The organism is Plantactinospora sp. GCM10030261 (assembly GCF_042666615.1).
GTDB lineage: Bacteria > Actinomycetota > Actinomycetes > Mycobacteriales > Micromonosporaceae > KBS50.
In genome coordinates this window covers 57,672-115,342 of record NZ_JBHTDD010000023.1, presented here as the reverse complement: position 1 = coordinate 115,342, position 57,671 = coordinate 57,672, and the positions used below count along the sequence as shown (strand labels likewise).

Annotated in this window: 47 protein-coding genes and 3 pseudogenes (2 of these 50 cut by a window edge); 19 read left to right on the top strand and 31 right to left on the bottom strand. The window is 70.9% G+C overall.

The window, feature by feature from the left end:
- The 5 genes in view from ACFQUZ_RS24170 to ACFQUZ_RS24150 are tightly spaced (at most 2 nt apart) and all read left to right on the top strand, a layout consistent with a single transcriptional unit that may run on beyond the window.
- Window positions 1-2,477: the end of an amino acid adenylation domain-containing protein gene (locus tag ACFQUZ_RS24170; RefSeq protein ID WP_377446096.1), read on the top strand. 3,025 nt of this gene lie to the left of the window's left edge; the window shows 2,477 of its 5,502 coding nt (coding positions 3,026-5,502); its start codon lies beyond the left edge, outside the window; it ends in the stop codon at window positions 2,475-2,477.
- Window positions 2,477-2,842, top strand: coding sequence for an NAD(P)H-binding protein (locus ACFQUZ_RS24165; RefSeq protein ID WP_377446094.1), 366 nt, complete (start codon window positions 2,477-2,479; stop codon window positions 2,840-2,842). Before ACFQUZ_RS24170 ends, ACFQUZ_RS24165 begins: the two co-directional genes overlap by 1 nt.
- Window positions 2,839-3,549 carry a hypothetical protein gene (locus ACFQUZ_RS24160; protein WP_377446093.1) on the top strand — a complete coding sequence of 237 codons (711 nt, stop codon included), beginning with the start codon at window positions 2,839-2,841 and terminating at the stop codon, window positions 3,547-3,549. The genes ACFQUZ_RS24165 and ACFQUZ_RS24160 overlap by 4 nt, the downstream gene beginning before the upstream one ends.
- Window positions 3,546-4,607: a Gfo/Idh/MocA family oxidoreductase gene (locus ACFQUZ_RS24155; protein WP_377446092.1), complete on the top strand. Its 1,062-nt coding sequence runs from the start codon at window positions 3,546-3,548 to the stop codon at window positions 4,605-4,607. The genes ACFQUZ_RS24160 and ACFQUZ_RS24155 overlap by 4 nt, the downstream gene beginning before the upstream one ends.
- A gap of 2 nt (window positions 4,608-4,609) precedes the next feature.
- Window positions 4,610-5,377, top strand: a complete 768-nt coding sequence (locus ACFQUZ_RS24150) for a thioesterase II family protein (protein WP_377446090.1) — start codon at window positions 4,610-4,612, stop codon at window positions 5,375-5,377.
- A 29-nt stretch (window positions 5,378-5,406) separates the two neighbouring features.
- Here ACFQUZ_RS24150 and ACFQUZ_RS24145 read toward each other — a convergent pair whose 3' ends face one another.
- The 4 genes from ACFQUZ_RS24145 to ACFQUZ_RS24130 are packed head-to-tail and all read right to left on the bottom strand — an operon-like array spanning window position 5,407 to window position 8,901.
- Window positions 5,407-6,021 (bottom strand): response regulator, encoded by a 615-nt coding sequence (locus ACFQUZ_RS24145; protein ID WP_377446089.1) that lies wholly within the window; start codon window positions 6,019-6,021, stop codon window positions 5,407-5,409.
- A complete protein-coding gene (locus ACFQUZ_RS24140; RefSeq protein WP_377446087.1) occupies window positions 6,018-7,199 on the bottom strand; it encodes a sensor histidine kinase in 1,182 nt (393 codons plus the stop codon). Before ACFQUZ_RS24140 ends, ACFQUZ_RS24145 begins: the two co-directional genes overlap by 4 nt.
- A complete protein-coding gene (locus ACFQUZ_RS24135; RefSeq protein WP_377446085.1) occupies window positions 7,199-8,050 on the bottom strand; it encodes an ABC transporter permease in 852 nt (283 codons plus the stop codon). The genes ACFQUZ_RS24140 and ACFQUZ_RS24135 overlap by 1 nt, the downstream gene beginning before the upstream one ends.
- Window positions 8,047-8,901: an ABC transporter ATP-binding protein gene (locus tag ACFQUZ_RS24130; protein WP_377446084.1), complete on the bottom strand. Its 855-nt coding sequence runs from the start codon at window positions 8,899-8,901 to the stop codon at window positions 8,047-8,049. The genes ACFQUZ_RS24135 and ACFQUZ_RS24130 overlap by 4 nt, the downstream gene beginning before the upstream one ends.
- 212 nt (window positions 8,902-9,113) lie before the next feature.
- On the opposite strand from ACFQUZ_RS24130, the gene ACFQUZ_RS24125 reads away from it, so the two are divergent.
- Complete coding sequence (locus tag ACFQUZ_RS24125; protein ID WP_377446082.1) at window positions 9,114-9,815, top strand: GIN domain-containing protein; 702 nt, start codon at window positions 9,114-9,116, stop codon at window positions 9,813-9,815.
- A 68-nt stretch (window positions 9,816-9,883) separates the two neighbouring features.
- Here the strand turns inward: ACFQUZ_RS24125 and ACFQUZ_RS24120 are convergent, their stop codons facing one another.
- Window positions 9,884-10,360, bottom strand: coding sequence for an Rrf2 family transcriptional regulator (locus ACFQUZ_RS24120; RefSeq protein ID WP_377446080.1), 477 nt, complete (start codon window positions 10,358-10,360; stop codon window positions 9,884-9,886).
- 123 nt (window positions 10,361-10,483) lie between these two features.
- On the opposite strand from ACFQUZ_RS24120, the gene ACFQUZ_RS24115 reads away from it, so the two are divergent.
- The 3 genes from ACFQUZ_RS24115 (at window position 10,484) to ACFQUZ_RS24105 (ending at window position 13,335) form a co-directional block, all read left to right on the top strand.
- Window positions 10,484-11,266, top strand: a complete 783-nt coding sequence (locus ACFQUZ_RS24115; RefSeq protein WP_377446079.1) for an NIPSNAP family protein — start codon at window positions 10,484-10,486, stop codon at window positions 11,264-11,266.
- Complete coding sequence (locus ACFQUZ_RS24110; RefSeq protein ID WP_377446078.1) at window positions 11,263-12,060, top strand: NAD-dependent deacylase; 798 nt, start codon at window positions 11,263-11,265, stop codon at window positions 12,058-12,060. The genes ACFQUZ_RS24115 and ACFQUZ_RS24110 overlap by 4 nt, the downstream gene beginning before the upstream one ends.
- 258 nt (window positions 12,061-12,318) lie before the next feature.
- Window positions 12,319-13,335, top strand: a complete 1,017-nt coding sequence (locus ACFQUZ_RS24105; protein ID WP_377446077.1) for a hypothetical protein — start codon at window positions 12,319-12,321, stop codon at window positions 13,333-13,335.
- Between the two features lie 3 nt (window positions 13,336-13,338).
- Here ACFQUZ_RS24105 and ACFQUZ_RS24100 read toward each other — a convergent pair whose 3' ends face one another.
- On the bottom strand, window positions 13,339-13,809 hold the full coding sequence (locus ACFQUZ_RS24100) for a VOC family protein (protein ID WP_377446076.1): 471 nt from the start codon (window positions 13,807-13,809) through the stop codon (window positions 13,339-13,341).
- A gap of 149 nt (window positions 13,810-13,958) precedes the next feature.
- Here ACFQUZ_RS24100 and ACFQUZ_RS24095 point away from each other — a divergent pair.
- Window positions 13,959-14,341 (top strand): annotated as a pseudogene (locus tag ACFQUZ_RS24095) (VOC family protein).
- Window positions 14,342-14,511: 170 nt separating this feature from the next.
- Here ACFQUZ_RS24095 and ACFQUZ_RS24090 read toward each other — a convergent pair.
- From ACFQUZ_RS24090 to araB, 10 genes are all read right to left on the bottom strand, one after another.
- Complete coding sequence (locus tag ACFQUZ_RS24090; RefSeq protein WP_377446106.1) at window positions 14,512-14,946, bottom strand: MarR family transcriptional regulator; 435 nt, start codon at window positions 14,944-14,946, stop codon at window positions 14,512-14,514.
- Window positions 14,947-15,011: 65 nt separating this feature from the next.
- A complete protein-coding gene (locus ACFQUZ_RS24085; protein ID WP_377446074.1) occupies window positions 15,012-16,001 on the bottom strand; it encodes a LacI family DNA-binding transcriptional regulator in 990 nt (329 codons plus the stop codon).
- Window positions 16,002-16,477: 476 nt separating this feature from the next.
- Window positions 16,478-18,559 (bottom strand): RICIN domain-containing protein, encoded by a 2,082-nt coding sequence (locus ACFQUZ_RS24080; RefSeq protein WP_377446073.1) that lies wholly within the window; start codon window positions 18,557-18,559, stop codon window positions 16,478-16,480.
- A gap of 368 nt (window positions 18,560-18,927) precedes the next feature.
- Window positions 18,928-20,430, bottom strand: a complete 1,503-nt coding sequence (gene araA, locus ACFQUZ_RS24075; protein WP_377446071.1) for an L-arabinose isomerase — start codon at window positions 20,428-20,430, stop codon at window positions 18,928-18,930.
- A gap of 49 nt (window positions 20,431-20,479) precedes the next feature.
- The gene (gene yjfF, locus ACFQUZ_RS24070) at window positions 20,480-21,472 is read right to left on the bottom strand and encodes a galactofuranose ABC transporter, permease protein YjfF (RefSeq protein ID WP_377446069.1); all 993 of its coding nucleotides are present in this window, start codon (window positions 21,470-21,472) and stop codon (window positions 20,480-20,482) included.
- Complete coding sequence (locus ACFQUZ_RS24065) at window positions 21,469-22,539, bottom strand: ABC transporter permease (protein ID WP_377446067.1); 1,071 nt, start codon at window positions 22,537-22,539, stop codon at window positions 21,469-21,471. Before ACFQUZ_RS24065 ends, yjfF begins: the two co-directional genes overlap by 4 nt.
- A complete protein-coding gene (locus tag ACFQUZ_RS24060) occupies window positions 22,536-24,077 on the bottom strand; it encodes a sugar ABC transporter ATP-binding protein (RefSeq protein WP_377446066.1) in 1,542 nt (513 codons plus the stop codon). The genes ACFQUZ_RS24065 and ACFQUZ_RS24060 overlap by 4 nt, the downstream gene beginning before the upstream one ends.
- 93 nt (window positions 24,078-24,170) lie before the next feature.
- Complete coding sequence (locus tag ACFQUZ_RS24055) at window positions 24,171-25,163, bottom strand: ABC transporter substrate-binding protein (protein ID WP_377446064.1); 993 nt, start codon at window positions 25,161-25,163, stop codon at window positions 24,171-24,173.
- A 76-nt stretch (window positions 25,164-25,239) separates the two neighbouring features.
- The gene (locus ACFQUZ_RS24050) at window positions 25,240-25,944 is read right to left on the bottom strand and encodes an L-ribulose-5-phosphate 4-epimerase (RefSeq protein WP_377446062.1); all 705 of its coding nucleotides are present in this window, start codon (window positions 25,942-25,944) and stop codon (window positions 25,240-25,242) included.
- Complete coding sequence (araB, locus tag ACFQUZ_RS24045; protein ID WP_377446061.1) at window positions 25,941-27,620, bottom strand: ribulokinase; 1,680 nt, start codon at window positions 27,618-27,620, stop codon at window positions 25,941-25,943. The genes ACFQUZ_RS24050 and araB overlap by 4 nt, the downstream gene beginning before the upstream one ends.
- Before the next feature lie 792 nt (window positions 27,621-28,412).
- Between araB and ACFQUZ_RS24040 the strand changes: the two genes are divergently transcribed.
- Entirely contained in the window at window positions 28,413-30,005 is a 1,593-nt protein-coding gene (locus tag ACFQUZ_RS24040) for a glycoside hydrolase family 27 protein (RefSeq protein ID WP_377446104.1), read from the top strand.
- Window positions 30,006-30,107: 102 nt separating this feature from the next.
- On the opposite strand, the gene mmsB is transcribed toward ACFQUZ_RS24040, so the two are convergent.
- From mmsB to chvE, 3 genes are all read right to left on the bottom strand, one after another.
- The gene (mmsB, locus tag ACFQUZ_RS24035) at window positions 30,108-31,358 is read right to left on the bottom strand and encodes a multiple monosaccharide ABC transporter permease (protein ID WP_377446060.1); all 1,251 of its coding nucleotides are present in this window, start codon (window positions 31,356-31,358) and stop codon (window positions 30,108-30,110) included.
- Window positions 31,355-32,893 (bottom strand): multiple monosaccharide ABC transporter ATP-binding protein, encoded by a 1,539-nt coding sequence (gene mmsA, locus ACFQUZ_RS24030; RefSeq protein ID WP_377446058.1) that lies wholly within the window; start codon window positions 32,891-32,893, stop codon window positions 31,355-31,357. The genes mmsB and mmsA overlap by 4 nt, the downstream gene beginning before the upstream one ends.
- Window positions 32,894-32,975: 82 nt before the next feature.
- Window positions 32,976-34,115 carry a multiple monosaccharide ABC transporter substrate-binding protein gene (chvE, locus tag ACFQUZ_RS24025; RefSeq protein ID WP_377446056.1) on the bottom strand — a complete coding sequence of 380 codons (1,140 nt, stop codon included), beginning with the start codon at window positions 34,113-34,115 and terminating at the stop codon, window positions 32,976-32,978.
- Between the two features lie 442 nt (window positions 34,116-34,557).
- Here chvE and ACFQUZ_RS24020 point away from each other — a divergent pair, with 442 nt between their 5' ends.
- The 4 genes and pseudogenes from ACFQUZ_RS24020 to ACFQUZ_RS24005 form a co-directional block, all read left to right on the top strand.
- The gene (locus ACFQUZ_RS24020; RefSeq protein WP_377446055.1) at window positions 34,558-36,393 is read left to right on the top strand and encodes a family 43 glycosylhydrolase; all 1,836 of its coding nucleotides are present in this window, start codon (window positions 34,558-34,560) and stop codon (window positions 36,391-36,393) included.
- A 39-nt stretch (window positions 36,394-36,432) separates the two neighbouring features.
- Entirely contained in the window at window positions 36,433-37,377 is a 945-nt protein-coding gene (locus tag ACFQUZ_RS24015; RefSeq protein WP_377446053.1) for an arginase family protein, read from the top strand.
- A gap of 20 nt (window positions 37,378-37,397) precedes the next feature.
- Window positions 37,398-38,012: a dihydrofolate reductase family protein gene (locus ACFQUZ_RS24010; protein WP_377446051.1), complete on the top strand. Its 615-nt coding sequence runs from the start codon at window positions 37,398-37,400 to the stop codon at window positions 38,010-38,012.
- A 150-nt stretch (window positions 38,013-38,162) separates the two neighbouring features.
- Window positions 38,163-41,277 (top strand): annotated as a pseudogene (locus ACFQUZ_RS24005) (BTAD domain-containing putative transcriptional regulator); the annotation flags it as partial.
- Here the strand turns inward: ACFQUZ_RS24005 and ACFQUZ_RS24000 are convergent.
- Entirely contained in the window at window positions 41,247-42,014 is a 768-nt protein-coding gene (locus ACFQUZ_RS24000) for a Calx-beta domain-containing protein (protein ID WP_377446050.1), read from the bottom strand. The pseudogene ACFQUZ_RS24005 and the gene ACFQUZ_RS24000 overlap by 31 nt on opposite strands.
- Window positions 42,015-42,277: 263 nt before the next feature.
- Between ACFQUZ_RS24000 and ACFQUZ_RS23995 the strand changes: the two genes are divergently transcribed.
- Complete coding sequence (locus ACFQUZ_RS23995; RefSeq protein ID WP_377446049.1) at window positions 42,278-42,748, top strand: hypothetical protein; 471 nt, start codon at window positions 42,278-42,280, stop codon at window positions 42,746-42,748.
- A gap of 88 nt (window positions 42,749-42,836) precedes the next feature.
- Here the strand turns inward: ACFQUZ_RS23995 and ACFQUZ_RS23990 are convergent, their stop codons facing one another.
- Window positions 42,837-45,467 (bottom strand): glycoside hydrolase family 9 protein, encoded by a 2,631-nt coding sequence (locus ACFQUZ_RS23990; RefSeq protein ID WP_377446048.1) that lies wholly within the window; start codon window positions 45,465-45,467, stop codon window positions 42,837-42,839.
- Between the two features lie 197 nt (window positions 45,468-45,664).
- Between ACFQUZ_RS23990 and ACFQUZ_RS23985 the strand changes: the two genes are divergently transcribed.
- A complete protein-coding gene (locus ACFQUZ_RS23985) occupies window positions 45,665-46,474 on the top strand; it encodes a metal-dependent hydrolase (RefSeq protein WP_377446046.1) in 810 nt (269 codons plus the stop codon).
- A complete protein-coding gene (locus ACFQUZ_RS23980; protein WP_377446045.1) occupies window positions 46,471-47,397 on the top strand; it encodes an amidohydrolase family protein in 927 nt (308 codons plus the stop codon). The genes ACFQUZ_RS23985 and ACFQUZ_RS23980 overlap by 4 nt, the downstream gene beginning before the upstream one ends.
- A 112-nt stretch (window positions 47,398-47,509) precedes the next feature.
- Here ACFQUZ_RS23980 and ACFQUZ_RS23975 read toward each other — a convergent pair whose 3' ends face one another.
- From ACFQUZ_RS23975 to ACFQUZ_RS23945, 7 genes are all read right to left on the bottom strand, one after another.
- Window positions 47,510-47,944: a hypothetical protein gene (locus tag ACFQUZ_RS23975; RefSeq protein ID WP_377446044.1), complete on the bottom strand. Its 435-nt coding sequence runs from the start codon at window positions 47,942-47,944 to the stop codon at window positions 47,510-47,512.
- 9 nt (window positions 47,945-47,953) lie between these two features.
- On the bottom strand, window positions 47,954-48,781 hold the full coding sequence (locus ACFQUZ_RS23970; RefSeq protein ID WP_377446043.1) for an inositol monophosphatase family protein: 828 nt from the start codon (window positions 48,779-48,781) through the stop codon (window positions 47,954-47,956).
- A 61-nt stretch (window positions 48,782-48,842) separates the two neighbouring features.
- Window positions 48,843-49,436: an NTP transferase domain-containing protein gene (locus ACFQUZ_RS23965; RefSeq protein ID WP_377446041.1), complete on the bottom strand. Its 594-nt coding sequence runs from the start codon at window positions 49,434-49,436 to the stop codon at window positions 48,843-48,845.
- A gap of 207 nt (window positions 49,437-49,643) precedes the next feature.
- The gene (locus ACFQUZ_RS23960) at window positions 49,644-50,429 is read right to left on the bottom strand and encodes a hypothetical protein (protein ID WP_377446040.1); all 786 of its coding nucleotides are present in this window, start codon (window positions 50,427-50,429) and stop codon (window positions 49,644-49,646) included.
- A 270-nt stretch (window positions 50,430-50,699) separates the two neighbouring features.
- Window positions 50,700-52,400: a bifunctional 3'-5' exonuclease/DNA polymerase gene (locus ACFQUZ_RS23955; protein ID WP_377446039.1), complete on the bottom strand. Its 1,701-nt coding sequence runs from the start codon at window positions 52,398-52,400 to the stop codon at window positions 50,700-50,702.
- Between the two features lie 44 nt (window positions 52,401-52,444).
- Window positions 52,445-52,615 (bottom strand): hypothetical protein, encoded by a 171-nt coding sequence (locus ACFQUZ_RS23950; RefSeq protein ID WP_377446038.1) that lies wholly within the window; start codon window positions 52,613-52,615, stop codon window positions 52,445-52,447.
- 184 nt (window positions 52,616-52,799) lie between these two features.
- Window positions 52,800-53,540, bottom strand: coding sequence for a DUF305 domain-containing protein (locus ACFQUZ_RS23945; RefSeq protein WP_377446036.1), 741 nt, complete (start codon window positions 53,538-53,540; stop codon window positions 52,800-52,802).
- Window positions 53,541-53,735: 195 nt separating this feature from the next.
- Here ACFQUZ_RS23945 and ACFQUZ_RS23940 point away from each other — a divergent pair.
- A pseudogene (locus ACFQUZ_RS23940) lies at window positions 53,736-55,187 on the top strand (LVIVD repeat-containing protein); the annotation flags it as partial.
- 362 nt (window positions 55,188-55,549) lie between these two features.
- Here the strand turns inward: ACFQUZ_RS23940 and ACFQUZ_RS23935 are convergent.
- The 3 genes from ACFQUZ_RS23935 to ACFQUZ_RS23925 form a co-directional block, all read right to left on the bottom strand.
- Entirely contained in the window at window positions 55,550-56,071 is a 522-nt protein-coding gene (locus tag ACFQUZ_RS23935) for a DinB family protein (RefSeq protein WP_377446034.1), read from the bottom strand.
- Window positions 56,072-56,169: 98 nt separating this feature from the next.
- Window positions 56,170-57,135 carry a carbohydrate ABC transporter permease gene (locus ACFQUZ_RS23930; protein WP_377446032.1) on the bottom strand — a complete coding sequence of 322 codons (966 nt, stop codon included), beginning with the start codon at window positions 57,133-57,135 and terminating at the stop codon, window positions 56,170-56,172.
- A protein-coding gene (locus tag ACFQUZ_RS23925; RefSeq protein ID WP_377446030.1) for a carbohydrate ABC transporter permease crosses the window boundary here: on the bottom strand, window positions 57,132-57,671 show its 3' portion. It continues 372 nt past the right edge of the window; only the last 540 of its 912 coding nucleotides appear in the window; the start codon falls outside the window, past its right edge; its stop codon occupies window positions 57,132-57,134. Before ACFQUZ_RS23925 ends, ACFQUZ_RS23930 begins: the two co-directional genes overlap by 4 nt.

Below are 57,671 nucleotides of genomic sequence, written 5' to 3'. Positions count from 1 at the left end.
GGCACGTCGACGGGCCGGCGGTGCGGGCGCTCGTCGAGGCGCTCGACGGCGCCGCGCTGGACGCGATGCTGGCGGCGTTGCGGGCCGCCGGGCTCTTCACCGATCCGGCGGCCGTCCACGGACTGCCCGACGTGCTGGCCACCGCCCGCGTCGCGGTGCGCCATCACCGCCTCGTCCGGCGCTGGCTGCGCGGGCTCACCGCGCACGGGCACCTCGACGCGGTGCCCGGCGGATGGCGGGTCGGCACCGCTTCGGCACGACCGGTGGACGGCTCGGTCTGGGACCCGATCGAGGCGGCCGCCGCCCGGCACGGATACGGCGTTGAGTTGGTCCGTTACCTGCGGACCAGCGCCGAGCGGCTGCCGGAGCTGCTGCGCGACGAGCTTGATCCGCTGGAACTGCTGTTCCCCCGGGGCACGCTCGCCGTCGCCCAGGCCGCCTACCGGGACAACGTCCTCAGCCGGTACCTGAACGGGGCCCTGGCGGCAGCGCTACGCGCCATCGCCGACGCGCATCCACACCCGCGTCCGCTGACGGTGCTGGAGGTGGGGGCCGGCGTCGGCGGCACCACGGACGACCTGCTCGCCGCGCTGGACGGACGGGAGGTCGACTACCTGTTCACCGACGTCTCGCCGTTCTTCCTGACCGAGGCGCGCACCCGGTTCGCCGACCGGCCGTGGGTACGCTACGGCCTGTTCGACCTCAACCGCGACCCGCTGGAGCAGGGCCTGGATGGTCACGAGTTCGACGTGGTGGTGTGCGCGAACGTCCTGCACAACGCCGGCCACGCCGGGTCGGCGCTGCGGCGGCTCACCGGGCTCGTCCGCGCCGGTGGGTGGCTGCTGTTCATTGAGCCCACCCGGGACAACTATCCGCTGATGGCGTCGATGGAGTTCAAGGAGGGACTTACCGACTTCACCGACGAGCGAGCGGCCGAGGACCGCACCTTCCACACCCGGGAGTCCTGGACGGGGTTCCTCACCGAGGCCGAGACCGAACTGGTGTTCTGCCTGCCGGCGCCGGAGCATCCGTTGGCCGCGGCCGGCCAGCAAGTCTTCGGCGCCCAGGCCAAGCCGCACCGCGCCGTGGTGGATCCGGAATCGCTGGCCGCACACCTCGGCGACCGGTTGCCCGCGGCCATGCTGCCACGCCGGATCCGCCTGCTCGACGCGCTTCCGCTGACCGCGAACGGCAAGATCGATCGGGCCGCGCTCGCGGCGCGCGCCGAGCGCCCCGGCGGCACCCCGGACGCCGGTGCCGGTGACCGGCCGCGAACCGACCTGGAGCGCCGCACGGCCGAGCTGTGGGCCGAGTCGCTCGGGGTCCCGGGCGTGGGACGGGACGCCGACTTCTACGCGCTGGGCGGCGACTCACTGCTGGTGTCCAAGCTGGTCGGGCTGATGCGCGAACGCCTCCCGGAGGCCGCCCAACACACCTGGGACACCCTGCTGCGGCAGGTGTTGCGGACGCCGACGGTGGCCGGCGTGGCCGGCTGGCTGGGCAGCGCCGACGGGACGGCACCGGCCGGGGACGCGATGCCGGCGCTCCGGTCGCCCCTGGTGACGCTGGTGCCCGGCGATCACGGGCAGGCCCCGGTCCGGGTGCTGGTGCACGACGGCAGCGGCACACTGGCTCCGTACCGTGCCCTGATCCCGCTGCTGGGATCGGCCCGGCCGCTCTACGGGCTGAGCGTGGCGGATGCCGCCGGATACCTGGCCGCCGACGCCGCGACCCTCGTCGATGGGCTCGCCGCCGAGTACCGGGAGGTGCTGGCCGGCACCGGCGCCAGCACCTTCGAGATCGTCGGCTACTGCCTGGGCGGTCTGGTGGCGACCGAGCTGGCCCGCCAGCTGACCGAGACCGGTGCCGAGGTGGCTCGGCTCGTGGTGGTCAGCAGCTACCGCGTCCCGTACACGGTGGAGGACGACCTGGTCGTGGAGTACGCGTTCGCCCGCCTCGCGGGCACCGATCCCGCGGCGCTCGGCTTCCCGGACGACGGCGCGGTGCTGGCCCGGGCGCTCGACAGGGTGCTGGCCGGCACCCCGGGACGGGTGCCTGCCGGCGCCGTCGGCGCCCTCGACGACGATCCGGAGCTGCGCGCCGTCGCGGCCGCGTTCACCGAGCTGGGCGCGCGCCGCCCGGCCGAACGGCTGGCCGCCATCGCCGCGTCCACACCGGACCTCTTCGGACCGGACCCGGGACCGGACCTGGTCGGTCGGGCGTTGGCCCTGTTCCGGCAGAGCCTCACCGCGGTCACCGGACACCACGGTGATCCGTACGCCGGGGACATCACCTTCGTCCGCCAAGCTGGCGAGGTGCAGTTCCTGCCCGGCCTCCGCGCCGACATGACGGCATACTGGCGGGATGTCTGCCTCGGCGACCTGACCGTCGTCGACGTTCCCGGTGATCACTTCAGCTGCCTGCGGCAGCCGCACGTGGGCCACGTCGCGGCGGCGCTGAACGGCGGGCAGGGCTGATGCCCACCGTGGGGGTGCTCGGCGCCACCGGGGCGGTGGGGCACCGGTTGGCCACCGTCCTCGGCGGGTCAGGCCTGCGGCTGCGGCTGGGCGCCCGGCGCCCGGATTCGGTCGAGCCACCGGCGGACGCCGACGCCACGGTGGTCCCCGTCGACGCCGGACGGCCGGCGGACCTGCGGGAGTTCTGCCGTGGCTGTGATGCCGTCATTATTATAACTGCGCCGGACCGTCGCACCGGTGGAGCGCTCCGGTCGCCGCGGCCGCGATCGCCGCGGGTGCCGGGTACGTCGACGCCGGTGGGGACGACCCGCTGCGGCGCCGACTCGCCGGCGCGGCCACGCCGGCCGTCCTCGGCGCCGGGTTGAGTCCCGGGCTCTCCGGCCTGTTGCCACGCTGGCTCGCCGGCCGGGCCGGCGGGCCGGTCGAGACGCTGCGCGTGTGGGCGGGCGGGCTGGAACGCTTCAGCCCGGCCGCCGCGGCCGACATGGTGGACAGCGTCCACGGCGGATACGGAGAGCCGCTCGCCGCCTGGCGGGACGGGGCGGCCGTGGCCCGCGCGGCGACACCGACGGAGGGCGTGCGGCTGCCACCGTTCCCGGGCCGGGTCACCACCTACCCGTTTCTCTCCGGCGAGAGCCGGCGCGTCGCCGCGTCGCTCGGAGTCCGGCACGGCGACTTCCACAACGTTTTTCCGGGGCAGCGGACCTTCGCCGTGCTGAGCCGGCTGCGCGCCGAGCCGGACACCGGACATGCGGTGGCCGCGCGGCGGCTGGCCCGGGCCGGCGACGCGGACCTGGCCGGGCACCGCCCGTACCAGCTCATGGTCGTCGAGGTCCGGGCCGGGAAGACCGTGACGGCGACGGTACGCGCGGACGACGGCTACCGGGTCACGGCCGCGGTCGCCGCGGCGGCCACGACGGCGGTCCTGGGCGGGACGGTCCCGGCCGGCGCCGGCTGGGCCGACGACGTCCTCGACCCGGCGACGGTGCTGACCGGGGTGGCGGCGGTGTGTGCCGTGTTCGAGGTGGCCGACGGCCCGCTCGAGGACGCGGTCGAGGAGGTCGTGCTGTGAGTCGGTTGCGGTTCGTCGTGTGCGGCACCACGTTCGGGCGGGTGCATCTGGCCGCCCTGGGCACCGATCCGCCGTGGGGGCGGCTGGTCGGGGTGCTGGCCCGGGGCAGCGGCCGGTCGGTGTCCGTCGCCCGGGCGGCCGGAGTTCCCCTCTACCAGGAGGTCGACGACCTCCCGACCGGGGTGGACGCCGCCGTGGTCGCCGTCCGTGGGGCGGTCGCCGGCGGTCGCGGCACCGACCTGGCGACCGCGCTGATGGACCGGGGAATCCATGTGCTGCAGGAGCATCCGCTGCACCACGACGAACTGGCGTCGTGCCTGCGGACGGCGCGCCGCAACCGGGTGGTGTACCGCGTCAACAACCACTACCTGCACCTGACACCGATCCGCCGGCTGGTGGCGGCCACCGCGGCGCTGAGCCGGCACGGACCGATCCGGTACCTGGACGCCGGCACCGGTATCCAGGTGGCGTACGCCCTCGTCGACATCCTGGCCCGGGTGCTGCCGTCGCTGCGGCCGTGGCGCCTCGCGCCGCCTGTCGCCACCGAACCGCCCGGTGTCGCGCCGATCCGCGGCGTCGACGGGGTGATCGGTGGGGTACCGGTCGGCATCCGGGTGCACAACGAACTCGACCCGGGTGACCCGGACAACCACGCGCACCTGCTGCATCGTCTGGCGGTCATCACGGACGCGGGCACCCTCACCCTCGCCGACACCCACGGACCGGTGCTGTGGAGCCCGCGCCTGCACGTGGTGGACGGTGGTGACCCGGCGGGCGAGCGCTACCTGCGCCAACCGACCACGCGCACCCTTCCCGGCACGGAGCCCACCGACTACGCCACCGTGCTCCGGGTGGCCTGGCCGACCGCGATGGCCGCGGCCATGGCCGATTTCGCCGTCGCGGTGGCGTCCGGGGACGATCCGCTGCGGCTCGGGCAGACCCAGCTGACGGTGTGCCGGCTCTGGCAGGATCTGACCAGCCGGCTCGGCCAACCGGACCTGATCACCGGGACGCCGCCACCGCTGATCACCGACGAGCTGACCGAGCTGGCGGCCTGATCATGGTCAACGAGGATGCCCTGCGGTGGCTGCGCTGCCCGGCGCCCGTTCCCGGGGCGGCCGTGCGCCTGGTCTGCCTGCCGCACGCCGGTGGCGGCGCCAGCGCGTTCCGCCGCTGGCCGGCCAGCCTGCCCGGGGACGTCGAGTTGCACGCCGTGCAGTATCCGGGGCACGAGGACCGCCTCGACGAGCCGTGCGTCGCCGACTTCGACCGCCTCGCGGACCTGATCACCGCCGCGGTCGCCGGCCTGCGGGACCGCCCGCTCGCCCTGCTCGGGCACAGCATGGGTGCCGCGCTGGCCCACGCGGTCGCCGGGCGGCTGCACCGTCACGGGACGGCCCCGCTGCTGCACCTGTTCGTCTCCGGGGCGCCGGCGCCCCGGCACCACCGCCCGGGAACTGTCCACCTGCGCGACGACGCCGGACTGGTCAGCGAGGTACGCCGGCTCGGTGGCGACCCGCACCGGCTCCTCGACAACACCGAGTTACGCACGTTGGTGCTTCCGGCGATCCGGGCCGACTACCGGGCGCAGGAGACCCGACGGGTCGGGTGGACACCCAGGCTGCGCTGCCCCGTGACGGCACTGACGGGACGGGACGACAGCGAGGCACCGGCCGGGCAGGTGGCGGACTGGGCCGGCTACACGGACGGTCCGTTCCGGCTGCGCACCTATCCGGGGGGCCACTTCTACCTCGATGACCACCACGAGACGGTGGTGGCGGACGTGGTCGCCGACCTGGGCGCGCCGGCCTGGCCGGACACCCCCTGAGCCGGTCCCGGCGGCAGCGGCCGTCCCTCCTACAGCAGGCCCATCGTCATCGCGGTGGTGACCGCGGCCGTCCGGTCCGAGACGTCGAGCTTGGTGAACGACCGCAGCAGGTGGGTCTTCACCGTCGCCTCGCTGATGTGCAGGGCGCGGCTCACCTCGGCGTTGGACATGCCACGAGCCACCAACCGCAGCACCTCGATCTCCCGGGGGGACAACGTGACCTGTGGCCGCCGCACCCGTTGGAACAGGCGGTTCGCCACCGACGGCGTGAGGACGGTCTCGCCGCGCGCGGCGGTGCGCACCGCCGTCACGAGATCGGTACGCGGGATGTCCTTGAGCAGGTAGCCGGTGGCGCCGAGTTCGATGGCGCGCAGGATGTCGCCGTCGGTCTCGTACGTCGTGAGCACCACCACGCGGGTGTCCGGCGAGATGGCGAGGATCTCGCCGGTCGCGGTGACCCCGTCCATGCCGGGCATTCGCAGGTCCATCAGGACGACGTCCGGCGCGGCGGCCCGCACCGCCGCCAGCGCCTCGGGTCCCGAACCCGCCTCCCCCGTGATCCGGATGTCGTCCTCCCCGTCCAGCATGGCGCGGATTCCGGACCGGACCACCGGATGGTCGTCGACAAGCAGAACCGAGATCATTGGCAGGGCACCTCTACCCGTACGGTCGTGCCACGGTTGGGCGCCGAGTCGACGCACACCGTGCCGGAGACCTGTTCCACGCGGGCACGCATCGCGCTGAGTCCGTACCCGCTCGACGGTTGATCGGGGGCGAAGCCGCGGCCGTCGTCGGTGACCGTGACGGAGACGGCGGCGGCGGTGCGCTCCAGGCGCACGGCGACGCGGTTCGCCCCGGCGTGCTTGCGCACGTTCGCCAGGGACTCCTGCACCGCGCGGAGCAGCACCACCTCCACCGCCGTGGGCAACCGCTCCACCATCCCGGCGGCGCCGAAGGTGGCCGGCACGGACGTCTCCTGGCCGAAACGGTCGACCAGCCGGTGCAGCGCCTCGGGCAGCGAGGAGCCGGTCAGATCTGCCGGGGTGAGCGCGCCGACGAAGGCGCGCGCCTCGGCCAGGTTGTCGCGGGCGGTGGCGAGCGCCAGGGCGAGGTGCCGGCGCGCCTGGTCGACGTCCCGGGCGGCGTCGGCGTCGGCCGCCTGGATCAGCATGATGATGCTGGTGAGTCCCTGTGCGACCGTGTCGTGCATCTCGCCCGCGAGTCGTTGCCGCTCGGCCAGCACCCCCGCCTCGTGCGACAGTCGGGCCACCTCGGTGCGCGATCCGTTGAGCTGGTCGATGAGTCGGGCGCGCTCGTCGTTCTGCGCGGAGACGCTGCGCGCCCAGGAGCCGAAGACGGCCGTCCCGACGACGACCATGATCGACACCGGCAGCGGTCCCCGGACCGTCTCGCCCCAGTCACGGATGTCCAGGTAGGCAGCCGCGACGTCGAGCCCGTTGAGGACCAGCACGACCGCGGTCGCGCGCAGGGTGGGCATCAGGAAGAACGGCTGGGGGCAGAGGGCCATCAGCGCGTACGACGAGGAGTCGACAAGCAGCACGGCCGGCACGAACAGGACGACGACCCCGGCGAAGTACACGTATGCCCGCCGGTCCTCGATCTCATTCATGATCAATCGGCGTCCGTAGCCGACGTACCAGCCAGCCAGTCCGGCCAACGCGGCAAGCGCCCACGCCCGCGCCGCCACCGGCTCGGAGCCGGTGGCGGCGACGAGAACCATCGTGGTCCCCGCCGCGGCCCCGAAGTAGACCTCCCACAGCGAGAAGGCGCGCAGCGGGGCCGGCAGGCTGGGCATCGGCATTACCGCTCCCGCCGCCCCCGCCACCGGAAGACCGTCAGGCACAGGATCAGCCCACCGACGCACCAGGCGCCGAGGACCAGCGCGGTACGGCCGTGTTCCCAGGAGGTGGTGACGATCTCCTGCGGCAGGATCGTGTCGGGCAGGAACACCGACCGGAACCCCTGACCCATCCACTTCAGCGGGAAGAACGCGCCGAACCGGGCCAGCGTGTCGGGCAACGCGCCGATCGGGGTGAAGAAGACGCCCGAGATGAAGGCCAACACGATGTAGGGCAGGTGCATCACCGCCCCCGCGCTGCGTTCGCTGCGGGCGAGGCTGCTGGCCGCGATGCCGAGGAAGGAGCAGGCGACCACGCCCAGCAGGAACACCCAGGCGAGGGTGAGCCACTTGGCCGGATCGGTGGGAAGCGCCAGGTCGAACAGCGCCACCCCGAGGCCGAGGATGATGGCGACCTCGGCGAAACCGATCACCAGCACCATGATGACCTTGCCGATGAAGTACGCCGACTTGGGCATCGGGGTGCCGCGCAGCCGCTTGAGCGTGCCGTCCTCACGGTCCGCGGCGATGTTGATGCCGAGGTTGACGAAGGTGGCCGAGACGACGCCAGCGGCGATCATGCTCGGCACCATATACTGCGCCGACGTCACCGTGCTTCCCTCGTACACGCCGTCGAACAACGAGCCGAGCAGCAGCAGGAGCACGATCGGCAGCGCGAACGTGAAGGCGACGTTGTCCCACTCGCGGAAGAATCCCTTGAGTTCGATGACGCCACGGTGGAAACCCAGGACGAGGGCCGAGGATTCCGAGCCGGCCGCCCGATCCGAGCGCGGCTTGGTTGAGGTCGTGGTCATGACTTACCGCTCCCGATGAGGTCGAGGTAGATGTCTTCCAGGCTGGGCCGGGTCACTGTGAGCCCGGGCACCGCGCCGCCGTGCCGGGCGGTGAGTTCCGCGATCAACGCGCCCGGGTCGTCCACCTCGCGCGACCGGTGCTCACCCTCTTCCATCCAGGACACCGACGCCCTGGCCTCGGCGCGACCGCCGAGGGTGGCCGGGTCACCGTCGGCGACGATCTGACCGGAGGCGATGATGGCGACCCGGTCGGCGAGGTTCTCGGCCTCCTCCAGGTAGTGGGTGGTGAGCAGCACCGTGGTGCCGTTCTCGGCGGCCAATGACCGGATCAGCTCCCAGAAGTGCCGACGAGCCTGCGGGTCGAAGCCGGTGGTCGGTTCGTCGAGGAAGAGCAGCGTGGGATTGCCGACGATGCCCACCGCGACGTCGACGCGCCGGCGTTGTCCACCGGACAGCGTGCTGACCCGGGATCTGGCCTTCTCGGTCAGTCCCACCGTCGCGATGACTTCGTCGGGATCGCGCGGGTTGGGGTAGTAGCGGGCGAAATGGCGGACCGTCTCTCGTACCGTCAGCTCGCTCAGGTCGGACACGTCCTGCAGCACGATGCCGATGCCGCAGCGCCACCGGCGACCGGCCCGCTGCGGGTCCTCGCCGAGGACCGAGACCTCGCCACTGTCGCGGTCCCGATAGCCCTCGAGGATCTCGACCGTGGTCGTCTTGCCGGCGCCGTTGGGACCCAGCAGCGCGAAGATCTCGCCGCGGGGGATGTCCAGATCGACACCGTCCACCGCGGCGTTGCCGCGGTAGCGCTTCGTCAGACCACGAACACGTACGGCAGATGACTCGCTCATGTGTTCATCGTCGTGGTGACCCCGGCTTGGCGGGACAACCGGTGAGTCGACAGGCCCTGTCCACCGACCGGTGGACACCGGGCCGCGGGGCCGGAGCCACCGCCGAAGTCGCGCGGCCGGCGCGTGTCGCTCCCCCGCTGGCGAGTTCGCGCCATCCCCAGCGTCGCACCCGCGTGCCAGGATGGGGAAGTCGTCGTCGGAGGGAGTTCGCGGTGTCCTGTCGCCGTCTGGTTGCCGCGGTCCTCGCCACGCTCACCGGCATCGGCCTGTCCGGCTGCGCGCTGGTCCTGCCCGCCGGGGATCCGGTCACCCAGACGCGGGACATCCCGGACGTCACCGCCGTCGTGCTCAAGACCACCGGGGACCTCGTCGTCTCGGTCGGACCGCCGAGGCTGGAGGTCACCGCGGGGGACAAGGTCATCGACAGCCTCACCAGCCGGGTGGACGGGGACACGCTCGAGTTGGGCAAGACGAGGGGGTCCACCCTGCGGGGCGACTGGAGCTACCGGCTCACCGTCTCGTCGTTGGCGTCCGTGACGATCGACGGCTCGGGCAAGGCGCGGGTCGACTTCAGCGGATCGTCGAACGTCGCGATCGCCATCGACGGCTCGGGCAAGGTGACGGCCGACAAGATCGACGCAGCGGCGCTCACGGTCGACCTGACCGGGACGAGCACGGTGACCGCCATCGGCAGGGCGACCCGGCAGACCGTGACCCTGGAGGCCGGCGGATACTCCGCGTACGACCTGAGCAGCGACGAGGCCACGGTCACCGTCGACGGCTCGGGCGACGCGAAGGTGCGGGTGAGTCGCACCCTCGACGCGCGGATCGACGGCAGCGGCTCGATCACGCACCTGGGGGATGCCAAGGTCACCAGCAAGGTGGACGGTTCCGGCAAGGTCTCCGCCGGCTGACCCGGCCGGCCCTGATCCTGGTGGACCGTCAGGCGGCGGATCCGCCCCGGCCGTCTCCTAAGGGGACGTCAGGCGCCGCGTGCCGTCGGCACCCCGGGCCACTGGGTCGGCAGCGGGTGCTGCCGCAGCAGCGTGTCGAGGACCTCACTGATCGTGTGCCGGGAGAGTTCGCTGGCGACGGCCCGCGCCACCCCGTCGTAGATGTCGGCCAGCACCGGCCCGATGCCGTGCCCCACGGGACAGTCCTGGCGGGGCTGGTGCGGGTGCAGTCCGAATACCGTTCCCGGCTCGACCACGGCGTAGACGTCGGCGAGGGTGATGTCAGCGGCAGGACGCCGCAACGACCAGCCGCCGCCGGGGCCGAGGTCGGTGGCGATGATGCCGGCGTCGCGCAACGGACCGAGCGCCCGACGGACGGCCACCGGATTGCTCTCCAGGCTGGCGGCGATCTGCTCGCTGGTCAGCCCCGCGCGGCCGTGTCGCTCGGCGAGGGCGAGCCAGCACAGGGCGTGTACGGCCACGGTGAGACGACTGTTGCTCGCCATGGCCACCCCGTTCCCCATCCGCACCGGGCTTCGGCCCGCGCTCGCCACCATAGCGCGGGGGTTGCGCGCGCGGCGTTGATCAGCATAATGAGTAACAACTCATGTTACGGATAGGAGTTGATGGTGCGCGAATCCGGGGACTCTCCGGCCGGTGGACTCGCCGGCTGCGCCGTGGTCGAGATGCGTCGTTACCTGCTGCGCCCGGGCGGCTTCGACGACCTGCGGCGGTTGTTCCAACGGTGGCTCGTCGACGGTCAGGAACAGGCCGGCATGCGGCTGGGCGGTCAGTTCCGGGACCGCGACAACCCCGACCGGTTCGTGTGGTTCCGAGGTTTCGAATCGATGGTCCAGCGCCACGAGGCGTTGGAAGCCTTCTACCTCGGGCCGGTATGGCGGACGCACCGGGACGCGGCCAACGCCACCATGATCGATAGCGATGACGTACTCCTGCTGCGGCCGACCGACCCGGCGCATCCGCCGACCGACCCGGTGAGCCTCGGCGGACCCGGGACGACGGCCAGCACGACCTGGGCGGTGGCCCAGGTGTGGTCGTGGACGACCGGCGACGATCCGGAGTCGACACTGGCCGGCCTCGGGCACGAGGTGCTCCGGCAGCGTCTCGGCGTGCCGGTGGCGATGTGGCGCACCGAGCCGAGCCCCAACACGTTCCCCTGGCTCCCGGTGCGCGACGGCCGGCACGTGGTGTGGCTGGCGGTGTTTCCGGACGCCGAACACTGGTTGGACGCCGCGACCCGGCTCGCCCGCGACGAACGTTGGCGGCGGATCACCGGCCGGCTGGCGGCCGCCGGCGCGACCGACGAACTGCTCCACCTGCAACCGACGGCAACCTCGCGCCATCCGCGACCGGCTGGCGGCCCGGCCGGGTGGCAGGATATCGCCCCGTGAACGAAGACCCGTCGCACCAGGCCGCCCGACTCCTCGGCGACGCGAGCCGCATCGTGGTCTTCACCGGCGCCGGCATCTCCGCCGAGAGCGGCGTGCCGACCTTCCGGGACGACCTCACCGGCATGTGGGCGCGGTTCGACGCCCACCGGCTCGCCACACCCGAGGCGTTCCACGCTGATCCGGACCTGGTCTGGGGCTGGTACGAATGGCGGCGGCACCGGGTGCGACAGGCCGAGCCCAACCCCGGCCACGTGGCTGTCGCCGCCATCGAGACCCGCGTCCCCGGCACCTCCGTCGTCACCCAGAACGTCGACGACCTGCACGAGCGGGCCGGCACCCGGAGCGTCGTCCAGCTGCACGGCAGCCTCTTCGCCCCGCGCTGCGTGGGGCCGGCCGCGCACCCGGTACGGGTCGAGGAGCCGCCGGCCGGAGCGATCACCGACGCGCCGGACCGGGCCGAGGGCCGCCGCATCCCGCCGCCCCGGTGCGCGGACTGCGGGTCACTCGTCCGACCGGGTGTGGTGTGGTTCGGCGAGCCACTCCCCGAGGCGGCGATGACGGCCGCGGCCGACGCCGCCGCCACCTGCGATGTGCTGCTGACGGTCGGCACCTCCGGCGTGGTGTATCCGGCCGCGGAGATCCCCCGGATCGCGGCCCGGTCCGGGGCAGCGGTGATCCAGGTGAACCCGGAGCCGACCCCGCTGGACGGGATCTGCACCCTCAGCCTCCGCGGCACCGCGGCCCGGATCCTTCCGGGCCTGGTCACGACCGCGTGGCCGGAGGCATCCGGGTGAAGCGGCACGGCGGCTCCGGTTCCGTGGCCTGGTACCGCTTCGCGTGACCACCCGCCGTGGCCGTACGATGCGGGGCTCCCGACGGCGTCTCCATGGTGGATTATGTGGTGCGCCCATGGCTCAGCGAGCGGAGGAAACACCGTGTACCAACCGCACCAACCGTCGTCCTGGCCCACCGGGCCCGGCGGACCGCCGCCCCCGGGGCCTGGCGGACCGCCGCCCGGCGGATACCCCGGCCAGGGTGCCACGGCCATCGCGGTGACCGCCCGGTACTCGCCCCTGACCTTCCTCCTCGGTCTGTTCAAGCCGCACCTCGCCGTGAACGGTCACGCCGTGCCCGCCGGTTGGAGCCGGACCGTAGTCCCGGTGTCCCCGGGGCAGCACCACGTGCACGTGCACGTGCCCTATCTGCTGCCGCCGCGGATCGGGGTGGCCGAGACGACCGTGCCGGTGCACCCCGGGCAGACGGTCGAGCTGGAGTACCGGGCACCGATGATCGCCTTCATCGGCGGCTCGCTGGGGCCCCCGCCGCAGAAGTACCGCGGCATGGCGGCCACGATCGTCCTGCTGGCCATCTCACTGTTGCTCGCCCTCTGCGCGTGTGGGGCGGGGATCTGGGCCGCCCTTCAGGACGACGAGTCGCGGGACCCTGCTGCCCTCCCCACCGGACCGCTGGTGCCGGCCGAGCCGACCTCACCGTCCGACCGAACGACCACGCCGGACCCCACCGGGTCGGCCCCCACCGCCCCGTCGACCGGCGGCAGCGAGGAGCCGACCCTGCGCCAGGTGCCGGCCCGCGCCATCGTGGGTCCGACCTTCGCCGCCGGTGAGAACACCTGGACGATGGACTTCAGGGGCTGGCCGTTCGCCTTCCGCACGCCCGGGACCTGGGGATGCATGGCCGGTGAGATCGACCTGCCGGACGCCAGGCTCTGGCAGTGCGTCGACGAGAAGAACCCCACCCCCGGCCAGAAGCTGCACGTGATGCTCCGCCCCTGCCCGGACCGGTGCGGCGCGGCCGAGCGCGCCCGGCTGAACCTCGAGTGGTTCGACCCGGGCGCGAAGGCCAAGCAGCACGACCCGGACACCTGGTACTACGAGACGACGACCGAGAAGGGCCGATACGCGCTGGACACCAGCCACTACTTCACCCGCGAGGCCGGCGGCGTGACGAAACACTGGCAGGTGGGGGCCGCGATCATCGCGCCACCGGACAAGCGGGCCGCCGGGCAGAAGGCGATAAACGACATCTTCTCCCAGACCCAGCCCTCCTGACCGCTACGGGACCGGTCCCTCGGTGCCGAACCCCGGCTCGCTGGTGCGCTCCGCCAGGGTGGCGGTCTCCTGGAAGACGGTGATGTGCAGCCCGGCCGGCGCATCCAGTCGCGAGTTCACCGACTTCCAAGGGGTACCGGTCGGCGGCGCCACCTCGGTGGCGCCAGCGTCGACCAGCCGCGCGGTCGTCGCCGGCCCGTCGTCGACCTCGAACGCCACGCGGATCTTCGGCGCCACCGGGCGCCCCACCTCCACCTCGTCGATGTAGCGCTTCTGCGCCGGGTTGACGATCTCCAGGGTGGCCCGACCGGCGTCCAGGATGGCGACCCGCGCCCCGCCGCCGCTGGAGAACGCCGCCTGCTCCGGCAGGCCGAGCACGTCTCGGTAGAAGGACAGGGCCGCCTCGTAGTCCTCCGCCTCGACGACGAGCCGGAGCTGGCGTACCGGGGGCGGTGGTGGTTGGTCGTGGGTCATGGATGTCCTCAGGGTTGAAGAGTCTGGGGTTGGTGCCCTGGATGCTCACCAGCTATCTCATTCTGCTGACCACCGCCGTCGCCACACCACCGGGAGACGAACGCGTGCCGGGAGCCGCACCCAGGATCTGGCCGAGGTAGGTTGGCGCCATGGCGACCCACTGGACACTGGGCTGCGATGCCGACGATCCCCAGCGGATCGCGACTTTCTGGGCCGTTGCGCTCGGCTATGTCCAGGAGCCTGGGCACGACGAGCCCGACAACGCCTCGATCGTCGACCCGGACGGCCGGGGCCCGCAATAGCCTTCCTGAGGGTGCCGGAGGGCAAGACCGCCAAGAACCGGATGCACATCGACGTCCGCGTGGCCGGCCTGGGTCCCTGGGACATGGCGGAGCGGGCGCGGCTGATCCGGCAGCGGGTGCCCCAGTTGGTGGCCGCCGGCGCGACGGTGGTCCGCGAGGAGTGGTACGGCGACGTCCTGGGACATGTCGTCATGCTGGACCCCGAGGGCAACGAGTTCTGCGTCGCGTGATCCCGTGCCGTCACCCAGCCGACGAGGCGGCCAGCGCCGCCCTGGACAGCGCGACATCCGGTGATCGCGGCTGACGGCTGGTCGCCGCCGGACCTCGTCCAGACGATTCGGCGGCAGGTCAGTCGCGAGCGGTGCCCCCGTCCGGACGCCTCGGTCGCGGCACCACCGGGTCAATCGCGTACGGTGTCCCCGCCGGTCGCCCCATCGTGGCGCAGCCCGGCGAGTTGAGCCTGGTAGACGGCGCTCATCTCGTCGTAGTGCCGCGCCAGCAGCCGCAACTCCTCGATGCCGTAACCGCTGACAACGGCTGCCATCGCCTGGCCGAAGGATGCGTACAACCGAGTGCCGCTCTCGACGCTGCCTGGCACCAGCGTGATGATGACCCGGCGCTGGTCGGCGGGGTCGCGCTCGGCGGTGACGTAGCCGGCCTGCTTCAGCCGGCGGATCATGCTGGTGATCGCACCGGTGGTGAGGTTCGTCTGCTCGGCGAGTTGCCCGGCTCGACCTCGGCCGCCGGTGCCACCCGGGCGGTGACCATCCGGCCCCGCCCCGACCGACCGGCGACTCGGATCCGCCCTGGGCCGGACCGACGACGGTCCGGGCACCGGGCCGTACCGGGCACCATGCACCGGGCACGCGGCGTACCGGGCACGCGGCGTACCGGCGCGGCTCAGTGGCGCGGCGGCGGGCCGACGCTGCGGCGGGGGATCAGGGTCGGTGCGATGGTCTGTCGCAGCGGACCCGCGGGGTCCGACTCGATCTGGGCGAGCAGCAGGTCAAGGCTCGCCCGGGCGACCGCGGCGAAGTCGGGTCGGACGGTGGTCAGCGGAGGGATGAAGTACGCGGCCTCCGGCACGTCGTCGAAGCCCACCACGCTGATGTCGTCAGGCACCCGCCGGCCGTGCTCGTGCAGCGCCCGCAGCACGCCGAGCGCCAGATGGTCGTTGGCGGTGAACACCGCGGTGACCTCCGGCATCCGGACCAGCATCTGCCCGCACCGGTATCCGGCGGCGGCGGACCAGTCCGCCGGGACCAACGGTGGCACCTCGGCCTCGGCCAGCCGCAACGCCTCCCGCCAGCCCTCGATCCGGCCGGCGCTGTCGAACCAGTCCGGTGGACCGGACACGTGCCAGACCGTCCGGTGGCCGGCCTCGAGGAGGTGCTGTGTGGCGGCCCGGGCGCCGGCGACCTGATCGACCGTCACCAGAGGCGCTGTCCGGCGCGGGTCGCCGTCCACGGTGACCAGCGGAACGTCGTGGGGCAATCGTTCCAGGGCTTCCCCGGCCGACTCGACCGGCGCGATCACCACCACCCCGCCGACCCGGTGCGCCAGGTGACGCTCGACCACCGCCGAGATGGACCGGTGGTCGAGGTCCCGGACACTGCCGACACTGACCGCGAAACCCGCCTCGGCCGCTGCCTGCTCGAAGGCGGCGAGCAACGAGGCTGGACCGTAGAGGGTGGTGTTCTGCGCGACCACGCCGATCACCTGGGACCGGCCGGTGACCAGAGCGCGGGCGGCGCGGTTGGGCCGGTAACCCAGTTCGGCGATCGCCGCCTGGACCCGCAACCGGGTCTGCTCCCGCACGTTGGGATGCCCGTTGAGGACCCGGGACACCGTCTGGTGGGAGACGCCGGCGAGGCGAGCCACGTCCGTCATCGCAGGACCCCGCACGGCCACCTCACTTCCCCGCCCACCGGCGACCGCGTTCGGTCGACGGCCCGGGAGCGGCGTCACGTCACACGCAACCGCTTCCGCAGCCGTCACGCCCGTGTGCCGGGCGGTCCGAGACTGGATCACCGACAGTCTACGCCAGTCGTCCCGCTGGTCATCGTCGTGGCGTAACCGGTAACGGGAACCCTCGTGTCCGGATGTTGACGGGCCGTACGTCTGCTGATGGCCCGCCGCGTCGAACGCGTGACGGCGGAGAACCGGCTGATGGTGGACCTCAACGGCGTGCTCGTCGGTAGACCTCCCGGTATGAGAATGACTCTGAGGCATACCCGGTCCGGGCGTGCTCGCGGCCGACGACCGCACGCGCCACCCGAGAAGCGCCGCCGGAGCGAGCGGTCCGCCCGGAACGCGGGCAGACCTCTCGGCGAACATCCTCAGGTCACCCGGGTGAATGACCCCGGTCACGGTGTGGTCAGGTCGAACCGGCGGACCGTCACCGCGCCGCCCAGAGCCTGGGTGGCGTAGTTGAACATGCCGAACCGGTAGCCCATGAAGAACGTCCAGTTGTTGTTGAGCGTCAGGGCATTACCCAGTGGGGTGAAGGTGACCCCGTCGGTGCTGTACGAGAAGCGCGCCTGCCGGCCCGAGCCCGGGCGGATGTCGGCGTTGGCCCGCAGCCAGATCCGACCGCCGGAGACGGGAGCGCTGGCGACCTCGGTACCGGTACTCGTGGTGTCCCAGTTGTTGCCCATGGTCAGGCCGTTGGTCATCACCACCCGCGTGGCGCCGTTGTCCCGCCGGACGCCGATCCAGGCCGACGCGTCGCGCAGCATCGCCAGCCCCGCCCGGTCGCCGTCGCGCATGGTCGAGTAGTCCAGTTCGACGGTGCCGGTCGAGGTCGGCCCCTGGATCCGGTGCGTGAGCGTGTTGCGGGCCCGGTAGAGGTCGTTGGTCACCGACGCGGTCTGCAGGCGCAGCCCGTTGTTCACCGACCACCGGCTGTTGTCCGGGTTGTGGTTCCACTCGTACTGGACGCCCAACGTGCTGCCCGGGAAGGTGTCGGAGCCGGTGAGCGGCTTGACCGGCCGCGACGGCAGCGGGTTGGGGTAGTTGAGGCCCCAGGCGCCGTTGACGGTCTGCAGCTGTGGCCAGCCGTCACTGGTCCAGGTGATCGGCGCCAGCGTCGGCATCCGACCGCCGGGGTACGCGTCGGTGAACGCCATGTAGTACCAGGCGCCGTTCTGGGTCTGCACCAGGCCGCCCTGGTGCGGCACCCCACCGCCGGAGATGGGTCCTGGCAGGTTGAGCAGCACCTGCCGTTGCTCGTACGGGCCGAACGGGCCGTTTGTGGACTTGAGGACGTACTGGCCGTTGGCCGGCCGGGTAAGCCAGATGTAGTAGGCGCCGTTGCGCTTGTAGAAGCGGGCCCCCTCCAGCGTGCCGATGCTCGACGGGGTCTGGTACACCTGCTGGGCCCGCACCTGGGTGCGTCCGTCGGCGGACAGTTGGGCCACGCTGATCGTGCCGTTGCCGTACGCGACGTACATGGTGTCGTTGTCGTCGATAAGCATCCCGGCGTCGTAGTAGCAGTTGGGGAGGGTGGTGTGCCGGCTCCAGGTGCCGTCGACGGCGGAGGCGGTGTAGATGTGCGTCTGGGCGAAGTCGACGCAGCCGGCCCAGTAGAACGTCTGGTTGCTGGGCCGGTAGTTCAGCGTGGAGGCCCAGATGCCGTCGACGTACGCCTGACTGCCGCTGGGTAGGTCGTACTTCGCGCCGAAGTCCAGTCGGGGTACGGAGTGCCCGGCGAACTCCCAGTTCACCAGGTCCCAGGAGCGCAGCACCGGAGCGCCCGGCGAGTAGTGCATGGTCGAGGCGGACATGTAGTAGACGTCGCCGACCCGGATGATGTCGACGTCGGCGAAGTCCTGCCAGACGACCGGGTTTGTGAAGTTACCGCCGGGGGTGCCGGGGCCGTCCATCCGCACCAGCTGCCACTGCTGATGCGCTCCGTTGAAGTCGTCGTACTGGACGATGTTGCCCCCGTCGGCGGTCGAGGCGTTCTGCACCTCCACCACCTTGTTGGAGTTCCGGTTCACCAACCGCACGTAGCCGCCGTCCGAGTCCGCCAACCGGAATTGCTGATTCGTGCCGTTGTGATCCGCCCACTGCACGATGCTCGCGCCGTTGGCCGTCGAGAAGTTGTAGACATCCAGCACCTTGCCCGAATGTCGGGACCGTAGTCGGTAGTATCCACCGCCGGAATCGACGAACTGCCACTGCTGCCAGTTCCCGTTGTTACGCGACCACTGGGTGATCCGGGCCCCGTCGTTCGTCGCCTGGTTGTAGAGGTCCAGCGCCTTGCCACTGTTGCGATTGACAAGCACGTACCAGGCGTTCGGATCCACCGTCGCCGCCGACGCCGGTGACGGCACGACGCCCACCAGGGCACCACCTACCACCACCGCCACCACGGCGGCGGCCATCCGTGACCACCACCCATGCGGACGCGGCACGGCCCGCGGGAACCCACCGATGGCAACCATAATCCTCCTTCGATGACAGACTGGAATGGCTCGTCGGGAAGCCACCCGGCCCGGATCTCCGGGCCGGCACGCCTGCGGAGCACCTTGTGTGATCGTTAACACCAGCGCGAGTCAGAAACGGCGCCTGCCGCCCGTCAGTCGCGCCGGCCCCCGCAAACCGCGTCTAGCGACGGGCCCAACGGCCCGGCATATCGATTGCCCTCGCTATTGACTGTGAGCGATAACATTGCGTTAGTCAAGACGTAACACGCAAGGTCTCTACAGCCCGACCGCGCACCGGGATGGCACGGCGGAGCGCGGACGTACGGGACGGGTGGCCGTCCGCGCGGAGCGCGGGCGGCCACCCGTCATGCGTCATCAGCCGGCGGTCAGAAACCCCGGGCGAGCCGGTAGTACGCCTGATTCCACCGCAGTTCGTCGGCGAACCGGTGCGGCTCGGTGTCGGCGTCGATGACCACCAGTTCGGTCCGGCTCATCTCGGCCAGGTCGCGCAGCTCCTCCACGCCGAGCGCCCGGGAGAAGACGGTGTGATGCGGTCCGCCGGCCGTGATCCACGCCTCCGCCGACGCGGTGAGGTGGGGACGGGGCCGCCAGACCGCCCGGGCCACCGGCAACCGGCGCAGCGGCCGGGGTGGCGGCACGACGTCGACGACGTTGGCCACGAGCCGGAACCGCTCCCCCAGGTCCGCCATGCCGAGCACCACGGCCGGCCCCGGATCAGCGTCGAAGACCAGCCGTACCGGATCCTCCCGGCCGCCGATGGCGAGCGGGTGGATCTCGACGGTCGGCACGCCGGCGGCGATCGTCGGGCACACCTCGAGCATGTGGGCACCGAGCACCAGCTCCTCGCCGGGGCTGAGGTCGTAGGTGTAGTCCTCCATGAAGGACGTCCCGCCGGGCAACCCGACAGCCATCGCCTTCAGGGTGTGGACCAGCACCGACGTCTTCCAGTCGCCCTCACCACCGAAGCCGTACCCGTCGGCCATCAGCCGTTGCACGGCGATGCCGGGCAGCTGACGCAGGCCGCCCAGGTCCTCGAAGTTGGTGGTGAAGGCCCGGAATCCGCCCTCGTCCAGGAAGGCGCGCAGGCCGATCTCCTGGCGCGCGGCGTAACGCAGCGAGTCGTGGCGCGGGCCGCCGGGCCGCAACTGCGAGTCGACCCGGTACGTGTCGTCGTACTCCTTGACCAGGTCGTCCACCTGGGCGTCGGCCACCTCGTCGACCGCCGTGACCAGGTCGTTGACGCCGTAGGTGTTCACCGACACGCCGAATCGCAGTTCCGCCTCGACCTTGTCGCCCTCGGTCACGGCGACATCGCGCATGTTGTCCCCGAACCGGGCCAGCCGCAGGGACCGCACCGCCGACCAGCCGATCGCGGCGCGGGCCCAGGCACCGATCCGCCCGACCACCCGCGGGTCGGTCACGTGACCGGCGACGGTCTTGCGCGCCACCCCGAGCCGGGTCTGGATGTACCCGAACTCGCGGTCCCCGTGCGCCGCCTGGTTGAGGTTCATGAAGTCCATGTCGATCTCGTCCCAGGGGAGCCGGACGTTGGCCTGGGTGTGCAGGTGCAGCAGCGGGGTCCGCAGCGCGTCCAGCCCCGCGATCCACATCTTGGCCGGCGAGAAGGTGTGCATCCAGGCGATCACCCCGACCGCTCCCTGCGCGGCCGCGTCCCGGCAGACGTCGAGGATGGCCGCGCTGGAGGTCACGACCGGCTTCCAGACCACCCGCACGGGAATCCCCGGCGACTCGTCCAGCCGCGCGGCGATCTGCCGGGACTGGTCGGCCACCTGCCGGAGGGTGTCCTCGCCGTACAGGCCCTGGCTTCCGGTGAGGAACCAGACCTCGGGCTGGGGATGCGTTGCCATGTTGTTGCCTTCCGCGAGTGGGACGGTCACGTGAACGCCGGTCGGACGGTCACTTGAACCGGATGCCGATGAGGCGCTGCAGAACGATGAAGGCGAAGAGCAGCCCGCCGATCACTATCTTGGTCCACCAGGAGTTGAGGCTGCCGTCGAACGTGATCAGGGTCTGGATGACGCCCAGCACCAGCACGCCGAGGACCGTGCCGAACACGTAACCTGACCCGCCGCTGAGCACCGTGCCACCGATGACGACGGCGGCGATCACGTCCAGTTCCATGCCGATGGCGATCAACGGCGCCCCGGAGAGGGTGTAGAACGACAGCAGGATGCCGCCGATGGCCGAACACAACCCGCTGACCGTGTAGACGGCGATCCGGGTCCGGCCCACCGGCAGCCCCATCAACAGTGCCGACTGCGGGTTGCCGCCGATGGCGTACACGTTGCGGCCGAACCGGGTATAGGCCAGCACGTACGCGGCGACGAGGACGACGACGAAGGCGATCAGCACGCTTATCGACACGAAGTTGCCGGTACGATCGCCGATGCGCTGCTGCGACATGGTGGTCCAGAACCCGTCGGTGATCGGGATGGACGCGTCGCTGATGAACGTGCACATGCCCCGGGCGAAGAACATGCCGGCGAGGGTGACGATGAACGGCTGGATGTCGAAGAAGTGGATCGCGCAGCCCATCAGGAACCCGAGGAGTGGGCCGATCAGCAACGCGATCACCAGCACCAGGGCGGCCGGCATCCCGTCCCGCAGCAGCGCGGCCGACACCATCGCCGTCATGGCGACCACCGAGCCGACCGACAGGTCGATCCCGCCGGTCAGGATCACGAAGGTCATCCCGACCGCGACGACAAGCAGGAACCCGTTGTCGATGAAGACGTTGAAGACGACCTGCACGTTGGAGAACGCCCGGTACTGGGAGACCCCGATGCCGTACATGACCAGCAGCAGGGCGAGGGTCGCCAGCACCGGCACGTGCCGGCGGGGCAGGGTGGGCCGCCAGGCACGGGGGGTGGTCAACGACGTGCTGCTCATGCCGGCACCTGCTCCTTCTCCCGCTGGGGCGCCATCGACCCGGGCGCGGGGTCACGCCGGCGCCGGCCGAACTTCGCCCGGAACGCCGGCGCCTGGATGAGGCACACGGCGATGACGACGACCGCCTTGAACAGCAGCGACGTCTGCGGCGAGATGTTCATGGCGTACACCGTGGTGGTGAGGGTCTGGATGAACAGCGCGCCCAGGATCGTGCCGCCCAGGAAGAACCGACCGCCCGCGAGGGACGTGCCGCCGATGACCACCGCGAGGATGGCGTCGAGTTCCACCCAGAGGCCGGCGGAATTCCCGTCGGCGCTGGACACGTTGGCGGTCATCATGAAGCCGGCCACCGCGGCGCAGGCGGCGCTGACCACGTACACCAGGAAGACCACGCGGCCCGACCGGATGCCGGCCAGCCGGCTCGCCTCGGCGTTGCCGCCGACGGACTCGACGATCAGGCCGAGGGCGGTGCGGCGGGTGAGCGCGGCGACGAGCAGGGTCGCGCCCAGGGCGATGAAGATCGCCAGCGGCAGGGTCAGGACGTGCCCCAGGCCGATCGCCCGGTACGGCCCGGAGTTGATCGTGATGATCTGACCCTCCGTGATGAGTTGGGCGACGCCCCGGCCGGCCACCATCAGGATCAGCGTGGCGACGATGGGCTGGATACCGATGACGGCGACCAGCACCCCGTTCCACGCGCCGAGGACGAGCGCCGCTCCGAAGGCCATGAGGAGCGCGGTGAGGACGGTGGCCGGGCTGTTCTGGTCGGGCGCCTCGCTGATGTAGAGACAGGCGATGGCGCCGCTGATGGCGCAGAGCGAGCCGACGGACAGGTCGATGCCGCCGGTGGCGATGACAAGCGTCATGCCGAGCGCCACGAGGATCAACGGCGCGCTGAGCCGCAGGATGTCGATCGGCGTACCGTAGAGATGCCCGTCCTTGACCTCGACGGACAGGAAGCCGGGGCGGTACGCCGTGTTGGCGACAAGCATCAGGACGAGCACCAGGGCGGGCCAGAACAGCCGGTGCCCGGTGAGGGCGCGGAGGCGACCCGTGGTGGTGTTCATCGGTTCACCTCCTCCCGGTGGGATCCGCTGGCGATGGTTTGCATGACGCGGTCGGCGTCGAGCGTGTCGTCGTTGTCGAGTTGGGCGACCATCGTCCGGTCCCGCATGACGGCGACGCGGTGGCTCAGCCGCAGCACCTCCTCCAGTTCGGCGGAGATGAACAGCACTGCCATGCCGCCGTCGGACAGCTCGACCACCAGTCGCTGGATCTCCGTCTTGGCGCCGATGTCGATGCCGCGGGTGGGTTCGTCGAGGATCAACAGGCGCGGCTCGGTGATGAGCCATCGGGCCAGTAGCACCTTCTGCTGGTTGCCGCCGGACAGGTTGCGGACCGGCAGCTCCGGATTCGCCGGCCGGATGCTGAGCGCCTTGACGTACCTGTCGACCAGCTCGTCCTGGCGGCGGCGCGGAATCGGCCGCGACCAGCCGCGCGCCGCCTGCATCGCCAGGATCATGTTCTCCCGCACGGTCAGCTCGGGCACGATGCCCTCCGCGCGCCGGTTCTCCGAGCAGAACCCGATGCCACGGTCGATCGCCTGGGTCGGCGTCCGGAGCGGCACCCGACCGCCGTCGACCGCGACGTGGCCGTGGTCGGCCCGGTCGGCACCGAACAGCAGCCGGGCCACCTCGGTACGCCCGGAGCCGAGCAGGCCCGCCAGGCCGACCACCTCGCCGGACTGGACGCGCAGCGTGAACGGCACGACGGCACCCTTGCGGCCGAGTTCCGCCGCCTCCACCAGGGCGGCACCGCCGGTCGGGGCCGGAGCGGTCCGCCGTTGCTGCTCGTCGAGCCGCTCCAACGCGTCCAATTCCTTGCCGATCATCTTCTCGACGAGGCTGAACTGGGGCAGCTCATCGGTCTGGTACTCGCCCACCAGCGTGCCGTTGCGCAGCACCGTGATCCGGTCGGCGATGCGGTAGACCTGGTCGAGGAAGTGGGTGACGAACAGGATCGCGATGCCCTCGTCCCGGAGCTGGCGCATGATCCGGAATAGCTGCTCCACCTCGTCGGCGTCCAGGCTGGAGGTCGGCTCGTCGAGGATGAGCACCCGGGCCCGCACATCGATGGCGCGGGCGATGGCCACCATCTGCTGCACGGCCAGCGAGTGGGCACTGAGCTGGGTGGTGACGTCGACGTCGAGGTCGAGCCGGGCCAGCAGCTCCCGCGCCCGCCGGCGCATCTCACGCCACCGGACGCCACCGAGCCGGCGTGGCTCCCGACCGATGAAGATGTTCTCCGCCACCGACAGATTGGTGCAGAGATTGACCTCCTGGTAGACGGTGCTCACGCCGGCCGCCGCGGCACGCATCGGCCCGGTGAAGGCGACCTGCTCACCGCCGAGGGTGACGGTGCCCTCGTCGATGCCGTATACGCCGGTCAACACCTTGATCAACGTCGACTTCCCGGCGCCGTTCTCGCCCATCAGGGCGTGGACCTCGCCCGGGAAGAGCCGGAAATCGACGTCGTGGAGCGCGCGGACCCCCGGGAAGGACTTGCTGATCCCGGTCATCGTCAGGACCGGACGGCTATCCGTCATCCCATCAGACCTCTTCTGGATGATGTCGGTGCGGAAGGCGAGCGACGGGCCGGGGTCGCCGCCCCGCAGCGGCGGCGACAACCCCGACGCCGGTCAGTACTTGCGGCTCGGCAACGCCGCCTTGGCCTGCTCCTGGGTGAAGGTGGTCTCCTCGGTCTCGATCCGTTCAGGCACCTCCTCGCCCGCGTGGACCTTCTTCACCAGGTCCATGAGCTGTGGGCCGAGCAGCGGGCTGCACTCCGCGATGAAGTTGAACTTGCCGTCCGCGAGGGCCTGCATGCCATCCTTCACCGCGTCGATGGTGATAATGATGATGTCCTTGCCCGGCGTCTTGCCGGCCGCGGTGATCGCCTCCAGCGCGCCAAGCCCCATGTCGTCGTTGTGCGCGAAGAGCACGTCGATCTTCGGGTTCGCCTTGAGGAACTGCTCCATCACCTGCTTACCGCCAGCCCGGGTGAATTCACCCGACTGGGAGGCGATGACCTTCAGGTTCGGGTTCGCGGCGATCGCCTCGGCGAAACCCTCCTTGCGGTCGTTGGCCGGGGCCGACCCGGTGCTGCCCTGGAGTTCGACGATGTTGACCGGCCCGGTGGCGTCCTTGGTGTTCTCCACCAGCCACTCGCCGGACAGCCGGCCTTCCTTGACGAAGTCCGAGCCGAGGAAGGTCTTGTAGAGCGTCTTGTCCGGCGAGTCCACCGCGCGGTCGGTCAGGATCACCGGGATGCCGGCGTCCTTGGCCTCCTTGAGGACGGTGTCCCAGCCCGACTCCACAACCGGCGAGAAGGCGATCACGTCCACCTGCTGCTGGATGAAGTTGCGGATCGCCTTGATCTGGTTTTCCTGCTTCTGCTGCGCGTCGTCGAACTTCAACTCGATGCCGGCCTCGGCAGCCGCCTCCTTGATCGAGGTGGTGTTCGCCGTCCGCCAACCGCTCTCGGCACCGACCTGGGAGAAGCCCAGGACGATCTTCTCGTTGCCGCCGCCGTCGCCGCCGGTGTCGCTGTTGCCGCAGGCCGCCGCGCCGCCGACGAGTAGCGCGGCGGCGAGCACCGCGACGACGTTGCGTCCCATTCTCCTGTTTCTCATCGGTTCTCCTCGGGGGTTGGGTACCCGGGCCGCGCCGACGAGCGGCGTAGACCCGGCTGTGATGGATGGTGCTGCGTCAGGCGGATTCGAATCGTGCGGTCCCGGTCGCGGGACGCTGTCCGTAGACGTTCTGGTACCTGTCGTGCAGGGCGTCGATGTCGGCCGGCGCGATCGGCGCCGGTTCGCCGAGCGCACGGGCCAGGTGCGCGGTGCGGGCGACGTCCTCACACATCACCGCCGCCTTGACCGCCGCGCGGGCGTCCCTGCCGATCGTGAAGACCCCGTGGTTGCGCATCAGTACCGCCGGCGACCGGTGTCCGGACAGCACGGTGACGATCCCCTTGCCGATGTCGTCCCCGCCGATCAGCGCGAACGGCCCGATCGGAATCTCCCCGCCGAACTCGTCGGCCTGCGCGGTCAGCCAGCACGGGATCGCCTCACCGCGGGCGGCCCACGCGGTCGCGTACCCGCTGTGCGTGTGGACGACGCCACCGACCTGGGGCATCGCGCGGTAGACATACGCGTGTGCCGCGGTGTCGCTGGACGGTGCGCCCTCGCCGTCCACGACGTTCCCGTCGAGGTCGCAGACGACAATGGTGTCCGCCGTCAGGTCGGCGTAGTCCACCCCGCTGGGCTTGATGACCATCAGATCCTGTCCCGGGACCCGCGCCGACACGTTGCCGGAGGTCCACGCCACCAGCCCGTACCGGGTCAGCTCGCCGTGCAGGCGGGCCACGGTTCCGCGCAGCTCGGCGACCCGCCGGGCCAGGTCGGCGTTCATCCGACCACCTCCCTCTCGGTGTCCGCCTGGACCGTCACCGCGGCCGCGTTCCGGATCGCCCGTAGGCGGAGCATGACGTCGTCCCCACCGCGCCCGAAGTGGTCGTGCAACGTGCGGTATTCGGCGTAGAGCGCGTCGTAGGCCCGCGCGTCGGCGGGGTTCGGCCGGTAGACACCCTCGTCCACCCGGCCCATCGCGGCCGATGCCTCGTGGATCGAGGGGTACGCTCCGGCGGCGACCGCCGCGTGGATGGCGGACCCGAGTGCCGGGCCCTGGGCCGAGCCGATGATGCTCAGTGGACGCTTCGTGACATCTGCGTAGATCTGCATGAGCAGCCGGTTCGAGGTGAGGCCACCGGCGACCACCAGGTCGGTGACGGGCACCCCGGCCTCGACGAACGCCTCGATGATCATGCGTGTCCCGAACGCCGTGGATTCCAGCAGCGCCCGGTAGACGTCCTCCGGCCGGGTGGCCAGCGTCAGCCCGACGACGAGGCCGCTGAGGTCGTGGTTGACAAGCAGCGAGCGGTTGCCGTTCCACCAGTCCAGTGCCACCAGGCCGTGGGCGCCGACCGGCTGGGCGGCGGCCAGTTCGGTCAACCGCTCGTGTGAGTCCATCCCAGCCGGGGCGGCATGCCTGACGAACCAGCCGAAGATGTCCCCGACCCCGCTCTGCCCGGCCTCGTAGCCCCAGGCACCCGGACTGATTCCCCCGTCCACCACACCGCACATGCCGGCCACCTCCGCCAGGTCGGTGCCGTTGACGACGTGGCAGGTGGACGTGCCCATGATGGCGACCAGCCGGCCGGGCGAGAGGGCCTGGGCGGCGGCAGCGGTGACGTGCGCGTCGACGTTGCCGACGGCGACCGCGATGCCCTCCGGCAGCCCGGTCCAGGCGGCCGCCCGCGCACTGAGGGAGCCGGCCCGGTCACCGAGGGGCAGCAGCGGGCCGTCCAGCTTGGTCACGAAGTCGACGAAGTCCGGGTGGAGCGCGTCCAGGTAGTCCTTCGCCGGATAGCGGCCGTCCTGACGGATGCCCTTGTAGCCGGCGGTGCAGACGTTGCGGGTCTCGGTGCCGCACAACTGCCACACGATCCAGTCGGCCGCCTCGATGAAGCGGTCAGCCCGCTGGTATACCTCGGGATCCTCCTCCAGGATCTGCAGTCCCTTGGCGAACTGCCACTCGGCGGAGATCTTGCCGCCGTAACGGCCGATCCACGGCTCATCCCGCTCGTGGGCCAGGGCGTTGATCCGGTCGGCGTGCGGCTGTGCTGCGTGGTGCTTCCACAGCTTGACCCAGGCGTGCGGGCGATCGCGCAGGTCCGGGAGTTGGCACAGCGGCGTGCCGTCGGCGAGCGTCGGCAGAACCGTGCACGCCGTGAAGTCGGTGCCGATGCCGACGACCCGGGACGGATCGACGCCGGCGTCGGCCAGCGCGGCCGGCACGGCGTGCCGCAGCACGTCCCGGTAGTCCTCCGGGTCCTGCAACGCCCAGTTCGGCGGCAGCGCCGGCCCGCCGCCGGGTAGCGCCGTCTCGATCACACCGTGGCGGTACTCGTGCACCGCGGTGCCGACCTCCGCGCCGTCACGGACCCGCACCACCAGGACCCGTCCGGAGAGCGTGCCGTAGTCGATGCCGACCACGTAGCGCTCGTCGGTACCGTCCACCCTGCTCACGACCACCTCCGAAGCACGACCGGGGATAGTGTTAACGCTCACATACACTGTCGTCAAGACGCCCGCCGCAACAGGTCGGTAACAGAAGGAGGCGGCTGGGCGACATCTGACCGGAGATCACCGGCGGTGACCATCACCCGACGCCTCCCACCCCGGACACCCTCCGGCGAGGGGCTCCCGGACGATCGGACGGAGGGCGGCACCGAGCGCCGAAGGGTACCCACAGACAGGACTTGTGAGCGATAACAATGACCTTTTCGAGGAAGCCATCCACCGGTACCAACCATCGATCGACGCCTCGCTCCGGCGCCGCCACCCGAGCAGGTCAGGCGCTAGTCGGCGGTGGTCACCACGGCGCCGGCACCGGTGATCTCACGGAAGTGCGGCGGGTCCTCGTAATTTACATCTGTTTATGTAAGCGATAACATTACGGCAATCAGCCGAGTGGCTTTCCGGGCAAGCCACCACGGCTCGGGACCGGCCCGGCGCGCCCGCCGCTGACGGGGACCGCCGACGCGCCGCCATCAGGTCGTCAAAGACAGGGCGACCAGCGCACAGTGACCGCCGGCGTCCACGAACGAGCGCGACAGTCGCCCGTGGCCGCCGGGGCGTCCGCCGACGGGCTCCGACGTCCGTCCGACACCGGCGACCCGGCCTCCGGCGGCGGTGGACCCGGCTGTCGAGACGTGACCTCGACGAATGAGCACACCCATCGAACAAGGAGGAGAACACGTGCGGAGACCGAGCAGATGGCTGACGGCCGTCCTGGGCGTCCTGGCGGTCACCCTCGCCATGACCGTGACCGGTGGGGTGCTCGCACCCCGTCCCGCCGAGGCGCTCAACAACGGCGTCGCCCGGACCCCACCGATGGGTTGGAACACCTGGAACACGTTCGGCTGCAACATCAACGAAACGCTCATCCGGCAGATGGCCGACGCGATCGTCGCCAACGGCCTGCGGGACCTCGGGTACAAGTACGTCGTCGTCGACGACTGCTGGTTCGACCCGAACCGGGACGCACAGGGCAACCTGCAGGGCCACCCGCAGCGCTTCCCGAGCGGGATGAAGGCCCTCGGCGACTACCTGCACTCCCGGGGCCTGTTGTTCGGCATCTACCAGGGGCCGCTGGACCAGACCTGCGCACAGTACTTCGACGCCTTCCCCGGCTCCACCGGCAGTCTCGGCCACGAGTACCAGGACGCCCGGCAGTTCGCCGCCTGGGGCGTGGACTACCTGAAGTACGACTGGTGCTCCCCCACCGGGACCATCAACGACCAGGTGGCCAGGTTCGGCATCATGCGGGACGCGCTGGCGGCCACCGGCCGGCCGATCGTCTACAGCATCAACTCGAACAGCATCCACGAGAAGACCGGGCCGCAGCGCAACTGGAGCGACGTGGCGAACCTCTGGCGGACCACCGAGGACATCACCAACGCGTGGAACACCGGCCAGACCAACGGCTACCCGATGGGCATCCAGAACATCGTCAATGTGAACGTGCCACTGGCCGGGTCCGCCGGACCTGGCGGCTTCAACGACCCGGACATGATGGAGGTCGGCCGCGGCGGCATGACGGACACCGAGATGCGCAGCCACTTCGCCCTGTGGGCGATCATGGCGGCACCGCTCATGATGGGCAACGACGTGCGATCGGCCAACGCGGAGACGCTTACCATCCTGCGCAACCAGCAGCTCATCGCCATCAACCAGGACACCCTGGGCCGACAGGCGGTCCAGGTGTCCAACGACGGCACCCGGCGGGTCCTGGCCAAGCCGCTGGCCAATGGCGACGTGGCGGTCGCCCTGTTCAACCAGGGCAGCTCCACCACCACGGTCTCCACCACCGCCGCGGCGATCGGCAAGACCGGCAGCTCGTTCACCCTGCGCGACGCGTGGACCAATGGCACCACCACCAGCACCGGGGCCATCTCCACGAGTGTCCCGGCGCACGGCACCGTGGTGTACCGGGTGAGCGGCGGCGGCACCACCGAGCCGCCACCACCGAGCACGTTCCGGCTGCGCAGCGAGTCGTCCGGCCGCTGCCTCGACGTCGACAACTCCAACACCGCCAACGGCACCGGCACCCTGATCTGGGACTGCCACGGCAACCCCAACCAGCAGATCACCCAGAACGGTCAGACGCTGCGGATCCTCGGCAAGTGCCTGGAGGTCCCGACCAACGCGACAAACGGCACCCGGGTGCGGATCTGGGACTGCAACGAAGGCACAAACCAGCAGTGGACGTTCGACGGCAACGGCACGATCAGCAACGTCCGCTTCCCGTCCCTGTGCCTGGACGTCAACAGCGGGGGCACAGCGAACGGGACCACGGTGATCCTCTGGTCCTGCCACGGCAACGCCAACCAGCGATGGAGCCGGGCGTGACCACCGGTCCATGACCGGAGCCGCCGGCCGGCCGGTCCCCGATCGCGAGCCGCCGGCCGGGTGGGAGGGCACGCCACCCGGCCGGTTCCGCGCGTACGCGCCTCAGCGGCTGCCCGCCGCGCGCCGCTTGTTGTAGATGTCGAACGCCACCGCGACGAGCAGCACCAGCCCCTTCACCACCGACTGGATCGACTGGTCGACCCCCATGAGCTGCATGCCGTTGCTCATCACAGCCATGATCAGGCCACCGACCATCGCGCCCACCACGGTGCCCACACCGCCGGTGACCGCCGCGCCACCGATGAAGGCCGCCGCGATGGCGTCCAGCTCGAACATGTTGCCGGCGGCGGGCTGGGCACCGTTGGACCGCGACGAATAGATGACGCCCGCGACGGCCGACAGGAACCCCATGTTGACGAGGACCCAGAAGTTGACCGTCTTCACCTTGACGCCGGACAGCGTGGCGGCCGGGAGGTTACCGCCGATCGCGTACACCTGGCGCCCGAAGACCGTCCGCCGGGTGAGCAAACCGTAACCGAGTACGAGCACGGCCAGGATGATCAGCACGATCGGCAGTCCCCGGGCGTGGGCCAGTTGCCACGCGAAGTACATGACGACCGCGCCGACCGCGACCACCCGCGCGATGAACAGCGGAAACGACTCCACGGGCTGCTCGTGACGGATCCGGGCCACCCGGGTCCGGAACACCCCCACCGCGTAGCCGACCACCGCGAAGACCCCGATGAACAGGGTGAACGCGTCGAAACCCTGGCCACCGAGGAGCCCGTTGAGGAAGCCGGCGGCGACCCGTTGGTACTCGGCCGGGAACGGCGACAGCGAGATGTTGTCCAACACCCGGAGCGTGAGACCGCGGAACAGCAGCATTCCGGCCAGGGTGACGATGAAGGCAGGGATTCCGGCGTACGCGATCCAGAGACCGTGCCAGGCGCCGACCGCGATCCCCACCGCGAGCGCCGCCAGCACGCCGGCCCACCAGGGAAAGCCTTCCCGGATCACGAGTACGGCGGAGACGGCGCCGGTGAGCGCGACCACCGAGCCGACCGACAGGTCGATGTGACCCCCGATGATCACGATGACCATGCCGATCGCGAGCACCAGGATGTAGGAGTACTGGAGGACGATGTTCGTGATGTTGCCCGGACTGAGCGACACGCCGTCGGTGAGCACCGCGAACAGGGCGACGATCACGACGAGGGCGATGTAGATGCCGCTCTGCCGCAGGTTGCCGAGGATCAGGGTCCGAGGGTCACTCGTCCCGGTGTGCAGAGCGGTGGCGGGGGCCGACTCGGCCGGCCCGGCCTTTCCGGTGGCAGGGGGCTTCGTGCTGGTCATCCGACGCGATCCTTGTCCTTCGTCATGAGTTCCATGAGGTTCTGCTGCGTCGCCTCCCGCACCGGCAACTCGCCGGTGATCCGGCCGGCCGCGAGGGTGTAGATGCGGTCGCACATGCCGAGCAGCTCGGGCAGTTCGGACGAGATGACGATGACGGCCTTCCCGTCGGCCACCAGGCGGTTGATGATCGTGTAGATCTCGAACTTCGCGCCGACGTCGATGCCCCTGGTCGGCTCGTCCAGGATCAGCACGTCCGGATCGGTGAACAGCCACTTCGCGAGGACGACCTTCTGCTGGTTGCCGCCGGAGAGCTTGCCGACCACGGACATGACGCTCGGAGACTTGATGTTCATCTCGCGCCGGCTCCGCTCGGCGACCCTGATCTCTTCGTTCCCGTCGACCCAACCGAGGCGGGCCAGCTTGCGCAACGCGGCGGCCGAGACGTTGCCCCGGACATCGTCGATCACGTTGAGGCCGTACCGCTTCCGGTCCTCCGTCGCGTACGCGATGCCGTTCTCGATGGCCTCGGCCACCGAGCGCACCCGGACCTCCCGGCCGTGGACGAACAGCCGGCCGGTGATGTCCCGACCGTACGAGCGGCCGAACACGCTCATCGCCAGTTCGGTGCGGCCGGCGCCCATCAACCCGGCGATGCCGACCACCTCACCGGCCCGGACGGTGAGGGAGGCCCCGTCGACCACCAGCCGGTCCTGCGTGGGGTGCCGCACCGTCCAGTCCTCGATCCGGAGCACCTCCTGTCCGGGCGTCGACGTCCGGTCCGGATAGAAGGCGGCGAGGTCGCGACCGACCATGCCACGGATGATCCGCTCCTGGGTAGCGGTGCTGTCGCTCATGTCGAGCGTCTCCACCGTCCGGCCGTCCCGGAGGACGGTGGTCGAGTCGGCGATCGAGACGATCTCGCCGAGCTTGTGCGAGATCATGATGCAGGTGATGCCCCGATCCCGGAGCCGACGCATCAGGTCCAGCAGATGCGCCGAGTCGACGTCGTTGAGCGCGGCCGTCGGCTCGTCGAGGATCAGCAGGCGCACCTCCTTCGACAACGCCTTGGCGATCTCGACGAGTTGCTGCTTGCCCACCCCGAGCTGGATGACCGGGGTGACCGGGTTCTCCCGGAGCCCGACCGATTCCAGCAGGCGCGCGGCTTCGGCGTTTGTCCGGTTCCAGTCGATCAGGCCGCCCGTGCCGCGCCGCTCGTTGCCCAGGAAGATGTTCTCCGCGATCGACAGGTACGGCACCAGGGCCAGTTCCTGGTGGATGATGACGATGCCGTGCGCCTCGCTGTCCCGGATGCCCCGGATGTGGACCGGCTGACCGTCGAAAACGATCTCTCCGTCGTAACTGCCCGCCGGGTACACCCCGGACAACACCTTCATCAGGGTGGACTTGCCGGCGCCGTTCTCGCCGCAGATGGCATGGATCTCGCCCCGCCGCACGGCGAGTGAGACGTCCCGGAGCGCCGTCACCCCAGGGAAGGTCTTGGTGATGTCACGCATTTCGAGGATGTTCTCGCCCATGGGAACCCGTCCTGCTCGTGGCCGTCGGGTGTGCTGGCGGTGGGCTCGGCGGCGGATCCACCGCCTGGCCCACCGCCATGGATCACTTCGCCTGACCGGAGGCGACCTCCTCGGCGGTCAGGTAGCCGGAGTCGATCAGCACGGACGTGATGTCGTCCTTGTAGACGGTCTGGACCGGCAGCAGGAACGACGGCACGACCTTGACCCCGTTCTCGTAGGTCTTGGTGTCGTTGGCCGCCGGCTCCTTGTCCTGCAGGTACGCCTCGGCTGCGATGACGGCCTGCTCGGCCAGCAGCCGGGTGTCCTTGAAGATGGTGGAACTCTGGACACCGTCGTTGATGAGCTTGACGGACGCCACCTCGGCGTCCTGGCCGGTCACCACCGGCATCTTCTTCGCCCCGGCGCCGTAGCCGGCGTTCTGCAGCGCGGTGATGATGCCACGCGACAGGCCGTCGAACGGCGACAGCACGCCGTTGACCACGCTGCCGTCGTTGTAGCTGGAGGTGAGCAGGTCCTCCATGCGCTTCTGCGCCGTCTCCTGCTGCCACCGCAGGATGGCCACCTGCTCGATCTTCGTCTGGCCGGACTTCACCCGCAGGGCACCGGCGTCGACGAAGGGCTTGAGGGTGTCCATGGCGCCGCTGAAGAAGAAGTGGGCGTTGTTGTCGTCGAGCGAGCCGGCGAAAAGCTCCACGTTGAACGGTCCGGCCGCGGTGCCCTTCGAGCCGTCCTTGTTCTGCAGGCCGAGGCCGACCAGCAGCGCGTTGGCCTGGGCGACGCCGACCTTGTAATTGTCGAAGCTGACGTAGAAGTTGACGTTCGGGCTGTCCCGGATGAGCCGGTCGTACGAGATGACGGGGATCTTCGCGTCCGCCGCCGCCTGGAGTTGGCCGCTGAGCGCGGTGCCGTCGATCGCCGCGATGATCAGCACGTCCGCGCCCTGGGTGATCATCTGGTCGACCTGCTGTGACTGCGTCGGGATGTCGTCCCCCGCGTACTGGAGATCGACCTTGTACCCCTTCGCGGTCAGCTTCTCCTTCACGGAGTTGCCGTCGGCGATCCACCGCTCCGAGGTTTGCGTCGGCATCGAGACACCGATCGTCAGGTCAGCGGGCTTGTCTCCACTCGTGTCACCCCCACCACCGGCGCCCTCCCCGGAACAGGCCGCCATGCCGATGGCGAGCGCCGCTCCACTCAGCGCGGCCAGAATTCGTCTGCGCACGGGCTTCTCCCTCCGCACTCCACGAAACACACAGGTAACCTTCCGGCGAGTGTTAGCGCTCACAAGATCGGCGTCAACTGATGTCACGGAATCTGGGCGTCTCGTTCTCGTAACGAAAGGGCGCGGTACGCCGCCAGCCGCCGGCCCGGTCTCCGGTGTGGACCTGGCTCGGGAGGTCCGCGCCGCCGAGCCTTGCACCACACCGTTGCTGGTCGTCTCACCCATTACGCGCATCCGGCCGATCCGGTGGGTCGGCGTTGACGGGCACTCCTGGATCCACGTACCGTGCATCGCAGACCTTCGATACCAGCGTCGCTGCGTCACCGTTGCCGTCGCCCGCCCGCGCCGGCCCTCGCGGGCACTCGATCTCCCCGCACCACCCGCCGCACCGGGCACAGGAGGCATGCCGATCATGTTAGCGATAACACAATGGGTACCGGGTATGCGTCGGGCTGCGAGGCGCGGCGGGCGACGAGGCCCCACCCGGCCCGGCGCGGGACTGCGACGCGCCACCGCCCTGATCGCGACGCTGGTCTTCGCGGTCGCCCTACTACCGGGCGCCGCCCGGGCCGACAACCCGATAGTCCAGCACATCTACACCGCCGACCCGGCCCCGCTCGTGCACAACGGCCGGGTGTACCTCTACACCGGACACGACGAGGACGGCTCGACCTACTTCACCATGCGTGAGTGGCGGGTGTTCTCGTCCGCCGACATGGTGAACTGGACCGACCACGGCGTCCCGATGAGCCTCGCCACGTTCGGCTGGGCGAGCGCCGACGCGTGGGCCGGCCAGGTCGTCCACCGCAACGGCAACTTCTACTGGTACGTGCCGGTGAAGAACCGGTCGACAGGCCGGATGGCCATCGGCGTCGGGGTGTCCAGCAGCCCCACGGGACCGTTCCGGGACGCCATCGGGCGGCCGCTTGTCGAGAACGGTGAGATCGACCCGCACGCGTTCATCGACGACGACGGCCAGGCGTACCTGTACTGGGGCAACCCGAACCTGTGGTACGTACGGCTCAACGCCGACATGACGTCGTACTCCGGCGGCCCGACGCAGATCCCGCTGACCACCGCCGGCTTCGGCACCCGCACCGGCAACACCAGCCGCCCGACCCTCTACGAGGAAGGCCCGTGGGTCTACAAGCGCAACGGGCTCTACTACAACGTCTTCGCCGCCGAGTGCTGCTCCGAGTTCATCGGATATTCGACCGCCCCCGGCCCGACCGGACCGTGGACCTACCGGGGCACGGTCATGCCCCGGCAGGGCGGCAGCTTCACCAACCACCCCGGTGTCATCGACTTCAACGGCCAGTCGTACTTCTTCTACCACAACGGCGCGCTACCCGGCGGTGGCGGCTTCACCCGCTCGGTAGCCGTGGAACGGTTCAGCTACAACTCCAACGGCACCATCCCGACGATCAACATGACCACCGCGGGCGCTCCCCAGGTCGGCACGCTGAACCCGTACGTCCGGCAGGAGGCCGAGACGATCGCCTGGGGTTCGGGCATCGAGACGGAACCGTCCAGCGAGGGCGGCATGAACGTCGGTTGGCTCGAGAACGGCGATTACATCATGGTCAAGGGGGTCGCCTTCGGTGGCGGCGCGACGTCCTTCTCCGCCCGGGTCGCCTCCGCCACCAGCGGCGGCCGGATCGAGGTGCGGCTGGACAGCGCCAGCGGTCCGATCGTCGGCACCTGCGCCGTGGGCGGCACCGGCGGGTGGCAGGCCTGGACGACCACCACCTGCGCCGTGGGCGGCGCCACCGGCACCCGGAACGTGTACCTGCGTTTCGCCGGCGGCAGCGGGAACCTGTTCAACGTGAACTGGTGGCAGTTCGGCGGCGGCGGCAGCACCCCGACGGCGTACCGGATCACGAACCGCAACAGCGGCCAGGTCATCGACGTCCAGCAGCCCAACCTGGAAAACCTCGCCGTCATCGGGCAGTGGACCAGCAACGGCAACCCGTGGCAGCAGTGGCGCTTCCTGGACGCCGGCAACGGCACGGTGCGACTGCAGAGCGTACACAGCGGAAAGTGTGTCGACGTGGCGAACGCCGCCACGGCGGACGGGGCGCAGATCATCCAGTACACCTGCCACGACGGGCTGAACCAGGCGTTCCGGTGGCAATCCGTCGGCGGCGACCACCACAACCTGGTAAACGTCAACAGCAACAAGTGCCTGAACGTGGTCGGTGGCTCCACCGCCGCCGGCGCCGCCCTGGAACAGCGGACGTGCGACTCGGCGACCAGCATGCAGTGGTCCCGCGCCTGAGCCGGCCGGATGTCGGAGGTCGCTGTTAGCGTCCGTCGCATGGCCTGGGACCTCATCGGAGCGCCGTCCAGCGCCGGCGCGCACACGCCGGGAGTCGAGAGCGCCCCGGCCGCCCTTCGCGCGGCCGGACTGGTCGATCTCATCCGGGCCGTTACCCCGATCGAGGACCTCGGTGACGTGCCGGGCTTTCGCTGGCGACCGGACATCCCGCGGCCACGGGCGCAGAACGCGGACGCGGTCGCCCGGGTCGCGGGCGACGTGGCGGATCGGGTAGCGGCGTCGCTCGACCGGCAACGGGTCCCTCTGGTGCTGGGTGGTGACTGCACCGTGACCATCGGGCTGGTGGCCGGTCTCGCCCGCACCGGCTCGGCACCCGTCCTGGTATACGTCGACGGCGGGCCCGACCTCTACACGCCCGAGACCCGGGCGCACGGCAACCTCGACGCGATGGGCCTGGCCCACATGCTGGGTCTGCCCGGTCACCACCCGGCGGTCGCGTCGGTCGGCCCTTACGTCCCGCTGCTCACTCCCGACCGGGTCGTCGTGTACGGCGACGAGCTCCCGGCCGGTGACCACGAACGCGACCTCGTGGACCAGTTGGGCCTCGCGTACGTGCCGGGCGAGGAGGTCCATGCCGACCTGGCGGGCGCGGCGTGGCGCGCCCGGACGCTCGCGGAGTCGGCCGGGCCGGCGTTCGTGGTCCACTTCGACGTCGACGTCCTGCGCTTCGCCGAGGCGCCGCTCGCGGACGTGCCGGAGCCGTTCGGGCTGACTCTCGCGGAGGCGGCGACCACCCTGGCCACGCTGGTGGCGAGCCCGCGTTTCGCCGGACTCTCGGTCACCGAGATCAACCCCCACCACCTGCCCGACGCCACGGTCCTCCCCCGGTTCGTGCACGCCCTGGCGGAGGCGCTGACCCGGACGGACCCCGGCGGACCGATGAGTTCGGGGCGCTCCGCCGGTCTCTGTACCGACAACACCTGATTCTCGAAGGGATCACTCCTGTGGCGAAGGTCGTCTCCACGCTGTTCATCTCGGTCGACGGGGTCGCCGAGATCGACCCCGACTGGCACTTCCCCTACTTCGACGAGAACATGGGCCGGGCCGTCGACGAGGACTACAACACCGCCGATGTGCTGCTCATCGGCCGCAAGACCTATGACAGCTTCGTGGGTGCCTGGCCGGGCCGGGAAGCGGCGGGCGAGGACGACGCCCCGTTCGCCAAGCGACTCGGCGACACGCGCAAGGTCGTCGTCTCACGCCAGCCGTTGGAGTTCTCCTGGCGCAACTCCGAGCTGGTCGACGGCGACCTGGTCGACGCCGTGACCTCGCTCAAGGCCGACACCGGCGTCGCCGGCATCCTCATCCCCGGATCGATCTCCGTGGTGCAGCAGCTACTCGCCGCGGGACTTGTCGACGAGCTGCGCCTGCTGGTGCACCCGGTGGCTGCCCGCAAGGGCCGCCGGCTGTTCGACGACGGTGACGCGCCGTACCACCTGAGGACGACGGCGACGGAGGTCCTCCCCACGGGCGTGCTCCGCGTGATCTACGCACCGACGGCGGCGCCCACCCCGGCCGGCTACGACGACGTCAAGGACCAGGTGCCGGGAGGTGAATAGCTGTCCGGTACCAGCCACAGTCCCCGCCGAGGCTCGATCCCTACCTATGCTGACCGGGGCTGGAGTCCGAGAGCCACTTGCCGTCGCCGCCTCGTCGCGGGTTGATCGGTAGCAGCGACGGCGTGGGCGCCACCGCTGGAGAGGCCGTTGATGTCGCGGGTGGAGGTCAACATTCTCGGCGGCGTGGAGGTGATCGGGCCACGCGGACGGGCGGACCTGGTCGGCGGCCGGCGTCGCGCGCTGGTGGCCGCTCTGGCTCTCCGTCCGGGCGCCATCGTGCCGCTGTGGCGGCTCGTCGAGGCGTTGTGGGGCGAGCGGCCACCCCGGACCGCGGTCAGATCGTTGCACAGTCACGTCGCGCGGCTACGCCTCGCGCTGAGCCAGCGCGGGCTCGACGGCGTGTTGCGGACCCGGGAACCCGGCTACCTGCTGGCCGTCGACCCCTCGGCGGTGGACGCGTGCCGGTTCGAGCAGCAGGTTCGGGCGGCCCACGACCGGCTGGCCGTCGGCTTGTGGGACGGGGCGGCCGACGCCCTGGAGCAGGCGCTGGGCCTGTGGCGCGGCGCGGCTCTCGCCGACGCGGAGCCGATCGGCTGGACGGCCGCCGAGGCGGCACGCCTGCACGACCTCCGGTTGACCGTTCGGACGGACCGCGGCGAGCTGCTGATCAGCCTCGGGAGATCGGGCGAGGCGCTCGGTGAGGTGGAACGGCTGCTGGCCGTCGACCCGACCCGCGAACGGCTGGTGGGGCTGCGGATGATCGCCCTGTCGGCATGCGGTCGGCCGACGGAAGCGCTGCACGCCTACCACGACCTGCGCGGTCGACTCGCCGAGGAGTTGGGCGTCGACCCGTCGCCCGAACTGGCAGCGCTGCACACCGCCATGCTGCGCGGCGTGCCCCCGGCTGACCTGCGCGCGCCCGGCAGCGTCCTGGGCAGGCACCCGATGAGCGGCACGGCGCCACCCCGTCCGGCGCAGCTGCCGGCGCCGGACGGATGCTTCACCGGTCGCGCGACCGACCTGCGACGACTCGACGACGTCACGACGGCGGGGGACGGCGGGCCGCGACCCGTCGTGCTGATCTGTGGTCAAGGTGGCATCGGCAAGACGTCGCTCACCGTGCGGTGGGCGACCGGCGTCACCGACCGGTTCCCCGATGGTCAGCTCTTCGTCGATGTGCGCGGTCACGATCGACTCGCGGCGTTCGCTCCCACCGACATCGTGGCGATCCTGCTGCGGGGCGTGGGGGTGCCCGACGAACGGATGCCCAGCGGCCTCACCGAGCGGATGGCACTGTACCGTTCCGTCCTCGCGGACAAACGGATGCTCGTCGTGCTGGACAACGTGGGATCCACCGAGCAGGTCCTTCCGGCGATTCCGGGCAGCGGCGCGAGCCTGCTGGTGGTGACCAGCCGCAACAACCTCGCCGCCCTGCTCACGCACGTCCGGGTGCACGTGCTCGTCCCCGACCTCCTCCCCCGGGACGAAGCGGTCGAACTGCTGGCGACCATGCTCGGCACCGAGCGGATCAGCCGGGAGCGCGACATGGTGGTCCGGCTCGTCGACCTGTGTGGTCGGCTGCCGCTCGCCCTGCGGATCGCGGCCGCCAAACTGGCGACGCGACCCGCCCAGAGCGTCGAGCTGTTCACCCAGGAACTGGCCGCCGGTGACCGGCTGACGCAGCTGTCGGTCGAGGACGGCGGCCGGGACGTGGGCACCGTGCTCGCCAGCGCGTACGGGTCTCTGTCCCCCGCGGCGAGGCGGCTCTTCCGGCTGCTCGGCCTGCATCCCGGGCCGCACGTCGGCGCCCCGCTGGCCGAGGCGTTGTGCGGCGGGCCGCCCGCGGTGGTTCGCCAGGCGACGGCCGAACTCGTCGCGGCGCACCTGGTCACCGAGCCGCGTCCCGGCCGGTACGAGTTCCACGACCTGGTACGGCTCTTCGCCCGGCAGTGCGCCGAGGCGGACGAGCCCCCGCCCACCCGGGCGGAAGCAACCGAACGGCTGCTCGACTGGTACCTCGCGGTGGCGCAGTCGGCAAGCTGTCTGCTGGACCCGAGTCTCGACCGCGTCGTCGCGGTGCTGCGCCACCCGGCTCCGGAGACACCCTTCCCCAGCGCACGCGGGCCCGCGATCGCCTTCCTCGACTCCGAACGGGAGAACCTCCTGCCGGTCGTCCGGTTCGCGGCGGATCAGCACCAGGCCGCCGCCTGCCAGCTGACCTACCTGCTGACCAGCTATTACGACGTGCACGGCGACTGGTCCGCCCGGCTGGAGATGTGCCGGCAGGCCGTGCGGGCCGCCGGCCGGCTGGGCGACCCGGCCGTCGAAGCCGAGATGTACCGGACGCTCGGCGTGGCACACCGTTCGACGCACCAGCTGGCCGAGGCGCTCAGCAGCCACGGCCGGGCCATGGCCCTGTTCCGCTCGCTCGGCGACGAGCGTGGTCTGGCCCGCACGTACAACAACATCGGCGGGGCGAACGTGGAACTGCGCCGCTTCGCCGCCGCGATCGAGGCGTACCAGACCTCCTGGACGCTGCACGCCCGCTGCGGCGACAAGGTGGGCGCCGCCATCGCCCAACGCAATCTCGGGTACGTCCACGTCCGGATGGGCCGCCCCGACCTCGGAGTCGCCCCGTTGCGCGATGCCCTGGCGACCAGCCGCACCGCGGGTCTGCCCCGGCTCGAGGCGAGCGCGTTGAACACCCTCGGTGAGGCGTACCGGCAGCAGCGGCGGCACGACGAGGCGCTCGACTGCCTGCGCGAGGCCCTGGCGGTGAGCCGCCGCGCCGGAGATCGCCGGTACGAGGTGGTCGCGCTCGGCGATATCGGCCTCACGTACCTGGCCGGGGGCGACCCGGCGGCCGCGCTGCGGCACCTCGATCTGGCCCTCGCGGGAAGTCGCGAGTTGGGTCATCGGCACCTCGAGGCGCGCACGCTCAACCAGCTTGGTGAGGCCCACCTGAGGTTGACGAATCTCGCCGCGGCCGACCGGTGTCTCACGGCGGGCCTCCGTCTCCGGCAGACCGTTCCCGACCTGTACGAGCAGGCGCATCTGCACCGCAACCTCGGCGACCTCGCCGAGCTGACCGGGCGGAACACGGACGCCCGCCGCCACTGGGAGGAGGCGGTCCGCCTGTACGCGGGGGCGGCCGCGACCGCCGAGGCGGACGGCGTCGCCGCCCGGTTGGCCGGTGACCGCGAGGACGAGCACGGCGCGACGCCTACTGCCACCTCAGTCGTCGTCGACCACGCCCACGGTCACTAGGTCCTCCGCGATCTCCCCGGCCGAGGGGGCGGACAGCTGCACGAGGAAGGTTTCGGTGTCCTCCGCGACCTGGTCGTCGTGGATGCCGATCTCGTACTCGGCCGCTGACGTTCCGGCCCGGATGGTAAGCGTTCCGTCGTGTACCGGGCGGTAGTCCGCCCCGGCGGTAGCGGTGCCGTCCCGGGTGACCAGCCGGATGGTCAGGTCGACGGAAACCGGTTCGGAGGTGACCACCCGCAGCCGGCAGGTCACGCAGATTTCGAGGCAGTACGGCTTGCCGAACACGACGATCGTGGGATCGTCGTCGCGGATGGTGCCCACGCCCTCCGGGTCGGTGAGCAGCAGTCCGACCGGGTCGTACAGTTCCAGCGCGAACGCCTCGTCCGGCTCGGCGGCGGTGTCGCCCACGATCGGCACGGTGACCGTCCGGTGCGTCGTGTCGCCGGGCGCCCAGGTCAGCAGCCCCGACGCCGTGACGTAGTCGGCGCCGGCGTGGGCCGGCGGTAGGACCGGGGTGGCCTTCCTGGTCCGGTACCGGACCGTTGCCCCGGCACATCCGGCCGTCGACACCGTGAACGTGATCGTCGGCGAGTCGAACGGTCCGCCCTCGGGCTGCTCGACGTCGTCCACGCCGACGCTGCGTGGCGCGCAGATGTCGGTCACGGCGGCGGCGTCCCGCGGGATGACGACCACCGCCGGCACCAGGACGGCGACGACCGCGACCAACCTGATCATGCCCCTCATCGTGCTCACCTCTCGCTGCGCCGACCGGTGGTCGGTCGGGTCGGTGCCTACACAGATAGCCCGGACCTGTTGTGGCGCGGTTGTGCCGAGGCCGGGGCCCGGCCCCCGGGCCAAGCCCGAGCCCGGACCCCGGGCCGAGGCGGTCGCCGCACAACAGCGCGTCAACCGCCACACAACGGCCGTGCCGTTGGTTTGCCACATCGGGTCACGCCGTCAGAGGCGCTCCCGATTCCGTGTCCGAGAGGAGAACTCCCATGTTCCACACCCGCGCCAGGGTCCGTGCGATCATCGCGACGTTGGGGTTGCTCGGTGCCACCCTCGCCGTCCAGGCGACCTTCCCAGGCGCCGCGCAGGCCCGCTGCGACGGCGTCGGCGACGAGATCAGCAGCACCCTGATCATCGGCGGGGCGGTCGCCGTCCGCGAGACCCCCCTCGCCGGCACCTGCAACGACAACTATCTGTACCAGGGCGTCTTCAACAGCACGTACGTGGGCTGGCGGGCGTCGGTGTGGTACGAGAAGGACGGCTGGCAGAGCCGCTTCGGCCCGTACGGCACCGCCGAGACGTCCTACTCGTACTCCGACGGCGCGACGCCGGTGCCGGGGGCCGCCGCCATGCATTTCTGCCTGGACAACGGCACCACCTGGTACTGCGGGTGGGGCGCCAACTACACCGTCGGCACCGGGGTCAGCCACAGCTACACGGGCCTCAACCACGGCTTCTGACCAGACCGGGCCCGGGACACCGGCCGCCGGCGTCCCGGGTCGGTCGCGGCGGCTCGCCGCCGAAGGTGGCGAGCCGCCGCGACGAACGTCAGCCGACCGTGCAGGCGGCGCCGTTCACCGTGAACGCCGTCGGTTTCGGGTTGCCGCCCGTGTGCGTGCCGTTGAAGCCGAAGCTCGTCGACGCCCCCGGCGCGAGGGTGCCGTTGTAGGACAGGTTTGTCGCGGTCACCGCGGCGCCGGTCTGGCTGATCGTCGCGGACCACCCCTGACCGGCCCGCTGGCCGGCGTCCGGGAAGGTGAACGCCAGGGTCCACCCGGTCAGGGTCGCCGTACCGGTGTTGGTGATCGTGACGGATGCGGTGAACCCGCTGCTCCAGTCGCTTGTGGCGTACCCGACCCGGCACGACGACGCCGGCGCGGCCGGACCGGTGGTGACGGTGACCGTGGGCGACGGTGCCGAGACGTTGCCGGCGGCGTCGACGGCGACCACGTAGAACGTGTACGTCGTCGCCGCGGTCAGCCCGGTCACCGCGTGCGTCGTGCCGGCGGGCGAGCCGACCAGCGCGTCGGTGGCGCCGGCCTCGCGGTAGACCCGGTAGCCGGTGACCCCCACGTTGTCGGTGGCCGCCGGCCAGCCCAGGGTGAGGCCGGTGGCGCCCACCGCCGACGCCGTGGGGGCACCGGGCGCCGTGGGCGCGCTGGTGTCCGGGTCGGGCGGCGGCGTGCCCGGTCCCGGTTCCGCGCCCCAGACCAGGGTGGTTCCCGAATACAGCGGCACCTTCGGGTTCGGTCCCGCGGCCGCCTGGTACGACGGGTCGTTGGTCGGATCCCAGGTGCCACCCTCCGGTACGCCGATCTTGAACTGGACCTCCATCCGGTGCTGCGACTGGCCGGCCGGGGCGATGGTGTGGCCGGTGCAGTCGACCTCGACGTACCAGATGTCAGCGCTGAACTGGCGGGCGGTGGTCGGGGACGGGCAGCCCTGGGTGTAGCCGGGGGTGACCTGGACCGCCCCGGTGCCCTCGGGCCGGAAGTAGTAACGGAACCGGCCGTCGGTAAGCGCCCGGGCTGGGAACCCGGACTTGTTGTAGATCATCACCTTGAGGCCGGTTGCCCGCGGTTCGTTCTGCATCACCGTGGTCTCGACGCTCAACTCGGCCAGGTCCGGCGTTTCCGGCGTCGGGAATCCGGCGAGCGGGCTGCCGCCGTACTCGGAGACGAGCCGGACCAGCGCGGAGGTGAAGCCGGCGTTGTAGTCGGTGGCGACCTCGTTCATGACGTAGTCGGACCGGTTGTCGGTGTAGGCGTCGTTGGCCGAGGACGGGCCGCCGACCAGGGCGCCGTAGAGCACATGCCGGGTCTCCGCCGGCACGGTCTGGCTGTCCCACCAGGAGCCGTGCGCGGTGCGGTGGTGCGGATTCTTCGGTGGGTTGGCGCCGAAGCCGATGACGTAGCTGGAGTTGCGCGGGTTGTCGCCGAGCGCGTAGTTGATCTGGCGGACCGCGAAGTCGTGGTAGCGCGTCCTGCGGGTCGCGTCGGTGGTGGAGTCGCTGTGGACCAGCGCGGCGAAGGCGGTGTTGGCGGCGTACCGCAGGGCGCCCCAGGAGTCGAGCACGGCCATCCCGCCCGGCGAGTACGGCACCCGCTGCCCGTTGACGCCGACGGTCCAGTAGTCCAGCCAGCGGTTCGCGTCGTCGACGTACTTCTGCTTGCCGGTCAGCTTGGCGAGCAGCACGTAGGCGCCGAACTGTTTGTTGTCCCAGGCGATGGTCCACTTGTAGGACCGGGTGGTCGACTGCGGCTCGGTGCCGAGCCGGTCGTACTCGCTCTCCGCCTTGGCCAGGTAGGCCGACTCACCGGTGGCCCGGTGCAGCCAGATCGCGGCCCACACCAGTTCGTCCTGGTAGCCGCTCCAGGACCGGTAGAAGCTCGTCGCGTCGGTGATGCACTCGTGGTAGTTCTTCCGCACCGTGTCGGCGAAGGTGTAGAGCTGCCGGGCGTGGGTGAGCAGCCGGTCGGCGTACGCCGCGTCGGTCGGCCGGAACACCATGGAGGAGGCCGCCATCGCGGCCGCCGTCTCACCGGCCAGGTCCGCGCCGCCGCAGCTCGCGTCGATCTTGTACGCCGGCCGCGCCATCGGCATCACCTCGGCCGGCCCCCACCAGCGGTGGTCGTCGTCGCCCTTGCCGACCTGTCCGTACAGGACGTTGGGCGCGGGATGTGCCTTGATGAAGTAGTCGTTGACGAAACGCAGGTTGTTGAGCAGGTGCGGCAGCTGGCCGGAGGCCGTGTAGCCGGCCCGGTATTCGACCGCTCCCCAGGCCAGCATGGTGGTGCTGAAGGCCATCGGGAAGCCGAACTTGACGTGGTCGCCGGCGTCGTACCAGCCGCCGGTCAGGTCGACGCCGACGTCGGCGCCGTCGGTCAGGGCCGAGTCGCCGCGCCAGGACACCCGGTTCCAGTCGGGCAGCTGACCGGACTGCTGGGCCTCGTAGAAGAACAGCGACTTCTGCAACGCCTCGGCGTAGTTGTACGTGGGCGCGGCGGCCTGGGCGGCGTCCCGGGTGTCGACACTCGACGTCGTGTCACGGGCGGCCGGGACCGCCGCGCCGGCCGCCACGGGCGGCGGTGGTCCGGTGACGGCCAGCGCGAGGCCGGTGGCCAGCGCGGCGCCGGTGGTCAGCAGCCGGCGGAGCCGGCCGGGAACGGGGGAACGCATCTGGCTGCTCCTGTGGGGTGGCGGGGAGATGGAGGTGAGCGCGGGAGCGCTCCCATGGATGCTTAACAATGTAATCCCGTGGCCACGACAACGAAAGACAGCGGCCCGTTCCGCGGCCCGTTCCGTCCCGGCGCCCACCACATTGACCGGTTGCCGTACCTTGACCACAGCAAGATCAAGGGGAGGTAGCGCGAACGATGATGGGTCCGTCCCACGCTCTCTCGGGTGCCGCCGTCTGGTTGGCCGGCTCGTGGGCCCTCGACCACTTCGCGGGCTATCACCAGTCGCCCCTGGCGGTCGCGGTCGGCACCGCCGTCTGCGCCGGCGGTGCCCTCTTCCCGGACCTGGACCTCTCCGGAAAGGTGACCCGCAACCAGGGCGGCGCCACCGTGGCCCGCACCTTCGGCGTGTTCTCGCTGTTCATCGCCGAGGTCATCGAGAAGATATCGCTCGCCATCTACACCGCCACCCGGCTGAGCCGGGACCCACGCCGCACCAACGGACACCGGACGTTCACCCACACCATCCCGTTCACCGTCCTGGTGGGATGGGGCACCGCCACACTCTGCGCGGTGTACGGCAAGTGGGCCGTCATGGGAGTGCTGTTCTTCATGATCGGCCTGGCCCTGCGCGGGCTGTTCGACGAGTGGGCCAAACGCATCGGCTGGGCCGCCATCACCCTGATCTCGGCGGGTGCCGCGTTCTTCGTCTGGGTTACCCTGCCCGACAACCGGGGCTACCCGATGCTCGGCGTGGCCGTCGGGGTGGGCTGCTTCGTCCACATCATCGGCGACATGGTGACCCGGGTCGGCGTGCCCATCCTCTGGCCCATCCCGGTCAACCGCCGCATGTGGATGATGATCGGCATACCGAACCACCTGGCGTTGCGCACCGGCGGCAAGGGTGAGGTCATCGTGCTCCGGACCGTGCTCACCGTCGTCTCCGCCCTCGCCGCCGTCGGCCTGGTGGCACCGGGACTGCTCGACCGGATCGACCTGAGCCAGTGACCGACGCTGGCGGCCCGGTGGCCGACCACGACGACCCGGCGGCCGACGACGGCGTCCCCGACCTGTGGCGCGGTCTCGACCTGCCCGGCCTGGCCGACGTGCACGTGCACTTCCTGCCGCCCCGACTGCTGGACCGGATCTGGTCCTACTTCGACGCGGCCGGCCCGCTGGTCGGTACGGAATGGCCGATCCGCTACAAGTGGACCGAGGACGAGCGCGTCGCACACCTGCGCGCCATGGGAGTACGGGCGTTCAGCGCCCTCGCGTACGCCCACAAGCCGGGCATGGCCGCGGACCTGAACCGGTGGACGCTGGACTTCGCCCGGCGGACCCCGGAATGCCTACCGTCCGCCACGTTCTTCCCGGAGCCGGGCGTGCTCGACTACGTCCGGGACGCCATCGACGCCGGGGCCCGGCTGTTCAAGGTGCACCTCCAGGTCGGCGGCTTCGCACCGACCGACCCGGCACTGGACCCGGTCTGGGGCCTGCTCACCGAGGCCGGCGTCCCGGCCGTGGTGCACGCCGGGCACGCGCCGGTCGGCACCGCGCACACCGGTCCGGAACCGTTCGCCGAGCTGCTGGCCCGGCATCCGGCGCTGCCCGCGATCGTGGCGCACCTGGGCGCGCCGGATTACCTGCCGTTCCTCGCCCTCGCCGAACGGTACGACCGGGTGGCGCTGGACACCACGATGGCGTTCACCTCGTTCTTCGAGCGGTTCGTCCCGTTCCCGGCCGCGGAGCGACCCCGGCTACGCGACCTCGGGCTGGCCGGGAAGGTGCTGCTCGGCAGCGACTTCCCGAACCTTCCCTACCCGTACGCCGAGCAGCTCGCCGGCCTGGTCCGGCTCGACCTCGGCGCCGACTGGCTGCGTGCGGTCTGCTGGCACAACGCCGCCGCCCTGTTCGACCTGCCGTCGGCATAGTGGTCTGTGGAACCGGCGATGGCCGGGTGTTGGTGGCCGCGGCGCTGATGATGGCCGGCGCCCCAACCGTGCGGTTCCCGGCCGGTCGCCGGTTCGGCCGGCCGTGGCCGCGTCAGAGCCGGTCCACCAGGCGCTTCGCCTCCACCAACGACATCCCGGTCCGGCGACGGACCAGGGCGACCGCCTGGACGGCTTTTCCCCACCGCTTGAGATCGGTCGCCTCGTCGCGGAGCCCCGCGTCGAGATCCCCCGGGCCGGCGCCCGGGGGGTCCAACCAGTTCGGTTGACCAGCGTGCAACCGCTCGACGGCCGCCTTCGCGTCGGCGAGCCCCAGACCGGTCCGGTCCCGGACCAGCTTGACCGCGGACACCAGGCCCCGCTGCCGCATCGCCTCCGCGGCCTGGCGACCCAACTCGTCCCGGTCAGCGGGCGGCAGGTCGGCCGCCCGCCGTTGCCACTGACGTCGCCGCCGGTTAGTGACCAGACCGGAGATGATCAGCGCGACGAACAGCACCACCAGCAGCACACTGATCCACTGTTCGCCCATGGTGCGAGGCTAACCGGTGCCGTCCCGCCCGCGCCCGGTCTCCCCGACGAACTGACGCTCGACCATGGCAAGCACCGCCTCGTGCGTCTGCTGGTCCGCCGCGACGACGAGTCCGCCCACCCCGGTGTGCGCTGGCTGGCCCCGCAGTCCGGTCACCACACACCCGGCGGCCCGGCACAGCGCGATCCCGCTCGCGAAGTGCACGCTGTCCCGCAGGTCTCCATCGGTTACGTACGCCGCCCGACGGCCCGCCGCCACCCAAGTGAGGGCCAGGGTCGTGGAGAGCACCCGAGGGCTGAACCGGTCACCGAACTCCGGTTCGGCCAGCATCCGCACGGCCTGGAAGGCCGTGCCGTTCGGGAACGGCGGATCAAGGTTGACGTCCACGAGCCGGTTCGCCGCCGACGGCCGGAGCCGCTCGTCCCCGCCGTCGCGCCGGAGGAAGGCGGTGTGGCCGTCGGTCCAGAACAGTTCGTCGGCGAACGGATCGGCCACCGCCGCCGCCGTCACGTCGGTACCCGCGCGCAGCGCGACGTTCACCGCGACGAGCATCGACCGGGCGGCGTAGTTCCGCGTGCCGCACAGGGGATCCACCAACCACTCGCGCTCCGCCGCCAGGTCCCCGGAGTGTCCGGTCTCCTCGCCCAGCACGGCATCTGCGGGGCGCGCCACCCGGAGCACGTCCAGGATCGCCCGCTCCGCTTCGATGTCGGCCGCGGTGGCGAAGTCTCCGCCGCCCTTGTCCACCCGCCGGTGCTCGTCCCGGTAGCGGGCGCGAACCACCGCCGCGCCGGCCAGCGCCGCGTCGATAGCAACCTCGTGATCATTCTGTCCCATCCGGGGAGGGTAGCCCGGTGGCGTCCCTCGCCGGTTGTCCGGCGGGTCCCGCCTCGCCGCCTCAGGCGCCGATCCGCTGCGCCGGCACGCTGAGTCCCCAGCGGACCATCAGCTCGGGCGTGTCCACCCGGCACCCGTCGGCGATCGTGTCGCAGGCGACGTCGACGATCTCGTTCTTGTGCGCGAGCAGGTAGGGGCGCGCGCCGACGTCGGCGTTCGCGAGGGTCGCGATGCCCGCCCAGTGCCGGCGCCCGAACAGCATCGGGTAGCCGCGCAGGCCAGCGTAGGTGGCGCAGACCAGCACATCCGGGTACGGCAGTGCGGCCACCCGGCGGACCGCCGCGACGGTGAGCCCCGGCATGTCCACCGGCACCACGACCACGGCCTCGATCTCCGGATCGTCCAACACGTTGAGCCCCATCCGCAACGAGGACCCCATGCCGGTACCCCACGCCCGGTTGACCACCACGCGGGCGTCGGACAGGTCGGCCTCCGCCCGGACCTGCTCGGCGGCCGCGCCGAGCACCACCACGACGGGGTCGCAACCCGCCGTCCCGATCGTCTCCAGAACCTGGTCGACAAGCGGTTTGCCGTCCTGGTGCAGCAGCGCTTCCGGGGTACCGATGCGGCGCCCGCCACCCGCCGCGATAATCATTCCCGCGATCCGACTCAGCTGAGTCACCCCCGCCTGACGTGGTCGTCCCGCCCGCCGGGTCAGGCGAGCACACATCGGACCCAACGATCCGTCCGCATTGTGGTATCGGGTGACAAAAGCCCAAATTGCCGGAAATAGCGATATCCCCGATGATGGCGCTCGATCGTTCGGCCTGGCTCCGGGTGACCCGCCCATCGTCGACTATCGTCAGCGGGCGAACGACTCGCACCGCGATCGCAGGTAACCGGAGGTCCCCATACCCATCTCCAGCTGCACCAGCGGCGCCTGCGAGCGGCGCCTCCCGCCGAGATTGACCAGAAGGGGAACCGGCGGCTTCCCATCCTTGGCCTCCCACGACCACTGCCCACCGCCGACCCGGCGATAGACCTCGCCGACATACCAGATGGCGCCGTCGACGAAATCCCTATTGGCGGGATCCCTCAGGCCGCTTTCGTCACCGAGCACCCGTACAAGCAGTTCACCGAGCTCATCCAGCGAAGACGTCGAGAAGTCCCACCGTCCCTCCGGTGCCCAGCGGGCCGCCCAGCGGAGGAAACCGGACTCCCGCTCGGCCAGCCACCTTCGCAGTTCCGGTGGGACCACGGGCTCGGTTCGCTTGTCCAACCCGGGAGTCGGCTCCTTGACCGGGTGCCAGCCCGGGACGGCCTCGCGCCGTGCCGCGACGGCCACGGTCCACTCGTCGTACGCCTCGACTGCCCGGCCCGGCTCGGCGAGCAGGTCGGCGGGCACTACCGGGGACAATCCCAAAGAGGGATCAGCCGTGACAGCGGGAGCACCGTCCACCTCGACCCAGCGCCCACCGCCGACCCGCAGCAGCGTCTCACCGAGGTACGCGTCGAAACCCGGGTGGTCGCCCTCGGCCGCGAGTTCCTCCAGTTCCGCCAGCGACGCCCGGCTGAAGTCGACCGCGATCGCCGATTCAAGGCCGACGAGCCAGGGCTGCACATGTCGCAGCCACCTCTCAAGCTCCATGTGCCACCGTCAAAGGTCCTCCCCCACCACAGTTGGCCCCGGTGACCGTTCGTGGCATCAGCGGCGGTCCCCGCACGAATCGAGAGCGTCTCGGACGTGCTCGAAACACCGTACCCGCAGCACCGTGGCAGCACTCCGACCAGAGACGGCCCGCTGATCCCGGACGTACCCGGTGGTATGGGCATGGCGGCGACCGAGTCCGGCGCGGTGGACAGCGACAAGAGCGGGGGTCGCCGCGACCCCGCCGAACAGCCGGCCCGGCAGCTCCAATCAGGTCGCGTCGGCGTAGCAGTCCACCACGGACACGTCGAGCGGGAACCGCACCTCGGTCGCCCCGAACAGCAGCCCGGTGGCGCGCGCCGCGGCGACCCGTACCTGCTCGGCCACCCGCTCGGAGTCCTCCGCCGGGCAGTGCACCACCACCTCGTCGTGCTGGAAAAAGACCAGCTCCGCGCGGGAGCCGGCGAGCGCGCCGCGAAGCATCGCGAGCAGCGTCGCGAACCACTCGGCGGCGGTCGCCTGGATGACGAAGTTGCGAGTGAATCGTCCCCTGGCCCGGTGCGACGCCAGCACCCGGCTCGATCCGTCCGTCGTCGCGCCACCGGACTCGCCGGCGTACAGCGCGTCGGCACCGGCCCCCGCCTCGTCCGGCACGGCCACCGACGCCGGCGGGCAGGTGCGGCCCAGCCACGACCGCACCAGGCCACCCGCCTCCCCGGTACGCGCAGCGGCCTCGACGAAGTCGAACGCCGTCGGATAGTTGCGGCGCAACGCCGCGAGCGCCGGCACCGCCGCTCCGCCGGTCTGCCCGTACATGGCCCCGAGCAGGGCCACCTTGGCCCGCGCCCGGTCACCGCCGAAGGCGTCCCGGGCCAGGGCCGCGTACAGGTCACCGGCCCCGCCCGCGGCCGCCAGCCGGGCGTCCCCGGACACCGCGGCGAGCACCCGCGGCTCCAGCTGACCGGCGTCCGCCACCACGAACCGCCACCCCGGGTCGGCCACCACCGCCCGCCGGATCACCTTGGGGATCTGCAAGGCACCACCACCCCGGGTGGCCCACCGCCCGGAGACCACCCCGGCCGGGACATACTCCGGCCGGAAGCGGCCGTCCCGCACCCAGGCGTCCCGCCAGGCCCAGCCGTGCGCAGTCCAGATCCGGTACAGCTCCTTGTATTCCAACAGCAGCGGGACCGCCGGATGGTCCACCCCGCGCAGCACCCAGGCCCGGGTGTTGGGCAACTGGACGCCGACCCGCGCGAACGCCCGCAAGACCTCGGCCGGCGAGTCGGCGTGCAGCTGCCGGACCCCGAACGCCGCCGCGATCCGCCCGGACAGTTCGACCAGCCGCCGGGGCGGTCCACCCACCGGCGACGGCTCGCCGAGCAGCTCGTGCAGGATCCGGTCGTGCAGGTCGACCCGCCACGGCAGTCCCGCCGCCCCCATCTCCGCCGCCACCAGCGCCCCGGCCGACTCCCCCGCCGTCAGCAGCCGGAACCGGCCGGGGTGCTCGACGTTGGCTATCCGCCGCAACTGGTCGGCGTAGACCTCGGCCATCACCTCCGGCTCGGGGCCGGTCGGGCCGGGCAGCGCGTCGAAGAGCGCGGCCTGGCCGTAGCCGGGCGGGCTCGCCGGCTGGGGCGGCGGATCCGCCGGCACCGGCGCCCCGCTGAGCCGCGCCCGGGCGGCGGCCACGCTCCGCGGCTCACCCCACCGCCCGGCGTGACCGAGCAGCAGTCCCTCGGTCAGCTCGATGTCGTGGCAGCGGTCCACCCGGACCCCGGCGGCCAGCAGCGCCGGATAGATCACGGCGGTGGCCGACCACAGCCAGCGCGGCCGGTCCCGCCGATCCCGCTCGGCCACCGCCCGGGCGAGGTCGGTCACCGGCTCGACCGGGCCGGCCGGCGAGCCGTCGGGACGCAGCGGCAGCAACCGCCCCGCGCCACCCTCGTCCGTCCGCACCGCCACCAGCACGTCGCGATTGTGCCCCCCGGCACCGACATGTCACGCGCCTGGCCTCACTCGGTGAGCCGATTCCGCCGGAGGGTGTCAAAGGCGGTCCGGGTGTTGGCGGGTGCCTGCCGGCACAGGTCTTCCCAGCCCTTGACCGCGTCATTCGTGGCGAACCGCAGCTCGTACTCGTCGGAACGGGCCGGCGGCGCGACCCGATCACCCCGCTTCGGCGTCATGCCGCCGGACCGGCGCCGGCACCGGACCGAAGTCCCCGTCGTGCGGGGCGCTCAGCAATGCGCGGAGTTGTGGGTCGGCATACACCTCGGCGGTGTGCCGCCACTCGGCAGCAGTTGTGCCACCGATGCCATGTTGTTGATCGCGGCCCCGGCCCGCACCGTCGCCACGAACTCACCGACCAGGTCACGACGTGGTCAACGCCCCCCGGAGCCGCTCGATCTCGGCGGCCTGCTCGGCCGCGACGCTGGTGGCCAGCTCGTTGACGGTGCCGTCGGCACCGAGCCCCTGGGCCTGCCGGGCCATCTCGATGGCGCCCCGATGGTGGGCGGTCATCATGTCCACGAACCGGCGGTCGAAGTCGGTCCCGCGGGCCGCCGCGAGATCATCCAGGGCCGCCGCCGACTGCATGCCGGCCATGTGCCGGTGCGCCTGCGCACCCCCCGAGTCCCGGCTCAGACCGCGGACCGCCAGCCACTCCTCCAGCATTTTGATCTCCGGCCGTTGCCCGGCGACGATCCGGTCGGCGATGGCCCTCAGCCCGGGGCTCTGCGACCGGTCAGGGACGAGTCCGGCCATCAGCAGTGCCTGTTCGTGGTGCGGGATCATCATCGTGACGAACCGGATGTCGGCCGCGTTGTACGGCGGCGTGGGAAGCGGTGAGACCTCGTCCGCCCGGGCCGTTTTCGCCGCCTCACCCGGCCGGCCGGGCAGCAGCACCGGCGCGGTGGCCCCCGGCACACCGGGCAGCGCGATGGATTCCGGCGCGCTGGCGGCACCCGCAGGCTTCGAGCCGCCCGCTCCGGCGGCGCCGGACCGGACGTCGGCGACCAGCGCGCCGGCCGCCAGCACCCCCAGAACGGCCAGCTCCGCCAGGGCGACCCGGCGCATCCGGGCGATCGCCGTCCCGTCCCACGCTTCTCGCACGCGTCGCCTCCCGCCGCCGGCCGAGCCGTGGCGGGATCGTAACCCGCCTCCGCCGGGCACAGAAGACCAGCGGAAGGCCCCACCCGGACCGACGCCTCGATTCACTCATATCAAAGTGATCCGCATCACAATTTGTCCCTGTGCAATCGACTACGGTGTCTATAACCGCTCGTCCCGGACGAAGGGTGACCCTCTATGTCCACACCAGATCCTCGCGGAAGGCGCAGGTTGCGGGCCATCAGCCTGGCGTCCGTCGCCACGCTGCTGCTCGCGGCCACGCCAGCGCTGCCGGCCGGCGCCGCCCCGGACGCGCTCGCCGAAGCCGCCCCCGGCGAGCTCGCCCAACCCACCGCCATCCCGGGCGTCGACGAGATCGTCAGCAGCCCCAACATCCGGCAGGTCGCCAACGTGCCGAAGTTCGGCGGGTTCAACTCGGAGTCCGCCCTCAACACGGACCTGGCGTTCCAGGGCGACCACGCGTTCGCCGGCAACTACAACGGCTTCGCCGTCTACGACGTCAGCAAGCCGCGCAAGCCAAAGATCGTCAGCCAGGTGGTCTGCCCCGGCTCGCAGGGCGATCCGTCGGTCTTCGGCAACCTGCTGTTCCTCTCGGTCGACCAGCCACGCACGGACGACTCGTGCACCAGCGAGCCGGGGTCCGCCAGCCTGGAGACATCCTGGGAGGGCATGCGGATCTTCGACATCACCGACAGGGCCAACCCGCGCTACGTCAAGTCGGTGCGCACCGACTGCGGCTCGCACACCCACACGCTGGTGCCGAGCGCCGACGGCCGGAGCGTCTACATCTACGTGTCGTCGTACAGCCCGTTCGACGGCGCCGCGTACTGCAAGCCGCCGCACGACAAGATCTCCATCATCAAGGTGCCGCTGAACGCCCCGACCACCGCCGCGGTCGTGGCCACCCCGGACCTGTTCGCGGACGACGACGGCGGCAACCCGGGCCGTAACGGCAGCTCGACCACCTCGGGCTGCCACGACATCACCGCGTACCCGGAGCGGAACCTGGCGGCCGGCGCGTGCATGGGTGACGGCATCCTGATGGACATCACCGACCGCGAGGCACCGCGGGTGATCAACCGGGTGCGGGACACCACGAACTTCTCGTTCTGGCACTCGGCCACGTTCAACAACGCCGGCACCAAGGTCGTCTTCACCGACGAGCTGGGCGGCGGCAGCGGCGCGATCTGCACCGGCGACTACCGGCCGAACCAGGGCGCCGACGCGATCTACGACATCGTCGGCTCCGGCGACAGCCGCGCCCTTGTCTTCCGCAGCTACTTCAAGATCCCACGGCTGAACACCGCGCTGGAGAACTGCGTGGCGCACAACGGTTCGCTGATCCCGGCGATGGGCCGCGACATCATGGTCCAGGCGTGGTACCAGGGCGGCGTCTCCGTCTGGGACTTCACCGACTCGGCCAACCCGGTCGAGATCGCCTACTGGGAACGAGGCCCGATCTCGGACAGTCGGCGGCTCATCGCCGGATCCTGGTCGGCCTACTACCACGACGGCCACATCTACTCGAACGACATCCAGAAGGGGTTCGACGTCCTCCGGCTGACCGACCCACGGACCGACAACGCCCGGGCGATGGACATCATCGCCGAACTGAACGTGCAGACCCAGCCCCGTTACCCGGCCTGTACGACCATCCTCAACGGTCGCACCAACGGCAAGCTCACCGTCACGTCCGGAGTGACCTGCCTGGACGGGGCGACGGTCAAGGGCAGCATCGAGGTCCAGCCGGGTGCCGGCCTGGTCGTCTTCGGATCCAAGATCAACGGAAGCGTCCACGCCACCGGTGCCTCGGTGATCTCCATCGTGGAAACCACTGTCAACGGCTCGGTGATCGTGACCGGCGACAAACCGGCGCTGCGGGACAACGACATCACCGGCGGGGTACGCGCCGGCTGACCGCCCGACCCGCACCGCGGCTCCGGCCCCGGCGGAACCGATCCGCCGGGCCGGAGCCGTCCTCGTCACACGGGTCAGCCCATCGACTTCGCGCCGTCGATGGCCTCCCGGATGATGTCAGCGTGACCGGCGTGCTGAGCCGTCTCGGCGATGACGTGCAGCAGCACCCGCCGGGCCGACCAGCGGGCGCCCGGCTCGAACCAGGGGGCGGGCGGCAGCGGCTGGCTCGCATCCAGATCCGGCAGGGTACGCACCAGGTCGTCGGTGCGCCGGGCCACCTCGTCGTACGTCTTGAGCACCCCGGCCAGGGTGTCGCCCGGCAGCATCCGGAACGAGTCGGCGTACCGCTGGTATGCCTCGGGGTCGTCACCCGACGGCATGCTGGCCGGGCCGTCGAGAATGAAGTCCACCCAGCCCCGCTCGGTCTGCGCGGTGTGCTTGATGAGCCCGCCGACACACAGCTCGCTCACCGTGCTGCGCTGCCCGGCCTGCTCGTCGGTCAGCTCCCGGGCCGCGTTGCGCAGGAAGAACCGGTGCCGCTGGAGCGACGCGATCAGGTCGGCGCGCTCGGGCGCGAGAGCGTCGTCGTCGGACATGCTGCCTCCTCATCCGGGTGTCGACGCACGGTACCGAGCCGCACCGACAATCCGGGTCGGGGTTTACCCGGGCGGCAGCACGCCCGCCTCCCGGCGCGTCACTTCACCGCGCCGGAGGTGAGACCGGCCTGGATCTGCCGCTGGAAAACGGCGTACACGATGATCATCGGCAGGATGGCGAGGGTGAGGGCCGCGAACAGGCCCGACCAGTCCGCCTCGTAGCCGGCGTTCACCGAGATGTCGGCGATGCCCTGGGTGAGCACCCACTTCTCCTTGGCGTTGGAGAGCAGCACCAGCGGCAGCTGGTACTGCGCCCACTGGCCGATGACGTTGAAGATCGTCACGCTGACCAGGCCGGGTTTGGCCATCGGCACCATCACCTGGAAGAACAGCCGGGTGTGTGAGCAGCCGTCGATCAACCCCGCCTCGGCCACCGATTGCGGCAGCGTCTTGAAGAACGCGGCCAGGAAGAAGACGGTGAACGGCAGCGAATAGGCGATGTAGACGAGCACCAGGCCGGTGTAGGTGTCCAGCAACCCGAGGTTGCGGACCACGAAGAACAGCGGAACCAGGGCGAGGAACACCGGGAAGGCCAACCCCGAGACGAAGAAGTAGAAGATCAGCCGGTTGCCCGGGAACCGGTATCGGGCCAGCACGTACGCCGCCATCGACCCGAAGAGCATGGTGCCGAACGTGCTAAGCGACACCACAAGCACGCTGTTCAGGAAGTACCGGCCGACCCGCGCCTCGGTCCAGGCCCGGGCGTAGTTCTCCCAGCGCAGCTCGGCCGGCAGCGTCCACGGGCTACTGAAGATCTCGGCGGTGTTCTTGAAGGAGGCCAGGAAGGTCCACAGGATCGGCGCGATCACGATGATCGCCCAGACCACGAGGGCCAGGTGGCCGAGGGTGGTGAGCAGACCGACCTCGCCGTGCCGGGTCCGGTCGCGGCGACCGGACCCGGCCCGCCCGGCGGGATCGGGGGAACCGGACCGGCCGGTCTTCGGGGCACCCGCCTCCGGCGCGGAACCGGGCGCCGGGGTCTGGGTCGTGGTGTACGGGTTCATGAGTACTCCACGCTCTCCCGCTTGGACAGCCGCAGCGTGAGCGCCGCGAAGGTGAGGGTCAGGAAGAACAACGCCACGCCCATCGCCGAGGCGTAGCCGTACCGCGAGTAGACGAACGCGTTGCGGTAGATCTCCATGGCCAGCACGGTGGTGGCGCCGTCCGGGCCGCCCTGGTCGATGGAGAGCACCGCGACGATGGCGAACGCGTCGAACGCGGCGATGCCGAGATAGACCCAGGCCACCTGGAGGGTGTCCCACAGCAGCGGCAGGGTGACCCGGAAGAACAACGTGATCCGGTTCGCCCCGTCCAGCTCGGCGGCCTCGTAGATCTCGGCGGGGATGGACGCCATCCCCGCCGAGAACAACACCACGTAGAAGCCGACGCACTGCCAGACCAGCACCGCGATGATCGACCACAGCGCCAGGTTGGGGCGGATGAGGAACAGCACCGGGTCGAACCCGAGCTTCATCAGGACCCCGTTGATCAGGCCGGACTCGTTCGGCCGGTACACCGTCTGGAACAGCACGGCGATGAT

Excerpts from the sequence above, each read along its gene's own strand:
- ACFQUZ_RS23935 (WP_377446034.1), bottom strand. The coding sequence starts at position 56,071 with ATGTCCGACGACGACGCTCTCGCGCCCGAGCGCGCCGACCTGATCGCG.
- ACFQUZ_RS24040 (WP_377446104.1), top strand. The coding sequence starts at position 28,413 with ATGACCGTGACCGGTGGGGTGCTCGCACCCCGTCCCGCCGAGGCGCTC.
- ACFQUZ_RS24000 (WP_377446050.1), bottom strand. The coding sequence starts at position 42,014 with ATGATCAGGTTGGTCGCGGTCGTCGCCGTCCTGGTGCCGGCGGTGGTC.
- mmsB (WP_377446060.1), bottom strand. The coding sequence starts at position 31,358 with ATGACCAGCACGAAGCCCCCTGCCACCGGAAAGGCCGGGCCGGCCGAG.
- ACFQUZ_RS24150 (WP_377446090.1), top strand. The coding sequence starts at position 4,610 with ATGGTCAACGAGGATGCCCTGCGGTGGCTGCGCTGCCCGGCGCCCGTT.
- ACFQUZ_RS24100 (WP_377446076.1), bottom strand. The coding sequence starts at position 13,809 with ATGACCCACGACCAACCACCACCGCCCCCGGTACGCCAGCTCCGGCTC.
- ACFQUZ_RS24050 (WP_377446062.1), bottom strand. The coding sequence starts at position 25,944 with ATGAACGCCGACCTGGCCCGGCGGGTCGCCGAGCTGCGCGGAACCGTG.
- ACFQUZ_RS23975 (WP_377446044.1), bottom strand. The coding sequence starts at position 47,944 with ATGGGCGAACAGTGGATCAGTGTGCTGCTGGTGGTGCTGTTCGTCGCG.
- ACFQUZ_RS23985 (WP_377446046.1), top strand. The coding sequence starts at position 45,665 with ATGATGGGTCCGTCCCACGCTCTCTCGGGTGCCGCCGTCTGGTTGGCC.
- ACFQUZ_RS23965 (WP_377446041.1), bottom strand. The coding sequence starts at position 49,436 with ATGATTATCGCGGCGGGTGGCGGGCGCCGCATCGGTACCCCGGAAGCG.
- araA (WP_377446071.1), bottom strand. The coding sequence starts at position 20,430 with ATGGCAACGCATCCCCAGCCCGAGGTCTGGTTCCTCACCGGAAGCCAG.
- ACFQUZ_RS23970 (WP_377446043.1), bottom strand. The coding sequence starts at position 48,781 with ATGGGACAGAATGATCACGAGGTTGCTATCGACGCGGCGCTGGCCGGC.
- ACFQUZ_RS24145 (WP_377446089.1), bottom strand. The coding sequence starts at position 6,021 with ATGATCTCGGTTCTGCTTGTCGACGACCATCCGGTGGTCCGGTCCGGA.
- ACFQUZ_RS23995 (WP_377446049.1), top strand. The coding sequence starts at position 42,278 with ATGTTCCACACCCGCGCCAGGGTCCGTGCGATCATCGCGACGTTGGGG.
- ACFQUZ_RS23930 (WP_377446032.1), bottom strand. The coding sequence starts at position 57,135 with ATGAACCCGTACACCACGACCCAGACCCCGGCGCCCGGTTCCGCGCCG.
- ACFQUZ_RS24135 (WP_377446085.1), bottom strand. The coding sequence starts at position 8,050 with ATGACCACGACCTCAACCAAGCCGCGCTCGGATCGGGCGGCCGGCTCG.
- ACFQUZ_RS24080 (WP_377446073.1), bottom strand. The coding sequence starts at position 18,559 with ATGGTTGCCATCGGTGGGTTCCCGCGGGCCGTGCCGCGTCCGCATGGG.
- ACFQUZ_RS24060 (WP_377446066.1), bottom strand. The coding sequence starts at position 24,077 with ATGACGGATAGCCGTCCGGTCCTGACGATGACCGGGATCAGCAAGTCC.
- ACFQUZ_RS24015 (WP_377446053.1), top strand. The coding sequence starts at position 36,433 with ATGGCCTGGGACCTCATCGGAGCGCCGTCCAGCGCCGGCGCGCACACG.
- ACFQUZ_RS24130 (WP_377446084.1), bottom strand. The coding sequence starts at position 8,901 with ATGAGCGAGTCATCTGCCGTACGTGTTCGTGGTCTGACGAAGCGCTAC.
- ACFQUZ_RS23990 (WP_377446048.1), bottom strand. The coding sequence starts at position 45,467 with ATGCGTTCCCCCGTTCCCGGCCGGCTCCGCCGGCTGCTGACCACCGGC.
- ACFQUZ_RS24165 (WP_377446094.1), top strand. The coding sequence starts at position 2,477 with ATGCCCACCGTGGGGGTGCTCGGCGCCACCGGGGCGGTGGGGCACCGG.
- ACFQUZ_RS24140 (WP_377446087.1), bottom strand. The coding sequence starts at position 7,199 with ATGCCGATGCCCAGCCTGCCGGCCCCGCTGCGCGCCTTCTCGCTGTGG.
- ACFQUZ_RS23960 (WP_377446040.1), bottom strand. The coding sequence starts at position 50,429 with ATGGAGCTTGAGAGGTGGCTGCGACATGTGCAGCCCTGGCTCGTCGGC.
- yjfF (WP_377446069.1), bottom strand. The coding sequence starts at position 21,472 with ATGAGCAGCACGTCGTTGACCACCCCCCGTGCCTGGCGGCCCACCCTG.
- ACFQUZ_RS24085 (WP_377446074.1), bottom strand. The coding sequence starts at position 16,001 with ATGACGGACGTGGCTCGCCTCGCCGGCGTCTCCCACCAGACGGTGTCC.
- ACFQUZ_RS24055 (WP_377446064.1), bottom strand. The coding sequence starts at position 25,163 with ATGAGAAACAGGAGAATGGGACGCAACGTCGTCGCGGTGCTCGCCGCC.
- ACFQUZ_RS23950 (WP_377446038.1), bottom strand. The coding sequence starts at position 52,615 with ATGACGCCGAAGCGGGGTGATCGGGTCGCGCCGCCGGCCCGTTCCGAC.
- ACFQUZ_RS24120 (WP_377446080.1), bottom strand. The coding sequence starts at position 10,360 with ATGGCGAGCAACAGTCGTCTCACCGTGGCCGTACACGCCCTGTGCTGG.
- ACFQUZ_RS24065 (WP_377446067.1), bottom strand. The coding sequence starts at position 22,539 with ATGAACACCACCACGGGTCGCCTCCGCGCCCTCACCGGGCACCGGCTG.
- ACFQUZ_RS24020 (WP_377446055.1), top strand. The coding sequence starts at position 34,558 with ATGCGTCGGGCTGCGAGGCGCGGCGGGCGACGAGGCCCCACCCGGCCC.
- mmsA (WP_377446058.1), bottom strand. The coding sequence starts at position 32,893 with ATGGGCGAGAACATCCTCGAAATGCGTGACATCACCAAGACCTTCCCT.